The sequence below is a fragment of the Allostigmatella hybrida genome (assembly GCF_020103775.1).
In the GTDB taxonomy this organism is placed as follows: Bacteria; Myxococcota; Myxococcia; order Myxococcales; family Myxococcaceae; genus Hyalangium; species Hyalangium aurantiaca.
Genome location: NZ_JAHXBH010000002.1, coordinates 230687 through 286809, shown reverse-complemented (window position 1 = coordinate 286809; position 56123 = coordinate 230687). Strand labels below are relative to the sequence as shown.

Sequence of the window (56123 nt, the reverse complement as noted above, 5' to 3'; positions counted from 1 at the left end):
TCCTGAGCTGGGTGGTGCTGCTCACCTGGCGTGCCGCCTCGCCGCGCGAGCGCATGCTGCGCAAGCTCCGCGCCGAGGCGCGCGAGCTGGAGCTGGAGTCCGCGCGCATCTTCCAGCGCTTTCCCAGCAAGGTGACGCCCCAGGCCTCCGAGCGCATCACCGAGCAGGCGCTGCGCGTGGAGGATGCCTCGCTGGCCGGGGATGCGCTGCGGCTGGAGAAAGAGGTGAAGGCGCTCGATGCGCTCCAGGAGGAGCACCTGGGCGCCTACCGCAAGCAGTCCGGGTGGGACACGTTCTCGGGCTTCGCCAAGGCGCTGACCATCGCGCTGCTCATCCGCACCATCTTCATCGAGCCCTACCGCATCCCTTCCGGCTCCATGCTCCCGACGCTGGAGATTGGCGATCAGGTCTTCGTCAACAAGTTCATCTACGGGGTGCGCATCCCGTTCCTCAACAAGGTGCCCTTCCAGATCGTCCGGGCCCCGGCGCGCGGGGACGTCATCGTCTTCAACAACCCGCTGATGCCCGACAAGGACTTCATCAAGCGCGTCATCGGCATCCCGGGGGACCGGGTGGAGATCATCCGCCAGGTCATCCACATCAACGGCGTGCCGCAGCCGCGCACCCTGGTGAGCCGGGACTTCGTGGTGCACAACCAGACCGAAGGCCAGTGGTCGGACGAGTCGCTGGTGCTGTACCGGGAGAACCTGGGGGGCGTGGAGCACGCCGCGCTGGATGATCCCTACCGCTCGACCGACGAGGTGGACCGGGGCCCCTTCATCGTCCCCGAGGGCGAGGTCTTCGTCATGGGCGACAACCGGGACAACAGCTCCGACAGCCGCGTGGGCTTTGGCGTCACCGGCCGGCCCGCCTACGTGCCCTTTGGCTACATCAAGGGCAAGGCCATGGTGGTGTGGGTGACCTTCGGCTACGACGGCCTGTTCAGCAGCCTGTTTGGCGGCACCGGCCTGCGGCTGGAGCGGTTCTTCGAGCCGGTGCGATGAGGCAAGTCCTCGTGCTTGACGCACCCCGGCGGCGCTGCTAACGCGCGGCCCCGGTCTTTATGCGACACCTTCTCGGAATCGAAGGCTGGCGGCGCGCGGACATCGAAGCGCTGCTGGATCGGGCCGAAGCCCACCTGCCCGGTGGCTCGGCGAGCTCCTCCGTCCTCCAGGGGCGGGTGGTGGCCAACGTTTTCTTCGAGGACTCCACCCGGACGCGCACCTCGTTTGAAATGGCCGCCAAGACGCTGGGCGCCGAGGTGCTCAACTGGACGGCCCAGGGCTCCTCGGTCTCCAAGGGGGAGACGCTGCTGGACACCGTGCGCAACATCGAGGCCACGGGCCCGGTGGCGCTCATCATCCGGCACCGCTCCTCGGGGGCGCCCCACCTGGTGGCCCGCCACGTGCGCTGCGCCGTCATCAACGCAGGCGACGGCACCCACGAGCACCCCTCCCAGGCCCTGCTGGATGCCTTCACCCTGCGGCGTCACTGGGGACGGCTGGATGGGCGCACGGTGCTCATCGTCGGCGACATCCTGCACAGCCGCGTGGCGCGCTCGAACATCCTGTGCCTCAAGGCGCTGGGGGCGCGCGTGGTGGTCTGCGGGCCGCCCACGCTCATCCCCGTGGGCATCGAGCAGTTGGGTGCCGAGGTGGTCCTGCACCTGGACAAGGTGCTGCCCCAGGCGGACGCCGTCATGTGCCTGCGCCTGCAGACCGAGCGCCAGTCGGAGTCCTTCTTCCCGTCTACCCGCGAGTTCTCGCGCCTCTATGGGCTCAACGCGGCCCGGGCAGGCCAGATGAAGGCGGGGGCGCTCGTCATGCACCCGGGGCCCATCAACCGCGGAATCGAGCTGGCCCCGGCGGTGGCGGATGGGGCCCGCAGCGTCATCCTCGAGCAGGTGGCCAATGGGGTCGCCGTGCGCCGGGCCATCCTGGAGGTGTGCGTGTGAGTTCCCCCGTTCTCTTCCGCCGCGGGCGGGTCATCGATCCGCGCAACTACGTGGACAGCGTGCGCGATGTGCTCGTGCGCGACGGTGTGGTCGCCGAGGTGTCCGAGGCCCCGCTGCAGGTGCCCGGCGCGCAGGTGGTGGAGGCGCAGGGGCGCTGGGTGCTCCCGGGCTTCATCGATCTGCACGTCCACCTGCGCGAGCCGGGCGAGGAGGGGAAGGAGACCATCCTCACGGGCTGCCGGGCGGCGGTGGCCGGCGGCTTCACCGGCATTGTGGCCATGCCCAACACCAAGCTGGTGAACGACAGCTCGCTGGTGACGGAGCTGGTGCTCTCGCGCGCCCGGGCCGCCAACCTCTGCCACGTGTATCCCGCTGGGGCCATCACCAAGGGGCTCAAGGGCGAGGAGATGGCGGAGATGGGCGAGCTGGTCTCCGCCGGCTGCGTCTGCATCACCGACGATGGCCGCCCGGTGATGAACGCCGGGCTCATGCGGCGGGCGCTCCAGTACGCCCGGCTCTTCGACTTGCCCGTCATGGTCCACGAGGAGGACCTGACGCTGTCGGGCAAGGGGGCGATGACCGAAGGGCCCACCGCCACGCGCCTGGGGCTGCTGCCCATTCCGCCCTCCGCCGAGGTGGCCATGGTGGCGAGGGACTTGGTCCTGCTGGAGGAGACGGGGGGCCGGCTGCACATCGCCCACGTCTCGTGCGAGGGCAGCGTGCGCCTGCTGCGCGAGGCCAAGCGGCGCGGCCTGCAGGTGACGTCCGAAGTCACCCCGCACCACTTCATCCTCGATGACACGGCGGTGGGGGAGTACGACACCCACGCGAAGATGAACCCGCCGCTGCGCCTGCGCCGGGACGTGGAGGCGCTGCGCGAGGCGCTGGCCGACGGCACCATCGAGGCCATCGCCACGGACCATGCGCCCCACGGCGTGCTCGACAAGCAGGTGGAGTTCGACAAGGGCATCAACGGCGTGGTGGGGCTGGAGACGGCCCTGGGCCTCACGCTGGCCCTGGTCCACGAAGGCGTGCTGAGCCCCCGCCGGGCGGTGGAGCTGCTCACGGATGGCCCCGCCAAAGCATTCGGGCTGCCAGGCGGTCACTTGAAGCCTGGCGCTCCAGCGGACATCACCCTCGTCGATCCCGAGGCGAAGTGGACGGTGGACGCCGAGCGGTTTTTCTCCAAGAGTCGGAATACCCCCTTCCATGGCCGCTCGCTCAAGGGCCGCGTCGTCCAGACGTGGGTGGGGGGACGCTGTGTCTTCGAAGCCGGTGAGATCAAGGAGTCGCGGTCATGAAAAAGGCGGTACTCGTTCTGGCGGATGGGACCGTCTTCGAGGGGCGCGCGTTCGGCGCCCGCGGAGAGACCCTCGGCGAGGTGGTCTTCAACACCTCGATGATGGGCTATCAGGAGATCCTCACGGACCCCTCCTACGTCGGCCAGATCGTCACCATGGCCTACCCGGAGATGGGCAACGTGGGGACGAACCCCGAGGACGAAGAGGCGGGCAAGCCGCACGCGGTGGGCATGGTGGTGCGCATGCTCTCGGAGAAGTCCTCCAACTGGCGCGCCCAGGAGACGCTGGATGCGTACCTGAAGCGCCACGGCGTGGCCGGCATCGAGGGCGTGGACACCCGCCGGCTCGTGCGGCACCTGCGCCTGCACGGCGCGCAGCAGGGCATCATCTCCAGTGAGAACCACACCGTGGCGGCGCTCACCGAGCGCGCCCGGAACGCCCCCGGCATGGAGGGCATGGACCTGGCCACGGGCGTTTCCACCAAAGAGCCCTACACCTTCACCACGCCCTCCCAGGACGTGTTCGGCGGCGCGCAGGCCCCCGCGCCCACGCCCCGCTTCGACGTGGTGGCGTACGACTACGGGCTCAAGCGCTCCATGTTGCAGTTCCTGGTGGATGAGGGCTGCCGGGTGACGGTGGTGCCCGCGAACACCACCGCCGAGCAGGTGCTCGCGCGCAAGCCGCACGGCGTCTTCCTGGCCAACGGCCCCGGGGATCCGGCCGCCGTGAAGGGCGCGGACCGCACCGTGGCGAACCTGCTCGGCAAGGTGCCCGTGTTCGGCATCTGCCTGGGGCACCAGATCCTCGCCCTGGCGCTGGGCGGACGGACGTACAAGATGAAGTTCGGCCACCGCGGCGCCAACCAGCCCGTGAAGGACCTGACGACGGGCAAGGTGGAGATCACCGCCCAGAACCACGGCTTCGCCGTGGACGACGCCAGCCTGAAGGGCAAGGCCGTCGTCACCCACATCAACCTCAATGACGGCACCGTGGAGGGGCTCCACATCCCCGACGCGCGGGCCTTCAGCGTACAGTACCACCCCGAGTCCTCGCCGGGACCGCACGACGCGCGCTACCTGTTCGCGCGCTTCGCCAAGCTGATGGCTCAGTAGGTAGGATTGCCCGCGCTCCATGGACGCCTCCACTACCGTCTCACCGCTGTCGTATCAGCCGTACCTGGATCAGCTCACCGCCTTCGGCAGCGAGGAGCCCCGCAAGGCGGACCTGCTCGAAGCCAAGGCGGAGTACTTCCGCCTCACCGGCGAGGTGTTCGAGGACGACAAGCTCTTCGAGCTGCGCATGGCGTCCTTCCTGGACTTCTACCTGTATGACCGCGTCTCCCCGCTCACGGGGAAGACGCCCGCGGTGGAGTTCTACGAGCAGCGGCTCCAGGCGGTGGCCCCCGAGGAGGCCAACGCCTTCCGGAGCTTCACCGAGACCGTTCACGGCCTCTTCGAGGTCCGCAAGCTGGGCAAGGGCGTCATCCGCCTGCGCGAGCTGTTCTCCGGCAAGGACTTCGACGTCACCGAGCGCCGGCACATCGCCGGCCTGGAGACGGGCGACATCCTCGAGGCCCGGCTCATCCCCTTCGGCGGGCACCTGCTGTTCTCCTCGGCCTTCTGCTACCACCCCCGGCCGGCGGTGAAGTCCATCAAGGCCGAGGTGAAGCGCCGCAAGAAGAAGCAGCCGGACAGCTCCCCCCAGGAGTTCGTCTGGGAGTGTGCCCGCCGGGCCCTCAACGTCGAGCGCTACCGGCAGATCGCCGTCGAGAAGATCTACGACTTCCAGTCGAAGATCCTGTAGGCGCCGGGAGGGGAGGCGGGCCCGCGCCCGTCAGATGCGGTGCACGGACATCATGTTCGTGCTCCCGGGCTCGTTGAGGGGCACGCCCGCCACGATGACCACGGCGGAGCCTGCCTCGCACAGCCCCTCGTCCCGGCACAGCCGGCGCACCTGCTTGAGCATGGCGTCCGTGGACTGGAGCCGGCCCACCTGCCGGCCCTGCACCCCCCAGTAGAGCGCCATGCGGTTCACCGTGTCCGCGTTCGGCGTCAGGCCGATGATGCGCGCCTTGGGCCGGAACTCGGAGATGAGCCGTGCGGTGTGCCCCCGCTCGGTGTAGGCCACGATGGTGCCGATGCCGAGCTGCTCGGCGGCGGCCACCGCCGCGGCGGCCACGCCCGTGGACAGGTCATCCGTTCCCACCCTCAGGGAGGGGCGCAGCGAGGAGCCGAGGCTCCGCTCCGTCTCCTCCACGATGCGCGCCATGGTGGCGGCCGCCTCGACAGGGTACTTGCCCGCCGCCGTCTCGCCCGAGAGCATCACCGCGTCCGCGCCATCCAGGATGGCGTTGGCCACGTCGGACACCTCGGCGCGCGTGGGCCGCACGTTGCTCACCATGCTCTCCAGCATCTCGGTGGCGACGATGACTAGGCCGCCCCGGCGGTTGACCTCCGCCACCATGCGCTTCTGGATGCCCGGCAGCTTCTCCAGCGGCATCTCCACCCCCAGGTCTCCCCGGGCCACCATCACCCCGTCGGCCGCCTCGGAGATGGCCTCCAGGTTCTCGAGCGCCTGGGGCTTTTCGATCTTCGCGATGAGCGGCGTCTTCAGCTTCGAGACGTGCTCCCGGGCCTGGTGGATGTCCTTGGCCGTGCGCACGAAGGACAGCGCCACGTAGTCCACGCCGAGCTCCTGCCCGAACGCCAGGTCCTCCGCGTCCTTCTCCGTGATGGTGGGCACCGAGATGGCGGCGCCCGGCAGGTTGAGCCCCTTGTGGTCCTTGAGCAGCCCGCCCACCTCCACGCTCGCGGTGACGTCCCGGCCCTCCACGCGCTCCACCCGGAGCCGCACCCGGCCATCGTCCAGGAGGATCATGTCGCCGCGCTTCACGTCCTTCGTGAGCGAACGGACGGGGGTGGGGATGATCGCGCCCTGGCCCAACACGGCGCGCGTCGTCACCGTCACCGTTTGGCCGGTCTGTACGAGGAGCTGGCCCCCCTCGAAGCGGCCCAGGCGGATCTTCGGCCCCTGGATGTCCTGGAGGATGGACACCGGGATGCCGAGCTTACGGGACAGCTTGCGCAGGACGCCCACGCGGCGCCGGTGGTCCTCGTAGACCCCGTGGGAGAAGTTGAGCCGCGCCACGTTCATCCCCGCGCGGATGAGGCCTTCAATGATTTCCGGGCTGTCCGAGGCAGGGCCCAAGGTGCAGACGATTTTCGCTTTGCGCATGGCCGGGCATCCTAGGCGGGGGCTCGGCTCGCTTGACAGCTTCTCGCGCCCGCTTCGGGCGCGCCGCTCCCGGGGGCGAATTTGCAAGTGGCCCTCCCAGCCCTACAATCCCGGACGCCGTTCGGACGAAAGGGCAAAGCCCGGCACCCTGGGAGGGGGGGCCGGGCTTTCCCGTTCCTGGGCGCGGGGCGCCCCGCGCGGAAGCCTTACAGGCTGATCGACGGGCTCTTCTTGGGGGCCTTCATGGGCACGGCATCCGGCTCGCCGCCGCCGCCGCTGCCGCCCACGCCGGGCATCCCCTGGTGCAGCGCTTCGATGTCGTCGCGGCTGATGCCCGCCTGCGTCAGCACCTTGCGCGTCACGCGGATGCGCGCCGAGCCGTCCAGCGCCATGGCGATGGAGTCCGCGGGCCGGGCATCCAGCTCCAGGTTCTTCTTGCCCTGCTTGATGAAGACGCGGCCCGTGTAGATGTCGCCGCGCAGGTCATCGATGCGGACCTCGGTGACGCTGGCGCCCAGCTTGTGCACCACGTCGTCGAGCAGGTCCTGGGCGAGCGGCTGGGGCGACTTCAGCTCGGCGAGCCGGAAGGCGATGGCCACGGCGGCCGACTCGTCCACGAAGATGGGCAGCACCGTCTCGCCGTCCTGGGTGGTCAGCACCACGGCGTGGGTCTGGGCCTCCACGAGCGGCACGACATCCCGGACCACGAGCTCGATGAGTTCTTTACAGAGGGCCGGGTCGTCTTCTCCCGAGGTAATACAAGGAGATTCCCCGGGGGCTTGCGTGGGGGCGGCCACCGCGGGCCGCGCCGCGAGCGCAGGGAGGAACAACAAACCACCCAGCGCCAGGGCCACGGCGGAGAGCGGAGCGAGAAACAGACTGGCGCGATGTGGTGTTTTCACCCTACCAACATGCGCACCCCCCCAGGGGCGGGGAGGGCATGGGCGAGAGCGCCGGTTCTAGCCCTGGGCCCCCGGCATGGAGGGCGGGCAGGCAGGCGTCAGCGGTCTTCTTCCTCGTCGTCGTAGTCCTCGTCGTCGTCGACGTCCTCGTCGTCGTCCTCGTCGTCCTCATCGAGGTCGTCGTCTTCGTCGCCGGTGTCCTCCTCGTCATCCTCCTCGTCGTCCTCGAGCTCGTCTTCCAGGTCCTCGGACTCGAGCGTCATGCTGACGGCGAACTTCTTGCCGAGCACGGCGATCTGGGCGCGCATTTCGGAGAGCGCCGCGACAAAGTCCTCGGAGAGGTTGGCCGGAGCTTTCGCTTCGCAGTGAGGACAGACCAGCTTTTCCGTCCCCTCGATGAGGTCCTGAGCGTCCAGCTCGAAGCTCGCCTCGCACTTCTGACAGGTGAAGTCGATGCTCATGATCGTTGCGCGGAATACATAGCCCTCCTGTCGCCTGTCAACGGTGGAGACACATCAGTAGCCTGCCGCGCCCATGGAACAGCCCAAGACGATGGTCCACGTCCTCCACGAGCAGGCCACGCGCTATCAGCACCGCCCGGCGCTGTGGAGCCGTCAGGGCGGCACCTACAGGCCCACCTCATGGCAGGACTACGCCCTGCGGGTGCGCCGCTTCGCGCTCGGCCTGAAGGCGCTGGGCTTCTCCGCCGGCGGGACGCTGGGCATCCTCAGCTTCAACCGCGAGGAGTGGCTGGTGGCGGACCTGGCCACGATGGCGCTCGGCGGGGTGCCCGTGGGGCTCTACACCAACAGCAGCGTGGAGCAGCTCGAGTACATCCTCGGCCACTGCGAGGCCGAGGTGCTCCTGGTGGAGAACGAGAAGTACCTCAAGGCCGCGCTGGTGCTGCGCGAGCGGCTGCCCCGCCTGCGCCACGTCATCGTCATGGACGCCCCGGAGCGGCTGCCGGAGGGCGTGCTGCGCTACCCGGACGTGCTGGGGCGTGGCATGGGGGTGGATGAGGGGGCCTACTGGGACGCGGTCCACGCGCTGGAGCCCCACGCCCTGGCCACCCTCATCTACACCTCGGGCACCACGGGCGCGCCCAAGGGCGTGATGCTCAGCCACACCAACCTGGTGTGGACGGCGGCGGCGGTGCTCCAGGAGGTAGGCCTCCAGGCCACCCCCACGCGCATCCTCTCCTATCTGCCGCTGTCGCACATCGCCGAGCAGATCCTCTCCCTGCACGGGCCGCTGATGGCCGGGGCGCAGGTGTACTTCGCGGACTCCGTGGACGCGATGCCGCGCAACCTCCCCGAGGTCCGCCCGACGTTCTTCTTCGGGGTTCCCCGGGTGTGGGAGAAGTTCAAGGCCAAGGCGGAGGAGGGGCTGCGGGCCCAGCCCCCGGTGCAGCAGCGCGTGGTGGCGTGGGCCCGGCGGGTGGCCTCCGAGTACCACGCGCAGACGCTGCGGGGAGAGCGGGCCTCCTCCTGGCTGGAGGCCCAGTACCGGCTGGCCCGGCGCCTCGTGTTCGCCCCCCTGCATGCGGGCATCGGCCTGGACCAGGCGGAGTTCCTCGTCACCGCGGCGGCCCCCATTGGCCGGGAGGTGCTGGAGTTCTTCGCCTCCATCGATCTCATCGTTCATGAAGTCTATGGCTCCTCCGAGCTGACGGGGCCCGCCACCCTCAACACGCGCGAGGCGACGCTGCTGGGCTCCGTGGGGCGGCCGCTGATGGGCGTGGAGCTGCGCATCGCCGAGGACGGGGAGCTGCTCCTGCGGGGCGGCAACGTGTGCCTGGGCTACTACAAGAACGAGCAGGCCACCGCGGAGCTGCTGAAGGACGGCTGGCTCCACACCGGGGACGTGGGCGCGCTGGATGGCGAGGGCTTCACCCACATCACCGGGCGGAAGAAGGAGATCATCGTCACCTCGGGCGGGAAGAAGACGGCGCCGGACAACATCGAGTCCCTGCTCAAGGCCGTGCCGCCCATCTCCCACGCGGTCGTCATCGGCGAGCGGCGCAAGTACCTGGTGGCCCTGCTGACGCTGAACCCGAAGGCCGCGCGCGCCCTGGCCCGGGAGAAGGGCTGGCCGGAGGAGCCCCACGCGCTGGCCGCCGAGCCGCGCCTGCACCAGTACCTGGAGCAGGCCCTGGCGCGGGAGGTGAACCCGAAGCTCTCCCGCTTCGAGAGCATCAAGCGCTTCGCCGTGCTCCCGGAAGACTTCTCCATCGAGTCCGGAGAGATGACGCCCACCCTCAAGGTGCGCCGCCAAGCGGTGGAGCAGAAGCACGCGGCCCTCATCGAGTCCCTCTATGCGGAGGGCAGCGGGGCCGGCGCCGAGGCCTGAGAAAAGACGAAGGGCGGGGGACCCGGAAGTCCCTCGCCCTCGGTCAACGGCGTTGAAGGGTTGGACGCGCCGGGCCTACTTGGCGGCGCGCTTGTCCATGGGGATGTACTCGCGGCGCTTGGAGCCGACGAACACCTGGCGCGGGCGGGCGATCTTCTGCTCCGGATCCTTCACCATCTCCTCCCACTGCGCGCACCAGCCCACCGTGCGGGGGATGGCGAAGAGCACGGGGAACATCTCCACCGGGAAGCCCATCGCCTCGTAGATGAGGCCCGAGTAGAAGTCGACGTTGGGGTAGAGCTTGCGCTTGACGAAGTACTCGTCCTGCAGGGCGATGCGCTCCAGCTCCAGGGCGATGTCGAGCAGCGGGTTCTTGCCCGTCACCTCGAACACCTCGTCCGCCACGCGCTTGATGACCTTGGCGCGCGGATCGTACGACTTGTAGACGCGGTGGCCGAAGCCCATCAGCTTCTTCTCGCCCTCGCCGCCCTTCACCGCCTTGATGAAGTCGGGGATCTTCGAGACGTGGCCGATCTCGCGCAGCATGCGCAGCACCGCCTCGTTGGCGCCGCCGTGCAGCGGGCCGTACAGCGCGCCGATGCCCGCGCTGACCGCCGAGTACGGGTCCACCTCGGAGGAGCCCACCGTGCGCACGGACGTGGTGGAGCAGTTCTGCTCGTGGTCCGCGTGCAGGATGAACAGCAAGTCCAGCGCGCGCTCCAGCACCGGGTGCGCCTTGTACGTGGCGGTGCCGATGCGGCGGATCATCGCCAGGAAGTTGGCCACGTAGGACAGATCGTTGTCCGGGTAGATGTACGGCAGCCCCATGCTGTGGCGGAACGAGAAGGCCGCGATGGTGGGCATCTTGGCGATGAGCCGGGTGATTTGAATGCTGCGGCTCTGCTCGTCCTTGATGCTCTTGGCGTCCGGGTAGAAGCTCGACAGCGCCGCCACCGTGGAGGCCAGCATGGACATGGGGTGCGCGTCGTAGCGGAACCCGTCCATGAACGCCTTGATGTTCTCGTGCACGTACGTGTGGTGCGTCACGAGGTGGGTGAACTGCTCCAGCTCCTTCGGGGTGGGCAGCTCCCCGTTGATGAGCAGGTGGGCCACCTCGAGGAACGAGGACTTCTCGGCCAGTTGCTCGATGGGGTAGCCCCGGTATTCCAGGATGCCCTTGTCGCCATCGATGTAGGTGATGGCGCTCTTGCAGTTGGCCGTGTTCAGGAACGCCGGGTCGTACCCCATCAGCCCGAAGTCTTCGTCACCTACCTTGATCTGCCGGAGGGCGGAGGTGCGAATACACCCGTTCTCGACCGGAACCTCGTAGGTCTTCCCGGTCCGATTGTCCGTGATGGTCAGCGTGTCCTTGGGCATGGGCGGGAGATTTCACAGGGGGCAGAGAGCTTTCAACAAAAAAGATCGTGCTTCCGCCTCCCTGGAACACTTGGGCCCAAGGGCTTACTCGGTCAGACGCACCCCGGTGCGCTCCATCTGGCGCCAGAAGCCCGGAAAGCTCTTCTCCACGCACTCGGGCCCGGTCAGTGTCAGCCGCGCCCCGGAGAGCACCGCCAGGGTCGCGGAAACCATGGCGAGCCGGTGGTCCCCGTGGCTATCCATGGAGAAATGCGCGGGGGGGGCGGCCGGGGGCGTGAGGGTGAGCGTCTCGCCGTCCAGGGTGGTGGTGCCCCCGTAGGCGGCCACCAGCGTGCGGATGCCCTCCAGCCGGTCGCTCTCCTTCACACGGAGAATACCTACATCGGTGAGGGTCGAGGGGCCGGGCAGCACGCACCCCAGGGCCGCCAGCGTGGGCAGCAGATCCGGGCACTCCTTGCCCGAGGCCACGAGCCCCGCCCGGGCCTTGCCCTCCATGCGCATGGTGAGCTCCGGCCCCGTCACGGGGGTGAGCCCCGCGGGCTGCACCAGCCGGAGGATGGCCTGGTCCGGGTGGGCGTTGCCGGGGTCCGCGCGCTCCACGCTGCCGCCCGTGCGCCAGGCGACGAGCAGCAGGTAGCCCAGGGAGGACCAGTCTCCCGGCATCGCCGGGGCGGTCTCGGGGGCCTGGTACGCCGTCACCGTGAAGCGCGAGGCGCTCTCCTCCACGGTGAAGCCGAAGCGCCGCAGCCAGGTGAGGGTCAGCTCCAGGTAGCCCGCGCTCGTCAGGGTGCCCAGGATCTCCACGCTCCAGGGGCGCCTCTCGCGCAGGAACAGCCCCGCGCAGCCCAGCAGGAGGCTGGAGGCGTACTGGCTGCTCTGGTCTCCCGGGACGCGGAAGACGGGGGCGCTGCTCGCCTCCGGGGCGTGGAGCTCCACGGGCCAGGGCTTGCCCTCGGTGAGGGTGAGCCCCTGGGGGCCGAGCGCCTCGCGCAGGGACTCGAAGAGCGCGCCGTGGGGGCGCTCGCCCAGGCGCGGGGTGCCGGTGAAGCGCACCTTCGCCCCGGGCGTCACCGCGGCCTGGGTGACGAGGATTCGGAACGGGGCCCCGCCGTCGGCGCAGTTCACGTCGCGTACGGGGCCGGGCGGCAGGCGCAGGGCCTCCACGCCGCGCTTGAGCACGCGCACGTCCGCGGGCAGGTCCGCCTCGGGCTCGGACTGGAGCGAGCGCAGGGGCCAGTGCCCGGTGAGGTGTGCGAGCACCAGGGCGCGCTGGGCGTCGGACTTGGACACCGGCGGCGTGAGGCGCGCGGCGGTGAGGTGGCTGGGGTCGAGGTGCAGCTGGCTCATGGGCGGATTCCGTTCTTCCAGGCGGACCAGAGTTGACGCCATTCGGTCTCCGGGACATCCCGGATGTCGAAGGCGCCGATGCCGGTGAGCAGGATCATGCGCAGCTCGCCCGACGTGCCCGCCTTCTTGTCGGCGGCCAGCAGGTCCACCACGTCCTTGAGGGGCGTGCGCTGGATGAGCGAGGCGATCCGGTCACGGCCCAGGATGCCCGGGCCCTGCTCCAGCGCCTGTTCGACCTGGAGCGCCACCGGCTCGGGGGTGACGCCCAGGCGCCGCCCCACGTCCAGCGCGCAGCGCATGCCCAGGCCCACCGCGTCCCCGTGGGACAGCTTGAAGCGCGACAGGCTCTCCAGCACGTGGCCGAAGCTGTGGCCGAAGTTGAGCACGCGCCGCAGGCCGCTGTGCTCGTAAGGGTCCTTCGCGCAGACGCTCTCCTTGAGCCGGCGCCCGTCCTTCACGAGCTGCTCCAGGGTGGGCGCCTGGCGCATGTACTTGCGGAAGAGCCGGCCATCGAGGCAGGCCACCATCTTCCACGCCTCGATGGCGCCCTCGCGGCGCTGGGCATCGGACAGCGAGGTGAAGAACTCGGGGCAGATCCACGCCTCGTCCGCGTAGTGGAAGACGCCCACGGGGTTCTTCACCACGTTGCCGCGCACGATCAGGTCCACGGCGCCCTTGCCGCCGAGGCTGCTGTCCACCGCGGCCAGCAGGGTGGTGGGCACCTGCACCAGCCGCACCCCGCGCTTGAGCAGGTGCGCGGCCACCGTGGCCACGTCTCCCAGGGTGCCGCCGCCAATGACGATCAGCGTCCCGGAGCGGGGCAGGGTGAGGCCGCCGGTCAGCACCTTCTCCAGCGAGGCGAAGTTCTTGGCCCGCTCGCCGCCGGTGATCTGCACGATGGCGCGGGGGTTGCGTGCCTCCAGCGCCGGGAGGAGGCCCGGGTGGTGCTTCACCACGGTGCGGTCCACCAGCGCGAGGCTTCCCTCGGGCAGACGTGCGGCGAGCTTGGAGAAGGTGCCCCACTTGTCGGTGGCGGGGCGGTAGGAACCCGGGGGAAGGGGTGTGTCGCTCATAGGGTGTGGTGACGGGCGTTCATCTGCTGGACGAGATCGGCGATGACCAGGGAGACCATGCTCTCCAGCACGGGTACCGCGCGCGGCATGATGCACGGATCATGGCGGCCACCCTTGGCGTGCTCGGCGAGCGTGGCGGGCGGCTTGAAGAAGGCGCGCAGCTGCATGGGCTCGCCGTTGGCCAGGCCCCCCTGGATGCCGCCGTAGGTGTCCTTCCGGGAGTGGAACACGCTGCCCGGCTGCTCGATGCGCGCGAGCAGGTCCGGCGGGCCCCACACGACGCCCGTGATGGCGCCCACGCTGCCCAGCGCCTGGGCGATGAGCGCCTTGAGCTTACCGAAGATGGGCTCGCCCAGCCCCACGGGCAGCCCCTCCACGCGGATGTCGATGGAGCCGCCCAGGCTGTCGCCGGCCTCCTTGGCCTCCAGGATGCGCTGGGACATCGCCTCGCGCACCGACCGGTCCGCGCAGCGCGTGGGGTGCTCGTCCACCATGGCGCGCGTGAGGCCCGGCGCGGGCACCTCGGCGACGAGGTTGCCCACCTGCGACACCCACGCCACGGTGCTCAGCTTGGGGAAGTCCCGGGCCAGGTACGCCTCGGCCACCGTGCCGCCGATGACGCGGCAGAGCGTCTCGCGGCCGCTCGTGCGTCCGCCGCCCCGGTGGTCCCGGTGCTTGTAGCGCTCGCGCCACACGGCGTCCGCGTGGCCGGGCCGGTCCTGCGTCTTGAGCTGCTCGTAGTCCCCGGAGCGCTGGTTGGTGTTGCGCACGATGGCCGCCAGCGGCGTGCCCAGCGTCTTGTCCTCGAAGACGCCCGAGAGGATCTCCACCTTGTCCGGCTCGGCGCGCGCGGTGGTGATGGCCGACTGCCCCGGGCGGCGCCGGTCGAGCGCGGCCTGGAGCATGGCGGTGGTCAACGGCACGCCCGCGGGGCAGCCGTCGATGACCGCGCCCAGGGCCGGACCGTGGCTCTCGCCGAAGGTGGTCAGACGGAAGAGGACGCCGAAGGTGTTCATGTTGCGGTCTCCCAAAGTTCGCGTTGGCGCCGGGCCTGCGCGACGAACCACGCCGCGCCCAGCATGAGCGGTGTACCGCCACGGCGGAGAATCTCCGTGGCAATGCGTCTACCAGGCGCACCGTAGGCGATCACCGCCACGCGTGCGCGATCGAAATGCAGGGATTCAGGGGGTGTCACCCGATCCGGCCAGGTCCAGATGCCCACCCCGGACAGCGGTGCGGTGATGTCGGCGCGCTTGAGCACCCGGAGGGCACATCCCACCTCCGCGGAGACCGCCCGGAGGGCGGCCGTCGAGCCCCCATCGCCCAGGACGAAGGTGTCCTGGCCGCCCAGCCGCTGCAGCACCGCGCGGGCGCCCTCCACGTCGGTGTTGAAGGACTCCCAGCGGCCGTCCCGGCGCACCAGCGTGTTGATGGCCTCCAGGGAGGAGTGGGTGTGCCGGGCCAGGCGCAGCTTGAAGGGGCTGGTGACGGCGAAGCCCGCGTAGTGGGGCAACAGCGAGTCGACGAGCGCCTCGACGGGGCCCTGCTCGGGCAGGTCAATCCGGTCGAAGGGCTGCCGGTGGATGCGCGGGGAGCGGGAGTGGGCGATGGACGTGCCCAGGATGCCGAGCCGGGCCGGGCCCCGGCGGGGGGCGCGGAAGTCGCGGAAGGCGTCATCCAGGAGCCGCTGGCCGGGGGCCGCGCTCCACTCGCCGCCCATGGCCACGTACTCCAGCACGTTGCGGCGGGAGAGCACCGCGCGGGCGGCCAGCGCGATGGCGCCCATGCCCAGCACCGTGACGCGTTCGGCACCAAAGCGCTCGATGAGCCGCGACTGCGTCTCCAGCAGCACCGCCACGTGACCGGGCTGGTCCATCGGCTCCACGTGTTTCACGAGCGCGCCCGGCGGCAGGGGACAGTCCCACAGCTTCAGGGCCTCGGCGGTGGACAGCGGCCGCTCGGCATGGTGCGAGGCGAGGAGCTTCTCGGCCGGGGCATCCAGGGAGACGGTGAGATCCCGGTCGACGTACCGCGCGGCCTTCACCCAGGCGGGGGGCAGCGGCCGACCGCGCTCGGAGACGAGCAGGGGGCCTCCCCGGCTCAGCGCCTGGGGATCCAGGTCCTCCGGCCCATGGAGGTCCGTGCGCACCTCCAGCACCTCCGCGCCCCGGCGGCGGGCCCCTTCCGCGAAGCGCACCGCGGCCTCGCCTTGGAGGGTGGGGGGCACGGTGACGACGCGCCACAGGGGCTTCATGGCGTCACCTCCCGCCAGAAGGTCCTCAGCAGATCCTCCAGCGGCACGGTGGGCACGCGGGCGTGCAGTCCCTCGCGTTCATGAAACACGGTGGAGATCTCCTCTTCCAGCGACAGGCCCGGGCGGAGTCGCGGGCGGGTGGTGTCCGCCAGCAGGCGCTCGCGGTAGGTCTCGAAGGAGACCGGGATGATCAGCGTGAAGCACCCCGTCAACGCGTCCGGGTGGTGGGAGAGGAACCCTCCGCCCACGGCCACCAGGCTCCCGGCAGGCATGCGCTGGAGCGCTTGGCGCTCGGCGGCCCGGAAGGCCTTGGGATCCTCGGCGACCCAGGTCTTCAGCACCCGGCCCGTGGTCCGCTCCAGCTCCGCGTCGAGGTCCACCCCAGGGCGGCCCAGGAGTTCCGTCATGAGCGGCAGCACCCGGGTCTTCCCGGCGGAGCGGTGGCCTGCCAGCACCACCGTCTGTTCCCGGGAGGGGAGCGCCAGGGGGCCGGGCAGCAGCAGCGCCTGACGGAGCCGGGCGTTCAGGCGCGGGTCCACGGCGTCGAGGAGTTGTTCGAGGAGAAGTCTCCGCGCTTCGGCGGACCGTTGCGGCATAGCGGTAGGATGATTCAACAGCGGGTGAAGGACCACCAGACTTCACCCGCCGTCACTGAAGCTCCGCCCAGCGGGTTCACGTGGTTTTGAACTGCGCCGGCATGTTACCGTGAGTCGAATAGAATACAATGGAGATGACACATTTCATCAGGGTGCGATTCTGAAAGGCCCGCGATGTCTGACGCGAATCTGAACCAGCTCTGGGCGCGGGTAGTACTGGAAGAGCTGTTCCGAGGAGGCGTCCGGCATGCCGTGGTCTGTCCGGGATCCCGCTCGACACCGCTCGCCCTGGCATGCCACCGGATCGACGGCCTGAAGACGTGGTCTGTCATCGACGAGCGCAGCGCGGGCTTCTTCGCGCTGGGCATTGGCAAGCGCTCGCGCACCCCGGCGGTGGTGATCGCCACCAGCGGGACGGCGGGCGCGCACTTCTATCCGGCGGTCATCGAGGCGGCGCTGTCGAACGTGCCGCTGGTGGTCCTGACCGCGGACCGGCCGCCGGAGCTGCACGGCTGGGGGGCGCCGCAGACGGTGCCCCAGGCGCGGCTGTTCGGTGAGTTCGCGCGCTTCTTCGTGGACACGCCGGTGCCCGAGGCGAGCAACGAAGTGCTGGCGCACCTGCGGGCCACTACCGCCCGGGCCGTGAGCGTGGCGCGGCGGGCGCCCCAGGGCGCGGTGCACCTCAACCTTCCGTTTCGCGAGCCCCTGGCGCCCATCCCCCAGCCCTTCGGCGCGGAGCAGCTGTCCGCCCAGGTGCTCCAGGGGCGCCCGGGCGCGCTGATGACACACATCCATCCGTCCTCCCGGCTGCCGGATGCCCGGATCCTGGAGCGCGTGCGCGAGAGCATCGCCGCCACGGAGCGCGGGCTCATCGTGTGTGGCCCCCGCGACGAGGAGGATGGCTTCGCGCAGGCCCTCGCCGCGCTGTCCCAGGCCACCGGGTATCCCATCCTCGCTGAAGCGGTCTCCCAGGCGCGCTATGGCGGAAGCGCCACGACGCTCTCCTTGTATGACGCCCTGCTGCGCCACCCGCCGTTCGCCCGGGCGCACCGGCCGGAGCTGGTGCTGCGGTTTGGCGGAGGGCTGACCCCGAAGAAGCCGCAGCAGTGGCTGGACAGCTCCGGGGCCCGCACCATCCTCTTCAGCGACGAGGGCACCCTGTTCGATCCCGCCCACCGCGCCGAGCACATCGTCGAGGGCTCGGCCGTGGCGGCGTGCGAGGCGCTCGCGCAGGGGCTCTCACGCGGATCCGGGCCCTGGGCCCAGAGCTTCTTCCACGCGGAGCAGTTGGCCCGCGGTGCGCTGGAAGCCGCCTTCGCCGAGCAGGACGAGCTGTCCGAGCCGCGCATCGCCCACGAGGTGGTGGCCTCGCTGCCCGCGGGGGCGAACCTGTTCGTCTCCAGCAGCATGCCCATCCGGGACGTGGATGCCTTCGCGCCCGCCCGGGGCGTGACGCTGCGGACCCTGGCCAACCGGGGCGCCAACGGCATCGACGGGATTGTCTCCAGCGCGCTGGGCATGTCGGTGGCCTCCGACGGGCCCTCGGTGCTGCTCGTGGGAGACCTGGCCCTCCTGCACGATGTGGGCGGCCTGCTGACCGCGCACCGCCACCACCTGCCGCTCACCGTGGTGGCCGTCAACAATGACGGGGGCGGCATCTTCTCCTTCCTCCCCATCGCGCAATCCCAGGAGCACTTCGAGGCGCTCTTCGGGACGCCCCATGGCATCGACCTGTCGCACGCGGCGGCGCTCTACGGGGCGCGGTTCCACCGGCCGGTGACGCCCGGGGCCTTGCGCGCCGCGATGGCCGAAGGGTTGAAGGGCGGGCTGCACCTGGTGGAAGTCCGCACGGACAGAACCCTCAACGTGGAGCACCATCAGCGGCTGTTCGCACGCATGGCGGCGGCCTTGGGAGACGGACCATGGGCGTGAAGCTCGCATACAGCACATGGGGCGAAGGCCCCCGGCCGCTCGTGCTTCTGCACGGCTTTACCGGCAACCGGACCTCGTTTGATCACCTGCGCCCGCTGCTCGGAAGCTCCGTGCGCGCCATCGCGGTGGATCTGCCGGGCCACGGCGAGACGCCGCTGCCCAGCAAGCCGGGCCGGGAGGGCTTCCTGGAGACGGTGGACGCGCTCATCGCGCTGCTGGACGAGCTAAAGCTGCCCTCGGTGGATCTGCTGGGCTACTCGCAAGGGGCCCGCGTGGCGCTCGCCGCGGCGGTCCGCGCGCCGCAGCGCCTGGGCCGGCTCATCCTGGAGAGCGGCTCCCCGGGCCTGCACCGGCGCCAGGAGCGCGCCGCGCGGCGGGAGTCGGACACCCAGCTCGCCTCGTTCCTGCGGACCCGGGGGGTGGATGCCTTCGTGGAGCGCTGGGAGGCGCTGCCCCTGTTCGAGGGGCTGCGGAACCTGCCCGCCCCGCAGGCCGAGTCCCTGCGCGAGCGCCGCCTGACCTGCACCGTCGAAGGACTGGCCGGGGCGCTGGCATGCCTTGGCACGGGCGAGCAGCCCGACTTCTGGCCCGCCCTGCACCGGCAGCGCGTGCCCACGCTGCTGCTCACGGGGGAGAAGGACACGAAGTTCACCGAGCTGGCGCGGAAGATGGCCTCCGAGCTCCCCGTCGTCTGGCGCCATGCCTTCACGGGATGTGGGCACGCCCCGCACCTGGAGGCGCCGGAGGCCTACGCGGGCGAAGTGCTCTCCTTCCTGCGCACTCCCTGGTACGAAGCGCCCCCGTTCGAGAGCCCCACCGACACGATCCACACATGACCGCCGATGGCCTTGCCCCGTCCCCGAGTTCTTCCGCGCCCCTTCCGTCGGGGGCGCCCCGTCCGCTGACCCCGGCCGGCGCGTGGCTGATGGCCATCCGCCCCAAGACGCTCACGGCCTCGTTGGCGCCGGTGGGGGTGGGAACAGGGCTGGCGTTCGGAATGGGCGAGGGGCGCTGGCTGCCCGCGCTCGCGGCGCTGGGGGTGGCGCTGCTGATCCAGATCGGCACCAACCTCACCAACGACTACTACGACTTCAAGAAGGGCGCGGACACGGCCGAGCGGCTGGGGCCCACGCGCGTCACCCAGAGCGGGCTCATCGCGCCGGGCAAGGTGCTGGCCGGGGCGCTGGGGTGCTTCGCGCTCGCCATCCTCGCGGGCATCTACCTGGTGATGGTGGGCGGCTGGCCCGTCGTGGCCATCGGCCTGAGCTCGGTGCTGTTTGGCTATGCGTATACCGGAGGGCCCTTTCCTCTGGCGTACCACGGGTTGGGAGATGTGTTCGTCTTCATCTACTTCGGGCTCGTGGCCGTCACGGGCACCTATTACGTCCAGGCGCTGACGGTCTACCCGGGGGCGTGGTGGGCGGCCATTCCCGTGGGGGCGCTGGGCACCGCGCTCCTGGCTGTCAACAACCTGCGGGACGTCCAGACCGACGCGAAGGCCGGCAAGCGCACGCTGGTGGTCCGGTTGGGCACGGCGGGCGGCAAGGCGGAGTACGCGCTGATGCTGGCGGTGGCCTATGCCACGCCCTTTGTCATGTTTGGATTGGGACTGGCCAGTGCCTGGGTTTTCCTGGCCCTCTTGAGCGCGCCCTTCGCCGTGGGTCCTGCGAGACTCGTTTTCGGGGCGCAAGGCTCGGCATTGAACTCAGCCTTGGGGGCAACCGCGCGCCTGCTGCTCGTGTTCGGGCTACTGTTCGCGGTGGGGCTGTGGCTGAGGTGATGACCGGATGCGCATCACGAAGACAACGCTCGCACCGTCGCGCCTGGAGCTGGTCCGGCCGCTGAAGACGGCGCGGGCCACGTACACGCTGCGGGAGGGCTACCTCATCCAACTGGTGGACGAGGAGGGCCGCATCGGTCAGGGCGAGGCGATGCCGCTGGTGGAGTTCGGCACCGAGTCTCTGAGCGTGTGCCAGCAGGTGCTCCAGGGCCACTTCCGGCGGTTGGACGGACAGCCGCTCGCGGACAACCTGGATGCCATCGAGGAGGCCTTCGCGCTGCCCACGGGCGGGCCGGGGCAGGGCCGGGGGCTGCGGCTGCGTCCCACGGAGGAGATTCCCCACGCGCCCGCGGCGGACCACGCGGTGGAGATGGCGCTGCTGGACCTGCTCGCGCAGCGGCGGGAGATCCCCCTGTGCCGGTTGCTGGACCGGGCGGCGCGCCCGGAGGTGTGGGTCAACGCGCTGCTGACGGCGGATGCGCCCGGGGAGCTGGCCGAGGAGGCCCGGAAGGCCGTGGCCGAGGGCTACAAGACCGTCAAGCTGAAGGTGGCGGGCCGGCCGCTCGATGAGGACGAGGCGCGCGTGCGCGCGGTCCGCCAGGCGGTGGGCCCCGAGGTGAACATCCGGCTGGATGCGAACGGGGGCTGGTCGGAGACGGAGGCGGTCCATGCGGTGGACCGGCTGGGCTGGTACGGGCTGGAGCTGTGCGAGCAGCCCGTGCCGCCGCAAGAGCTGCGGGCCCTGTGGCGGCTCCAGCGCCGGGCCCCGTTCCCGCTGGCCGCGGACGAGGCGCTGGCCTCCCCCGAGGCGATTCCGGTGTTGCTGGGGGCGGCCGGTGGCATACCCGCGGCGAGGGCCTTCGTCCTGAAGCCCATGGTGCTGGGCGGCCTGCTGCCCGCGCTGATGTTCGCGCGTCAGGCGGCGAGCCTGGGGCTGGAGGCGTTCGTCACGAGCGCGCTCGACGGCGTCGTCTCGCGGGCGGGCGCGGCGCACCTGGCGGCGGCCTTGCCCTCGGGAAGGCTGGCCTCGGGGCTGGGGGTGGGAAGCCTCTTTGTCCGCGAGGAGCCCGAGGTGCACCCCTTCCAACCCATCCAGGGACGGATCCGGCTGCCGGAGGCGCCGGGGCTCGGGCTCGTCCCATGAGCCTGGGGTGCCCCATCCGGGAAGGGGCCGCGCGCGCGCCCGAGGCCGAGGCGCTGACCTTCGCCGGACGCCGGTGGACCTACCGCCTCCTGGACGAAGCGGTGGGGCGCTGGGTGGCCGCGCTCCAGGCCCGGGGGGTGAAGCCCGGGAGCCGCGTCGCGCTGCTCTCGGCCAACCACTCCGACGCGGTGCACCTCTTCTTCGCCCTGGGGCGGCTGGGGGCGTTGCTCGCGCCGCTCAACGCCCGGCTCACCGCGAAGGAGCTGGCGCCGCTGGTGCAGGAAGTCGCCCCAGGCCTGACGCTGGCCCAGGACGCGCTGGCGGAGCGGCTTCCGGGGGCCGAGCGCCTGGAGTCCTGGGCGGGCGCGCTCCCGGAGGCCTCGACGGAGTGCCTGCCCCGGGAGGCGTCCACGCCGCGCGTGGTGCTCTTCACCTCTGGGACGACGGGGCGGCCCAAGGGGGCGGTGCTGACCGAGGGCAACTTCCGCGCGTCCGCGCGGTGCTCGGCGGCGAACCTGGGCGCGTTTCCAGCGCCCCGCTGGCTGGGCACCTTGCCGCTCTTCCACGTGGGCGGCCTGTCGATGCTCTCGCGCTGTGCCTATGACGGCGGATGCCTCGTGCTCCAGGACCGGTTCGACGCGGACGCGGTGAACCACGCCCTGGACCACGAGGGCGTCACCCACGCGAGCTTCGTGGCCACCACGCTGGAGCGGATTCTGGATGCCCGCGCGGACCGGCCCGTGCCTGCGTCCTTCCAGCTCGCGCTGATTGGTGGCGGCCCCGTTCCGGCACCGCTGCTGGCGCGGGCCCGGGCGGCCCGATTGTTGGCGTTGCAGACATATGGGCTGACCGAGGCGTGCTCCCAGGTGACGACCGAGCGCCCCTCCGAGGCGGATGGCCAGACCGCGGGCGCCGCGCTGCCGGGGCTGGAGGTGCGGATCGCCGGGCTAGAGGGGCAGACGCTCGGGCCGGGCCAGGAGGGGGACATCGAGGTGCGCGGCCCCACGGTGATGGCGGGCTACCTGAACCGGCCCGAGGCCACGCACGAGGCGCTGGGCGGGGGCTGGCTGCGCACGCGGGACGTGGGCGTCTTGGACGGGCGGGGGCGGCTGAAGGTGCTCTCCCGGCGCACGGATCTGATCGTGCGGGGAGGGGAGAACCTCTACCCGGTGGAGCTCGAGGCGGTGATCGCCAGCCACCCGTCGGTGCAGGAGGTGGCCGTGGTAGGCATCCCGGACGCGCGCTGGGGAGAGGTGCCAGTGGCCTTCGTGGTGCCTCGCGGGGGCCAGCCATTTCCTTTGGATCTCGACGATTGGTGCCGCCGCTCGCTGGCGGGCTTCAAGGTGCCATCGCGCTTCCTTCCTTTGGATGCGCTGCCGCGCAATGCGATGGGCAAGGTGGAGCGCACGGTGCTGCGCCAGCGCCTGTCACCCCCCTGATACAAGAGCGGCTTATCCGACGGCGTGTGCTTGGCGCACGGGGGATGCGGAAACGAGGCCAAAGCGCTTGACTGGAGGGGGCGGGTTCCGGACTATCCGCCACCCTTCTTACACGGCCACACCTTCCCGGAGTTCTTTCAATGGCGCCTCCTTCTGGCGAGAAGATCACCCTGCAGAGCGGCAAGCTCCACGTGCCGAACAACCCGATCATCCCCTACATCGAGGGCGATGGCACCGGCCGGGACATCTGGCGCGCCTCCCAGGCCGTCTTCGACGCGGCGGTGGAGAAGGCCTACCAGGGCAAGAAGAAGATCTCCTGGTACGAGGTGCTGGCGGGCGAGAAGTCCTTCAAGCAGGTCAACAACTGGCTGCCGGACGAGACGGTCGAGGCCTTCCGCTCGTACCTGGTGGGCATCAAGGGCCCGCTGACGACGCCGGTGGGCGGCGGCATCCGCTCGCTGAACGTGGCGCTGCGCCAGATGCTGGACCTGTACGTGTGCCTGCGCCCCGTGCGCTACTTCAAGGGCGTGCCGAGCCCCGTGAAGGGCCCGGAGAAGGTCGACATGGTCATCTTCCGTGAGAACACGGAGGACATCTACACGGGCATCGAGTTCGAGGCGGGCACCGCCGCGGCGGAGAAGTTCCTCGGCCTGCTCAAGAAGGAGTTCGAGAAGGAGTTCAAGAAGATCCGCTTCCCCACCAACGTGGGCATCGGCATCAAGCCCGTCTCCCAGGAGGGCACTGACCGGCTCGTTCGCGCCGCCATCCAGTACGCGGTGGAGCACAAGCGCAAGAGCGTCACCCTGGTGCACAAGGGCAACATCATGAAGTTCACCGAGGGCGCCTTCCGCAAGTGGGGCTACGATCTCGCGGCCCGCGAGTTCGGTGACAAGGTCTACACCTGGGATCAGTGGGAGGCCACCAAGGCCGCCAAGGGCGAGGACGCCGCCAACGCCGAGCAGAAGGCCGCCGTGTCCGCCGGGAAGATCATCATCAAGGACTCCATCGCGGACATCACCCTGCAGCAGGTGCTCACGCGCCCCGACGAGTTCGACGTCATCGCCACGCTGAACCTCAACGGCGACTACCTCTCGGACGCGCTCGCCGCGCAGGTGGGCGGCATCGGCATCGCGCCGGGCGGCAACATCAACTACGTCTCCGGCCACGCCGTCTTCGAGGCCACCCACGGCACCGCGCCCAAGTACGCGGACCAGGACAAGGTGAACCCCGGCTCCGTCATCCTCTCCGGCGAGATGATGTTCCGCCACCTGGGCTGGAACGAGGCCGCGGACCTCATCATCAAGGGCATGGACCGCGCCATCGCGGCCAAGACGGTGACGTACGACTTCGCCCGCCTGATGAAGCTCGAGGGCCAGGGCACCGTGACCGAGGTGAAGTGCTCCGAGTTCGGTCAGGCCATCATCAAGCACATGTAGTCTCTGATTGGAGACAACGCACATGACTCAGACCCGTAAGAAGAAGATCGGTCTCATCGGTGGCGGGCAGATCGGTGGCAACCTGGCGCTGATCGCCGTGCAGAAGAACCTCGGCGACGTGGTGCTGTTCGACATCCCCGCGGCCGAGGGGCTCGTCAAGGGCAAGGCGCTGGACATCAACCAGCTGTCCGCGGTGGACGGCTATGACTGCCGCGTCACCGGCACGACGGACTGGAAGGACGTCGCCGGTTCGGACGTCATCATCATCACCGCCGGTGTCCCCCGCAAGCCGGGCATGAGCCGCGAGGACCTGCTCGACATCAACCTGAAGATCATGCGGGACGTGGCGGCGAACATCAAAACGCACGCCCCGGGCGCCTTCGTCATCAACGTGGCGAACCCGCTGGATGCGATGGTGTTCGCGCTCCAGAAGATCTCCGAGCTGCCCAAGCACATGGTGGTGGGCATGGCGGGCGTGCTGGACACCAGCCGCTTCAAGTGCTTCGTGGCCGAGGCGCTCGGCTGCTCCATCCGGGACGTGGAGGCGCTGGTGCTCGGCGGCCACGGCGATGACATGGTGCCCCTGGTGCGTCACACCACCGTGGGCGGCGTGCCCCTGACGGAGCTGCTGGCCCAGGACAAGCTGGACGCCATCGTCAAGCGCACCCGCGAGGGCGGCGCCGAGCTGGTGGGCCTGTACAAGACGGGCAGCGCCTACTTCGCCCCGGCCTCCAGCGCCATCTCCATGGCGGAGAGCTTCCTGCTGGACCGCAAGCGCATCCTGCCGGCCGCGGCCCTGCTGGAGGGCCAGTACGGCATCAACGGCTACTTCTTCGGCGTGCCGGTGCAGATCGGCGCGGGCGGCGTGGAGAAGATCCTCACCCCCAAGCTCGACGAGTCCGAGAAGGCCGCCCTGGAGAAGTCCTTCCAGTCGGTGAAGAAGACGGTCGACAGCGTCAAGCTGTAGTCCAGGTAAAACCCGGGTCCGGCTCCCCTGGCTGTTTCTGAGGGGGCCGGCCCCTAATGCCGCGAATGGCGCGCCCTTATTGCTGGCGTGAACCTGATTGCGGCGAAGCGTTGACGAGTTCACTAGCGTGTAGAGCCCACACCGGGGACTTCGGGTGGCGCGCTCGGCAAGTCAAGCGAGCCAGCAGCCCCCTGCCTCCTGGCAGTGAAGGAGACGATGCATGGCAGCAGCAGCGCGGTTCACGGTGGTCGGCGGTGGTCTCGCCGGACTGATGACGACGATCAAGCTGGCCGAGGCGGGGCACCAGGTGGATGTGCTCTCCGTGGTGCCGGTGAAGCGCTCGCACTCGGTATGTGCCCAGGGAGGCATCAACGGTGCGGTGAACACGAAGGGTGAGGGTGACCACCCGGACATCCACGTGATGGACACCCTGCGGGGCGGTGACTTCCTCGCCGAGCAGGTGTCCGTGAAGGGCATGTGCTACGCGGCCCCGGGCGTCATCTACATGCTGGACCGCATGGGGGTGACGTTCAACCGCACCTCCGAGGGTCTGCTGGACTTCCGGCGCTTCGGCGGAACGCTCCACCACCGCACGGCCTTCGCGGGCGCCACCACCGGCCAGCAGCTGCTCTACGCGCTGGACGAGCAGGTGCGCCGCTACGAGGCCGAGGGCAAGGTCACCAAGTACGAGTTCTGGGAGTGGCTCGGCACGGTGAAGGACGAGGCCGGCCGCTGCATCGGCAGCGTGGCGCTGGACTTGCGCACGATGGAGATCCGCACCTTCCCGGCCGAGGCGGTATGCCTGGCCACGGGTGGCCCGGGCATCGTGTTCGGCCGCTCCACCAACTCCATCATCAACACCGGCACCGCGGCGGGCCGCGCCTACATCGAGGGCGCCGTCTACGCCAACGGCGAGTTCATCCAGGTGCACCCCACCTCCATCCCGGGCGAGGACAAGCTGCGCCTGATGAGCGAGTCGGTGCGTGGCGAGGGTGGCCGCGTGTGGGTGCCGCGCAAGAAGGGCGACACGCGCCTGCCCAAGGACATCCCGGACAGCGAGCGCTGGTACTTCCTCGAGGAGAAGTACCCCAAGTACAAGAACCTGGTGCCGCGCGATGTGGCCACGCGCGAGATCTTCACCGTGTGCCGCGACCTGGGCCTGGGCATCGGCGGCCGGGACGGCGTGTACCTGGATGTGACGCACATCCCCGCCAAGACGCTCGACGCGAAGATCAAGGGCGTGATGGAGATCTACGAGAAGTTCGTGGGGGATGACCCGCGCCACACGCCGATGGTCATCTTCCCGGGCATGCACTACTCCATGGGCGGCCTGCACGTGTCGTTCGAGGCGGACCCGCGCACGCATACCCCGGCCGAGGGCAGCCCGAAGAACCAGGCCACCCGCATCCCGGGCCTCTACGCGGCCGGCGAGGCGGACTACGCGTTCCACGGCGCGAACCGCCTGGGCGCCAACTCGCTCCTGTCCTGCATCTACTCGGGCATGATCGGCGGCCCGGCCATGGCGGCCTACGCGAAGAACAACGCCCAGAGCGCCGCGGCCAAGAGCGACAAGTACTTCAACGACGCGAAGAAGTACTGGGACGAGCGCTTCGCCACCATCAAGAAGATGGCGGGCACGGAGAACCCGTACCAGCTCGCCAAGGAGCTGGGCGACGTGATGACGGAGAACTGCACCGTCGTGCGCTACAACGACCGGCTCAAGAAGACGATCGAGAAGGTGCGCGAGCTGAAGGACCGCTGGAAGAACGTCAACGTGCTGGACACGGGCAACGTGGCCAACCGGTCGCTCTCCTACACCAACCAGGTGTGGAACATGCTGGAGCTGGGCGAGGTGATCGCCACCAGCGCGCTCCTGCGCGACGAGAGCCGGGGCGCCCACTACAAGCCGGACTTCTCCCTGCCGGAGCCGAAGTCGAAGGACCCGCGCGAGGACGCCGGGTGGATGGAGCTCTGGAAGAAGCGCCACGAGAAGTGGGCCAAGACGACCATGGCGAACTACTCGCCCGAGGGTCCGCAGATCTCCTACGAGGACGTCCCGACCCCGGTCCTGGCGCCGGAGCCGCGCTGGTACGCGTAAGCAAACGAAAGGAAGGGCTACCGAACCATGGATACCGCTCAGCCAAGTTCCGTCTCGTCGCAGACTGTGACCTTCCGCATCTGGCGCCAGGATGGGCCGGGAGGGGAGAGCCACTACGACGAGTTCCGCATCCCGTACCACAAGGGTGCCAACGTCGTGTCCTGCCTCATGGAGATCCAGCGCAACCCCGTCACCGTGCAGGGCAAGAAGGTCGCCCCCGTGGTGTGGGACGCCGCCTGTCTCGAAGAGGTGTGTGGCAGCTGCGCCATGAACATCAACGGCCGGGTGCGCATGGCCTGCTCGGCGTTGATCGACAAGCTGGAGCAGCCCATCACCCTGGAGCCGATGAAGAAGTTCCCCGTCGTGCGTGACCTGACGGTGAACCGCGACCGGATGTTCGAGGCGCTCAAGAAGGTGAAGGCGTGGATCCCCGTGGATGGCACGCACAACCTGGGGCCCGGCCCGCGCCAGTCGCAGAAGGACCACTCGACGATGTACGTGCTCTCCACGTGCATCACCTGTGGCAGCTGCCTGGAGGCGTGCCCGCAGGTGACGCTCGACAACTCCTTCGTGGGCGCGGCGGCCATCAGCCAGGCGCGGCTCTTCAACATGCACCCCACCGGCAAGCTGAACGCCGAGGAGCGCGTCCGGGCCCTCATGGGGCCGGGCGGCGTGCAGGACTGCGGCAAGGCGCAGAACTGCGTGAAGGTGTGCCCGAAGGAAATCCCGCTGACCAGCTCCATCGCGGCGATGAACCGCGAGGTGACCAAGGTCGTCATCAAGGACCTCTTCTTCAAGGAAGAGGAGAGCAAGGGACACTCCGGTCCAGGCTAGGGCCGGGCCGCTCCCGCGGTTGCGCCGTCTGTTTTACAACCCCCCGTGGCTGGCCTCTCCGGAATGTAAACGTTCTTGCACTCCGGCGCGTATTGCGAGAAGAGGCAGCCCCCACTGACGCCTAAGGTCGTCGCCATCACCCGGAGCCTCGATGAAGATCCACGAGTACCAGGGCAAGGAACTCTTCCGGAAGTACGGCGTCCCCACTCCCCGGGGCATTCTCGCGAACTCGCCCAATGAGGCGGAGGCCGCGGCCAAGGAACTGGCGACGCCGGTCGTCGTGGTGAAGGCCCAGATCCACGCGGGCGGCCGCGGCAAGGGCGGCGGCGTGAAGCTGGCCAAGAGCCCCGCCGAGGCGAAGGAGCTGGCCAAGTCCATCCTGGGCATGAAGCTGAAGACCATCCAGACCGGCCCCGAGGGGCAGACGGTCCACAAGGTCTACATCGAGGAGGGGCTCGCCATCGGCCAGGAGCTGTACCTGGGCGTGACGCTGGACCGCGCCACCTCGCGCATCACCTTCATGGCCTCCCGTGAGGGCGGCGTGGAGATTGAAGAAGTGGCCGCCCACCACCCGGAGAAGATCCTCCGCGAGGCGGTGGACCCGGCGGTGGGCTTCCTGGACTTCCAGGGCCGCAAGCTGGCCTTCGGGCTGGGCCTCACGGGCCCCACGGTGAACAAGTTCGTCCAGTTCTGCTCCGCGCTCTACAAGATGTACACGGAGACGGACGCGGCGCTGGTGGAGATCAACCCGCTCGTCATCCTGAAGGACGGCGGCGTGGTGGCGCTCGACGCGAAGGTGACCTTCGACGAGAACGCGCTCTTCAAGCACAAGGAGCTGCTCCACTACCGCGACCTGGCGGAAGAGGAGCCCCGCGAGACGCAGGCCAAGGAGTTCGATCTGGCCTACATCGCGCTGGACGGCAACATCGGCTGCATGGTGAACGGCGCGGGTCTGGCCATGGCCACCATGGACACCATCAAGCTGGTGGGTGGCAGCCCGGCCAACTTCCTGGACGTGGGCGGCGGCGCGAGCAAGGAGAAGGTGACGGCGGCCTTCAAGCTCATCCTGGCAGACCCGGCGGTGAAGGCGGTGCTCGTCAACATCTTCGGCGGCATCATGAAGTGTGACGTCATCGCCGAGGGCATCATCGCGGCCGCCAAGGAGGTCCAGCTCAAGGTCCCCCTCGTGGTGCGGCTCGAGGGCACCAACGTGGAGCAGGGCAAGAAGCTGCTGAGCAGCTCGGGCCTTGCCATCACCCCGGCGGACAACCTGCGGCAGGCCGCGGAGAAGGCCGTGGCCGCGATCAAGTAGTCCGCGCGCCTCTTCCGACACCCACACCCCTTTAAGGAAGCCATGAGCATCCTCGTCAATCACGATACGAAGGTCCTCTGCCAGGGCATCACGGGCTCGGCCGGTTCGTTCCACTCGAAGCAGATGCTGGAGTACGGCACGAAGCTCGTCGGCGGCGTCACCCCCGGTAAGGGCGGCACCGACTTCGAGGGCAAGGTGCCCGTCTTCAACACGGTGGCGGACGCGGTGAAGCAGACCGGGGCGAACACCTCGGTGCTCTTCGTGCCGCCCCCCTTCGCCGCCGACTCCATCATGGAGGCCGCCGACGCGGGCATCTCCCTCATCATCACCATCACCGAGGGCATCCCCGTCAACGACATGGTGCGCGCCAAGCGCTACCTGGAAGGCAAGCCGGGCGTGCGCCTCATCGGGCCGAACTGCCCGGGCGTCATCACCCCCGAGGCCAAGTGCAAGATCGGCATCATGCCGGGCCACATCCACAAGCCGGGCCGCATCGGCGTGGTGTCGCGCTCGGGCACGCTGACGTACGAGGCCGTGTACCAGCTCACCCAGCTGGGCCTGGGCCAGTCCACCGCGGTGGGCATCGGTGGTGATCCGGTCAACGGCACCAACTTCGTGGACGTGCTGAAGCTCTTCAACGCCGACCCCGAGACCGACGCGGTCATCATGATCGGCGAGATCGGCGGCACGGCGGAGGAAGACGCCGCCAAGTACGTGGCGAGCGAGTTCACCAAGCCCATCGCGGGCTTCATCGCCGGCCAGTCCGCGCCCCCGGGCAAGCGCATGGGCCACGCGGGCGCCATCATCTCCGGTGGCCAGGGCACGGCCGCCGAGAAGATGAAGGCCATGGAGGCTGCGGGCTTCCTGATGGCCGCGAGCCCCGCCGAGCTGGGCACCACGCTCCAGGAGGCCGTCAAGCGCGGGCCTCCGAAGAAGCGCTAACCGTTTTTTACTCAAGCACGAGATACGAGGACCACGACCATGGCCATCGAGCGTACGCTGTCCATCATCAAGCCGGACGGACTGGAGAAGGGCGTCATCGGGAAGATCATCTCCCGCTTCGAGGAGAAGGGCCTGAAGCCCATCGCCATCCGCCTGCAGCACCTGTCCCAGGCCCAGGCCGAGGGCTTCTATGCCGTCCACAAGGCCCGGCCCTTCTTCAAGGACCTGGTCAGCTTCATGATCTCCGGCCCCGTGGTGCTCATGGTGCTGGAGGGCGAGAACGCGGTGCTGGCCAACCGTGACCTGATGGGCGCCACCAACCCGGCGCAGGCCGCCGCGGGCACCATCCGCAAGGACTTCGCCACCAGCATCGACAAGAACACGGTGCACGGCTCGGACAGCCTGGAGAACGCGAAGAACGAGATCGCGTACTTCTTCCGCGAGACCGAGATCCACGCGTACACGTACCAGAAGTAGTCCGCGCTTCTGACGGTGGACTCCGGCCCGGTGCCCGCGCTCATCGCGCAGGCCCGGGCCTCTGTCTTTCAGGGGGAAGGGCCCGGCTGCGGGGGCCCGATGTCGCGCAGGCACAGCTCCGTCATGCGCTCCAGCAGCCAGCGCGTGGCGGGGCCCTTGGAGAGATCCGGCCGGTACACGATGGAGAGCGAGAGCACCCACTGGTCCTCGCCCCAGGCGGCGGGCCGCAGGCGCACCAGCTGGCCGCTGGCGAGCTCCTCCTGGACCAGATGCTCCGGCATGTTGCCCCAGCCGAGGCCGGCCCGGAGGAAGGCGTGCTTGGTGTGGAGGTCCGCCACGCGCCACACGTTGGAGGAGAGCAGGCCTTGATCCGCCGTCTGACGGGAGCCGCCCCGTTCGCTCAGCACGATGTTCACGTACTCGGCGAGGACCTGCGTGGGCACGGGGCCCTGGAGCTGCGCGAGCGGGTGGTCCTTGGCGGCGACGGGGATCATCCGGACCGTGCTGAGGTGCTGGCGTTCGAGCCCCTGCGTCTGCGCCGCCGGGCCCACCACGCCGATCTGGCAGGTGCCCTCCAGCACGAGCTCCGACACCGCCGACAGCGTGTCCGTGTACAGGCGAAGCTGCACGCTGGGGAACTTCGCCGAGAACTCCCGGCAGAGATCCACCAGCGCCCGGACGGGCAACAGGGCGTCGACCGCCAGGGCGATGCTGGACTCGAGCCCCTCGACGAAGCCCTCGGCCATGCGCTTGAAGGCGTCGACGTCGGCGCAGATGCGCCGGGCGGCCGCGAGCAGCACGGTCCCCTCGCCGGTGAGCGTCGGAATCTTGGTCGAACGGTCCCAGAGCTGAACGCCCAACTGCGTCTCGAGGTTCGCCATGGCGTGGCTCACCGCGGACTGGACGCGCCGGAGCTTGCGGCCCGCCGCCGAGAAGCTGCCTTCATCGACGACGGCCACGAAGGTGCGGAGCTGATCCAGAGTGATGGCGTCGAACATGGCGCCATCATGATGTGATCTCCGGGGCAAGGCGCTGGATTCAGTGCTTCGAGGGGGCGTACAGCCACCGCGCGAGGAGCCCGGTCAGCCGGGGCATGATGAACCAGGTGAGCGCCGCCACGGGGAGGGCCGTCGAGAGGGAGACGGCCACGAAGCGGGGGAGCGTCTTGGGAATCAGCATGCCCAGGATGAGCGCCTGGGGAAGCAGGGCCAGCCACGTCACGAGGGCCATCTTCCACTTGGGGGGCACCGCGCGCGGGCTCATGCCCGGCACGGTGAACCAGGTCTCCAGGCCGGTACGGACCGCGGGGGGCTCCAGGGTGGTGGCGAGCGCATCCCCGGCTCGGAGCAGCTCCACGACTTCAGGCAGGGCCTGCCACGCATCCAGGGCGCTCTGGCCCTCGAAGCGCAAGAGGATGAAGTAATCGCCTTCGCCCGCCTTGAACACGCTTGAGCCTTGCAGGGCTGGGTTCCCGGACGCGGTCTTCATCAGCGCCTGGACCCACTGCTCGAAGGCCGCATGGGTGCCGGGCTTGATGCGCCGCTCCAAGACGATCTTGACGGGCTGGGGGGCTGTTCCGTCGAGCTTCAGGACTTCCATGGCCGTTTCCTTTCCGTGAGCCATTGAGGCCGCCTCAGAACACGAAGCAATCGCAGCCGCTCCCGCTGCCCCAGAGGGCACCGTGCGCGACGGGGGACGCGTGAACGTGGGGATGGGCGTGGGAATGGGAATGGGCATGGGCGGAAGCGGGGGAGGCCGACGGTCCCGAGAGGCCTCCATCGCCCGCGACAGGAGACCAGTCCGGGCTCACGGGGGGAAGGGGAGGCGCCAGGGGACCGAACTTGCCCGCGCCGTAGACCACCTTCCCATCGACCACGGTGAGGACCGACTGGAGCTGTTTGATCTCCTCCTCGGGCACCGAGAAGTAGTCGGCGGAGAGCACCGCGAGGTCGGCGAACCTGCCCTCGGAGAGGGTTCCCTTGTCCTGATCCTCGCCGGAGAACCAGGCGCTGCCGGCGGTGTAGAGCCGGAGCGCCTCTTCCCGGCTCATCCGGTTGGAGGACGGGTACATCGCGGCGCCCCCGAGCGTCTTGCCCGTGACGAGCCAGTACAGCGCGACCCAGGGGTTGTAGCTGGACACGCGCGTCGCATCGGTGCCCGCGCCGACCGGAATCCCCAGGTCGAGCATGCGCCGGATGGGCGGGGAGTGGGCCGCGGCATCCGCGCCATACCGGGCGATGAAGTGCTCGCCCTGGAAGGCCATCCGGTCCTGGACGGCGATGCCGCCGCCGAGCGCCCGGGTGCGCTCCAGGTTCCGGGGGGTGATGGTCTCCGCGTGGTCGAACCACCACCGCAGCCCCTGGAAGGGCACGTCCCGGTTCACCTTCTCGAAGACGTCCAGGAAGCGGCTGATGGACTCGTCGTAGGTGGCGTGCAGCCGGAAGGGCCAGCGGTGCTCGGCGAGGTGCCGGACCACCGTCTCCAGCTCCTCTTCGAGCGAGGCGGCAAGCTCGGGCCGGGGCTCGAGGAAGTCCTCGAAGTCGGCGGCGGAGAAGACGAGCATCTCGCCCGCCCCGTTCATCCGGTAGAAGGCATCACCCTGACCGGGGCGGACCATGCCCGTCCACTTGCGGAAGTCCTCGATCTCCTGCTGGGGCCGCTGGGTGAAGAGGTTGTAGGCGATCCGCACGGACAACTGCCCCTGGCGGTGCAGGGATTCCACCACCTGGTAGTCGTCGGGGTAGTTCTGAAACCCGCCGCCCGCGTCGATGACGCTCGTCAGCCCGAGGCGGTTGAGCTCCCGCATGAAGTGCCGGGTCGAGTTGACCTGATCTTCGGGGGAGAGCTTCGGGCCCTTGGCGAGGGTGGAGTAGAGAATGGCGGCGTTGGGCTTGGCGATGAGCATGCCCGTGGGGTTGCCCTGCCGGTCGCGCTGGATTTCGCCTCCCGGAGGATTGGGCGTGTCGCGCGTGTAGCCCACGGCGCGCAGCGCGGCGCCGTTGAGGAACGCCAGGCCGTACAGGTACAGGATGAAGACGGGCGTCTCGGGGGCCGCCGCGTTGATCTCCTCCAGGGTGGGCAATCGCCGCTCGGCGAACTGGAACTCGTTCCAGCCGCCGACCACCCGCACCCATTGGGGAGGAGGCGTCCGCTGCGCCTGCGCGCGGAGCTTGCGCAGGGCATCCGCGAGCGAGGGAACCCCATCCCAGCGAAGCTCCAGATTGAAGTTCAGCCCTCCCCGGATGGTGTGGATGTGGGAGTCAATGAGCCCCGGGATGACGGTGCGGCCCTCCAGGTCGATGACCTGGGTGGCGGCGCCGCGCTGGGCCATGACGTCCGGCTCACTGCCGAGGGAGGAGATGCGGCCGCCGGTGATGGCGACGGCGGACGCGCTGGGCTTGCGCGTGTCGCCAGTGAAGATGCGGCCGTTCTTGAGGATGAGGTTCGCGGAGGTCATGGTCTATCGATAGGGATGAGGGTTCAGTGCCTGGATGAGGGCAAGCTACAGAGGGAGCGCTGGCAGCGACACCGCAATGTCTTCATGCTTTCCATCGATCCTGGAGATGGATGGGAGGATTACCGCGTGGGAAGTTCTCCAGCGTCAATCCCGCTTAGCCCCAGACGCTGAACGGCCTCCACGAATGGCTTCGTCCCCACAAGCGTCGTCTCGAAATCGGTCAGCCGGAATAAGTCGAGTTGCTCCGGTAATGAAGCGGCATCCAACACCATGCGCTCAGGGCGCCGAAGCCCCAGACGGCCACACGTCACACAGCGGGCGGGGGCATCGGCCGGGAAACAATCTGGATGAAGGTGCCCGTGGGCCGCGATTTCCAATTCAAGCAGATCAGGAGGGCTCTTTTGCCGGAAGCGCAGTTGGGTTGGAAAAGCGCGCAGGCCGCGAATGCCTTCCGCTTGGAGGCGCTCCAAGGCCTCGCGGCGAATGAGCGGCATCCAGGCACTTTGGAAGAAGAACTGACCGAAGGATCCAGACGCAGTTCCTTCTAGGGGGCCAAACTCTGCCCCCGGCAACAGTTGAGCGTCGGCGGGCACCAGCGGCCGAACCAGCTCACGCAAGCGGATGAATTCCTCCAACGGTTCTGGGCGTGCCTTCTCGAAGGCGGCCCGCTCTGGAAGAGGCGTGAGGTCCACCCCAGGAAAGGCAGAAGCACTTCCAGCCCACGTCGCGCCACACGCAGAGCAGTGCAGGCCGGGAAGCCCCCACCGATGCTTCGCTTGAAGACTTCCCGTCAGGGACGGAGAGCGGCCTTCGCGAAGCCAATAGAATTGGGACATCTCACCTATCTCCCGCGCCGGTAGGGAACAACCTGCCCTGTCAACTCAAAACGAAAGATCAACTCTCCAGCATGCTGGTAGATCTCCTGGGGACTCGCATCAGGGCGCTCATTCCTGAACTGTCTCCAAGCCTCGTTCCACAATCCTCCGCTGAGCGCCATAAGGGCGCAGCACGCGGAAGAGTCACCCAGGCCCACTCTTGCCGAGGAGCGTGATTGCGGCATCCAGTTCCCGGGGCTCCAGCGCGGCATATCCAGCGCGAAAGCCCTGCCGCGCCAGCCGCTCCGCTCCATGCGCACTGCCGGGCGTAAAGAGGAGTCCCTGCTCGGCGGCGCGGCGGCTCCACGCCTCCACGTCCACCCCTTCCCGGGCTCTCAGCCAGAGGGCCAGTCCTCCCGAGGGCACATCGAACTCAAGCAGCTCCCGCAGCTGCCGATGGGCCCGCAGGCGTGACACCAAGTGATCCCGGCGCCCCTCGTACACCCGGCGTGCCTTGCGCGCGTGCCGTTGAAGCTCTCCGTCCTCGAGAAGCTCCGCGACAGCGCGCTCCAGGGCAGGATCTCCCTGCCGGTCCACCGTCGCCCGTGCCTCCACCGCCTTTTCGAGAATCTGCTCGTTCGCCACGAGGTATCCGACACGGATGCCCGGCGCGAGCAGCTTCGAGAGCGAGCCGATGTACACCACGCTCCGGAGCTCGCCGGTGCTCGCCATGGGCAGGAGCGGACGCGATGCGTAGTAGTACTCGTAGTCGTAATCGTCCTCGATGATGGTGAATCCGTGCCGCGCCGCGAGAGACAAGAGTGCCAGGCGCCGCGCCGCGGAGAGAGAGACGGTCGTGGGGTACTGGTGGTGGGGCGTCGTGTAGACCGCACGAACCCGCCCACGCGCGAGCACCCGCTCCAGGGCGTCGATTCGCAATCCCTCATGATCCACGGGGACAGGGCATAGCTCCGCGCCCACGAACCGGAACGCGTCCCAGGCAGGCGTGTAGCCCGGGGACTCCACGGCGATAGCCTCGCCCGGGCGGACGAGCGCCTTGCCCGCGAGCAGCAGCGCCATCTGGCTGCCTCGGGTGATGACAAACTGCTCCGGCCGGCTGGAGAGCCCGCGCGCCTGGTTCAAGAACGAGGAGAGGACTTCCCGCAGCACCTCGTCACCGCGTGCATCTCCATACCCGAGGCCCTTGCGTGAGAGCCGGAGCAGGGCCCTGCGATACGCCCGCGCGAGGGCTTCCAGGGGCGCGAGGCGTGCATCCGGGGCACCATCGTTCAGGGTGAGGACAGAGGGCCTTGCCGCCACGGAACCCTGGCGCACGTCCGCCCGCCTGGGCTCGGCGTCGGCGACCGCATGGGCCGGAAGGGCAGGGGAGACGAAGGTTCCGCGCGCGGGCTGCGAGACCAGCCATCCCTGGGAGACGAGCTCATCGAGTGCGGTGACGACCACCTTGCGCGTGATGCCGAGCTCCTCTGCCAGCGTGCGCGTACCGGGCAGGGCATCTCCCGGGCGCAGCCTTCCCCGGCGGATGTCGCGGACAATGGCTTGGACAAGCTGGCGGTAGAGCGGCGTGGCGCTGGCGGGCTCCAGTGGCAGATCCAACCGCCACGGTCTCGCAACTGGACCCCTTGTCATCTGGAAACCGGCTCCTCTCACGGGTCCAGTCTAGCGCTACTCATCTGGGTGTGTCCGGCACATCGCCGGAGAAAGCAGGAGGAGCCCCCATGGCAGACGCAGGAACCGCCAAGTATCACTCGGCCGATTTCGACAAGACGCCCCCCCGGCCTCGAGTCGTCATGCCCGAGAAGCTCGCCCACCGTCAGGTCGAACAGGGCGGGCGGCAGGAGGAGTACTCGAAGGCACGCAAGCACCCGGTCTTCTTCGTTGACCTGCCCTCGCACGCGCTCAGCATGACGATTGGCTGGCTGGAGCCGGGCCAGTCCTCGAACCGGCATCGCCACACCTACGAGACCGTCCTCTACATCCTCGAGGGTGAGGGGTACTCGTACGTGGGGGGCAAGCGCGTCGAGTGGAAGCAAGGGGACGCTGTCTACGTCCCCGTGTGGGCGTGGCACAACCACGTCAACACCGGCCAGGGCGTGGCCCGCTACCTCGCGTGCGAGAACGCTCCCATGCTGCAGAACATGGGAGGCATCGCGCTGCGCGAGGAGGTGCCGGAGCGGGGCGACCAGTTCTTCGACAAGAACCACGAGGAGCGGTCATGAAGAACGCCCCCCTTCGAGGCATCGTCTCCTACCCCATCACCCCGTTTCAGGAGGACGGCCGCGTCAACCTCGGGCTGCTGCGCGAGCTGGTCGAGCGGCAGGTGAAGGCGGGCGTGCATGCCATTGCCCCGCTGGGAAGCACCGGCGTCCTCCCATACCTCACGGACGAGGAGCGTGAGGCCGTGACGGAGACCACCGTCCAACAGGTGGCCAGGCGCGTGCCCACCCTGGTGGGCGTCTCGAGCCTCACGACGGAGCGGACGGTCCACCATGCCCGCTTCGCCGAGCGGGTCGGGGCCACGGCGGTAATGATCATCCCGATGAGCTACTGGAAGCTGACGGATGCGGAGATCCTCCGCCACTTCGACACCGTGGCGAAGGCCATCTCCCTCCCGATCGCGCTGTACAACAACCCAGCGACCGGCGGAATCGACCTGTCCCCGGAGGTCATCTCGAAGGTTCTGGAGATCCCCAACGTCACCATGGTGAAGGAGAGCACGGGGGATGTGAACCGGATGCATCGCCTGGTGCAGCTCGCCGGTGAGCAGGTGGCCTTCTACAACGGCAGCAACCCGCTCGCGCTCGCGGCCTTCGTCGCCGGGGCGCGGGGGTGGTGTACCGCGGCGCCCCACCTCATCCCGGAGCTGAACGTCCAGCTGTACGAGGCAATCGAGCGGAAGGATCTCGATCGGGCACGCACGCTCTTCTACCGCCAGCTTCCCTTGCTGCAGTTCATCGTGAAGCACGGCCTGCCCCGGGCCATCTCGGCGGGACTCGAACTCACCGGGACACGGGTAGGCCCGCTGCGCGCGCCCTTGCTCCCGCTGGAGGCGCCGCAGGTCGAGGAGCTGCGGCGGATCCTCGTCACGCTTGAAGTGCTTCGCGCGTAACGGCCGCTTCCAGGGACAGACCGGGCTTGCGACGCCAAGCCCGGCAACGGAGGGGGCATCTTGCTTCCGGACGAAAGAGGCACATTGTATCCACCGTGAACACGGCTCCAGGAGCGTGCTGATGGCAATCCACCTCTGCTCCACCTGTGGGACCTCCTACCCGGAGTCCTCCACGCCCCCGTCCCGCTGCCCTATCTGTGAAGACGAGCGCCAGTACATGCCTCGCGGAGGCCAGACATGGACGACCCCCGAAGCACTCGCCCGGGGACACGCCAACAGCTGGCGTGAGCTCGAACCGGGTCTGTTCGCCATCCATACACAGCCCAGCTTCGCGATTGGCCAGCGCGCGCTGTTGCTGCGCACGCCGGTGGGCAACATCTTGTGGGACTGCGTGGCGCTGCTCGACGGGGCGACCGAGGCGATCGTGCGCGCGTTGGGCGGCTTGAGCGCGATCGCCATCTCCCACCCGCACTACTACACGTGCATGCAGGACTGGGCGCGCGCCTTCCAGTGCCCCATCCACCTCCATTCCGCTGATGCGCAGTGGGTGATGCGCCCGGATCCTCACATTCAGTCCTGGAGCGGCGAGACGCTGAAGCTCGGCGAGCAGGTGACGCTCATCCGGCTCGGCGGCCATTTCCCCGGAGGGACGGTCCTGCACTGGACGGCCGGCGCGGACCAGCGGGGGGCCCTGCTGAGTGGAGACATCGTGCAGGTCGCCAGCGACACATCTCGAGTCTCCTTCCTCTGGAGCTACCCCAACATGATGCCGCTGTCGGCGGGCACGGTGCGGCGCATCGCCGCCACGCTCGCGCCGTGGCGATTCGAGCGCGTCTACGGCGCGTTTCCCGGCCGGGAGGTGCTCCAGCGCGGAGGGGACGCGGTCGCGAGCTCCGCCCGGCGTTACATCGAACTGCTGGAGAGCACCCAGGCCTGAGCGTGGAGTTCAGATGCGCGCCGCCCGGCCGAACAGGGTGGCGGAGGCCAGCCACAGCGCCGCGAACATACCGTTGGCGCCGATCACGTCGCGAGGCCAGTTTGGCCCCTCGGCGCCCCAGCCGGCGAGCACCGCTGCAGCACCGATTGCCGCCTGCGCCGCCGCCACTGCGACCAGCGTGTGCATCATGCCCGCGGGCCGGAAATGCGACCTCAGCGCGCCGCCGGCCAGGATCGCGAGGACGCCCGCGTAAAGAAGGTTCGCGCCATGGTCCTCCGTCCCGATGACCCCGGCCGCCAGGTTCACCCAGATGAGTAAAAAGGACGTGACCAGAGTGAGCGCGGCGCCCGCGCGATAGGCGGGGCTGTTCGCCCGGCGCATCAGGAACTCGATCGCGCCCCCCACAGCGGCGATCAGCGCACCCATCACGAGAAAGTCGGTTTTGTCCCACTGGACCTCGGGCGTGAACTGCATGGCTACCGCAGGGACCAGCAGCAGCGCCCCCGCTCCTAGCCAGAGCGCGATCCGCCAACCCTTGCCGCGCCGATTGTCCGTCATCACCTCTGCCATGCCTGCCTCCATCGAACGGGGCGAAATGACTGTACCAGACCAACCTTCGGGGAGGCTGCTGGGTCAAGGTCGCCAGGGGCACTCCTTGCCATACAAGCGCCCGTAGCCATCCACCGCCACCGACTGCCCCTGGTTGGCTTGCCGCACGCACCAGCACGGGCGCGCCCGCCTGGGTGTAGGCCAGCGAACCCCAGGCGCCGAACGGGTTGCCCAGGCTGCTGAAGAACTTCATCCCCGTCATCGCTGCCGACAGGAAGAGCGTCCCCGCGAAGGACGCCTGCGGCCCCACGAGTACGCGCCGCGCGCCTTCTTCTCCGCTCATCCCGCTTTCTCCAAGGGCTTGAGTTTCCAGCAGCGCCGCGACTCCCTCATTGAGCACGCATGCGCGTGTTGTTCTACAGTGCCCGCCGCGCCCTCCTGCTCGCGCCCCTTTTCTCCCAGAGAAGGACCTCCTGTGTCCCTGCTGCGTCTCTTCGCCTTCCCCCTGCTCATGCTGGCGGTGCTCGCCGGCTGTGAACCCTCGCCGCTGCCCCCCAGCGGTGCTCCCACCGGCGCGATGCGGCTGGCCATTGAGACGGCCTCGGCCGCGCCGGGCGACGTCTCACGCGTCACCGTTACGGTTTCCGCCTCCGACATGGCCTCGCTCTCCACCCAGTTGGTGCTCACGGACGGTACGTGGAGTGGCGTCCTGGAAGGCATCCCAGCGGGCCCTCACCGGAGCTTCCTGGCCCAGGCGTTCACCGCGGCCGGCACCTTGCGCTACGAGGGGCGCGCCGAGGACGTCACCGTCACGGCGGACGCCACCGGCCTGGTGGCCCTCACGCTCCAGGATGTCACCCCTCCGCCTCCCTTGAGCAACGAGGCGCCCCTGATCGATTCCTTGAGGGTCAACCCGTCCACCGTGGTCCCGGGGGGCAGTGTCTCGCTGGCGGTCAGCGCCCATGACCCCAACGCGGGCGACACCTTGAGCTTCGCTTGGGAGGCTCCCTCCGGGAGTTTTTCGGCTCCCGCCCAGCCCCAGACCCTCTGGACGGCGCCCGCCACCCAGGGCGCGGTGACCCTCGTGCTCACGGTGAGTGACTCCCGGGGAGCGTCGCTCTCGGTGAGCGTGACGGTGAATGTCTCGCAGGGCAGCGGGGCCTCCGAGGTGAAGGTGGGCTTCAATACCGCTCCCAAGCTGGTGGCCCTGACCTCCACGCAGTCCTACCTGAATGTGGGCCAGCCGACGGCCCTGTCCGTGTCGGCCACCGACGTGGACGGCGACAGCCTGAGCTACCAGTGGAACACCACGTGCGCGGGCAGCTTCACGGACATGGCCGCCACCAGCGCGGCTTTCACGCCCTCGGCCCTGCCCACGTCCCCTTGTAACAACTGCCAGGTGAGCGTGACGGTGAAGGACGGACGCGGCGGACAGAACACGGGCCATCTTGCGCTGTGCGTCTCCAAGGGCGTGGTCTGGCGGGCCACGGGAAGTTGGACCGCCGTGGAGGCCATGGCCGCGCGGCGCTACGAGCATACGGCGACGCTGCTGCCCGGCGGCCAGGTGCTCGTTTTGGGAGGGTGGAGCGATACAGGGTTCCTGGCGGCGGCGGAGGTGTTCAATCCCGCCACGGGCACCTGGAGCCCCACCGCCCCCATGTCCAAAGCGCACTTCTGGCATGCGGCGACGCTGCTGCCCAATGGCAAGGTTCTTGTCTCAGGGGGATCCAACGGCAATGGCTTCTTGGCGGCGTCGGAGGTGTACGATCCGGCCACGGGCACCTGGAGTCTCTCCGGATCTCTGTCTACTCCCCGTTACCGCCAGACGGCGACGCTGCTGCTCGATGGCAGGGTGCTCATCGTAGGGGGAATCTACAATTCGAGTCCCCTGGCATCTTCGGAGGTGTATGACCCGGCCACGGGGGCCTGGAGTCCCACTGGCGCTCTGCCCACACCGCTCTATCGCCATACGGCGACGCTGCTGCCTAATGGCAAGGTTCTCCTCGCGGGAGGAGAGTTTCCTGCGGGATACCTGGCGGCGGCGCACGTGTACGACCCGGGCACGGGCACCTGGAGTCCCACTGGCGTGATGCTCTCCAAGCGCGCCGGGCATACGGCGACGCTGCTCGCCAACGGCAAGGTGCTCGTCTCGGGGGGAGAGAACAGCCAGGGCGGCCGGTATATGTCGGCGTCGGAGCTGTACGACCCGGCCACGGGCACCTGGAGCCCCACGGGCTCCCTGTCTACGCCGCGTTCCTGGCATACGGCGACGCTGCTCGCCAACGGCAAGGTGCTCGTCACAGGGGGATACAACGACGTGGGCAGCCGGTACCTGGCGGCGTCGGAGCTGTACGATCCGGTCACGGGCACCTGGAGCCCCACCGGCTCCCTCACCACACCGCGCTACGTGCATACGGCGACGCGGCTCGACGACGGCAGGGTCCTTATCACAGGGGGATACAACACCAGCGCCTACCTCGCGTCGGCCGAGGTGTACGACCCGCCTACGGCTTTCTGAAGATACCCCAGGGCATACTGGTATTTTCGTATTTCCAGGATTTTCTGTTCTGAGGCAGAGTGCTCCTGGAGCATGACTCCAGGAGGGTGTCTCTTCATGAAGACCTATCGGAAGTTCGCGGCCCTGACCGTCTTGGGTGCCGCCGCCGCAGTCTCTGGCGTGGGATGTGGCGATGAGGCGGGAGGCGAGGGGGCGGCGGCACTGGCCACTGCCCAGGCGCCGCTCGCCTGTACCACCCGCATCGTGTACGGCGATGCGTGGATCCACCCCGGTCACCCGGATCAATTCGACATCGCGGACGGCCAGGTGACCTGGGATGGGACCTGCGTCAACGAGGGGTCCAACTCCTACGCGGTGCTCTCCAATGGGTGGAAGCCGTACTTCACCGGCAACAACGCGTGCGTGATGTCGTTCGACTCGGACTGCGCGGGAGCCCCCGCGTGCTCCACACGCGTCACCTATGGCCCGAAGTGGATCCACGCCAACCCGGGGACTTACGACGACACGGCCGGGCGCGTGTTCTGGGACCGCTCGTGCGTCAACGAAGGGGCCAACTCCTACGCGGCGCTCTCCAATGGGTGGAGGCCGTACTTCACCGGTTCCAATGGCTGTGCCATGACGTTCCGGTACACGGGCTGCGGAGGGCTCTACAAGAACCCGGTGTTCCCCAATGACTGCGCCGACCCGGGCGTCATCTTCGATGGGGGCAAGTACATCGCGGTGTGCACCTCGGGCGGCGCCGCCAATGGGTTCCCCATCCGGACGTCTTCGGACCTGGTGACCTGGACGCATGCGGGTTACATCTTCCCCTCGGGCAAGCGGCCCTCCTGGGCCTCCTCGGACTTCTGGGCTCCGGAGATCCACCGCGTGGGCTCGCGCTACATCGCCTACTACACGGCGCGCGCCACCAATGGCGTCCTCTCGATTGGCGCCGCCACCGCCACCAGTCCGCTCGGGCCCTTCACCGATCTGGGCCGCCCCCTGATTCAGGATGCGTCGATGGGGATGATCGACGCCACGTTCTTCACCGACACCGCGGGGACGAAGTTCCTGGTGTGGAAGGCGGACGGCAACGCGGTGGGGCAGAAGACGCCCATCTACGGCCAGGCGCTCTCGGCGGATGGCCTGTCGCTGGTGGGCACGCGGCAGACGCTCATCACCAATGATCGTTCCTGGGAGGGTGGGGTGGTCGAGGCGCCGTGGGTCGTGGCGAAGGACGGCTACTACTACCTCTTCTACAGCGGCAACGCCTATTACAACGGCACCTACGCCATCGGCGTGGCCCGCGCGACGAGCCCCCTGGGCCCGTACACCAAGGCCAGCGCTCCCATCCTCAAGACCGTGCCGGGCTGGGAAGGCCCTGGGCACGGCTCGGTCATCACCTCTCCCTCCGGGACCTCGGTGATGGTGTACCACGCGTGGAACAGCGCCCACACCGCGCGCGTGATGCTCGTGGATGCCATTGTCTGGAGCAACGGTTGGCCGTCCATGCCCGCCGCGCCGTCGGTGAGCTCGCGGCCGATGCCCTGAGCCATCCCCTCTGAGGTGTCACGCCGCGCCGGCCCTCGCGAGGCTCTCTGGCCACGCGAGGGCCTCCTGTGGTAGCCAGCCGGGAGCCACTTGACGCTCCGATGGCGGCACGGCCTCTCGCCGTGACCGTAGGGTGTCCTCGGGTGGCTTTGCTCGAATGGCGCCTCCCGAGCCTCGACCCTGTCGTTGCTGGAGGCCCCCATGCCCACATCCGAACTTCCCGTGCTGGAGTTCGTCCTCACGAACTACAAAAACTTCAACGCGCGCGCGACGCGCGATGCGCTCCTGTCGTACTGGGAGCACATCTCGGCCGGCGGCCGCATGTTCTGGAGCGTCGCGGGCGCGATGTCTTCCGCGCAGCTGGGCATCACCCTCGCGCCCGCCATCCGGGCGGGGTTGATTCACGGCATGTCCGTGACGGGGGCCAACCTGGAGGAGTCGCTCTTCCGGCTCGTCGCCCACAAGGCGTACCGCGACTTCCCCGAGTACCGGTACTTCACCAAGCAGGAAGACACGAAGATCCTCGAGCAGCGGATGCGGCGGGTCACCGACACGAGCATCCCCGAGGACGAGGCGTTCCGGGCCGTCGAGAAGATCGTCGTCCCGATGTGGAAGAACGCCTCCGCGCGGGGAGAGCGGCGCTTCTGGCACGAGTACTTCTACGAGTTCACCCAGGCGCTCGACCCCTCGGTGTACGAGGGGGACCCCGAGGCCTGCTGGTTGCTGGAGGCCGCGCGGCGCAAACTGCCCATCGTCGTGCCGGGCTATGAGGACTCGACGTTCGGGAACATCTTCGCGTCCTACGTGAAGACGGGCGACTGCAACGCGAGCATCGTCAAGTCGGGCATCGAGTACATGGCCGACTTCTATGACCGCTACGAAGAGCTCTCCGCGGGGCGCGGGGTCGGCTTCTTCCAGATTGGTGGTGGCATCGCCGGGGACTTCCCCATCTGCGTCGTGCCCTCGACGAAGTATGACTTGCAGAAGCCCGTGAAGCCCTGGGCCTACTTCTGCCAGATCAGCGACTCGACGACGTCCTATGGCTCGTACTCCGGCGCGACGCCCAATGAGAAGATCACCTGGGACAAGTTGACCGAGACGACGCCGATGTTCGTCATCGAGTCGGATGCCACCATCGTCGCGCCGCTGATTCTCAGCGCGTTGCTCGAGTGCAAGCGCCATCCGGAGGCTGCGAACGCACTCATCGCCAGGCATCGGGGATAGCGGTCACCCCGCGGAGGACACGCAGTCCTCTCGCCCCACATAGGGGCCATCCGCAGGCCGCTGCTTCAGCCCTCGCTCTTCACCGGCTTCCCAGCCGCCCTCTGCGCCGCGCGCCACCGCTGGGCAAGCCCTCTCACAACGGCCCATCCCACCCACCCCAGCGCGGCCAGGCCGGAGAGGCTTCCCACGGAGTCACCGATGCGCGTGTAGAGCGTGCGGACCTGTCCCACCGGCAGCTCCGCGCGCAGCACCCGCTCTGCCGCCGTGAAGTGGTCCAGCTCGCCATACACGCGCCCGTAGCCATCCACCGCCACCGATTGCCCCTGGTTGGCCTGCCGCAACATGCTGAACCCTTGCTCCACGGCACGGAAAACCGCCTGCCGCTTGTGTAGCGAGCTGATGCCTCGCCAGTCGCTCGCGGGCAGCAGGAGCAGCTCGAGTCCACGTGCCGTGGGGCCGGCGAAGTCCGCTGGGAAGTCCGCATCAAAGCAGATCGCCCCCCCCACGTTCCCCACGTCCGAGCCGCGCAGCACCGGCACCTCCGGGCTCCCAGGAATGGAGTGGTCCGCTTCCCAACCCGGTACCGGCCGGGCCTTCACGTAGCGCCAGGCCACGTTTCCCTCCGGTCCCACCAGGATGAGCTCGTTGCGCAACAGGCGCTCCGCCGAGGGCTCGAAGCTCGCCACCGCCATGCCGAGCCACACGCTCCGCTCGCGCGCCAGGGCGCTCCCCCGGGAGAGCAGGGCCGGCAGTTGCCCGGCCAGCACCACCGCGTTGCCCTCGGACCAGAGGATGAGCTTCGCCCCGCGTTCGGCCTCTCGCGCGGACAGGCGCAACAACTCCTCGTTCACCGCACCCGAGGCCTCGGCGAAGGCTCGCCAGTCCTCGTCTCCCCAGGCCCCTCCCTGGATGAGCCGGGACAGCCCCGCCTCACGTCCCGCGGCCACCTCTCCCGCCACCGTGATGCCCGCGACCCGCACGCGCTCGCCCACGCTCCCGGCCCCCGCGAGCCGCAGCGCGCCGAAAGCGAGGATGCTCCCAAGCATGCCCACGAACACCGCGGCCCCAGGCAGCAGGTGGCGCCCCGAGTCCCGGTGCTCGAAGGCCCAGTTGGCCACGGAGGCGAACCACACCAGGAGGAACGTCAGGCCCCAGAGGCCCGTCACCGACACGAGCTGCACCAGCACGGGCGCGCCCGCCTGGGTGTAGGCCAACGAGCCCCAGGTGCCGAACGGGTTGCCCAGACTGCTGAAGAACTCCATCCCCGTCATCGCCGCCGGCAGGAAGAGCGTCCCCGCGAAGGACGCCCGCGGTCCCACGATGAGCCGGTCCGCCAGGAACACCAGCGCCAGGAAGAAGGCGCCGCCCAAGGCCATCCCGAAATTGCCCGCGACGGACCCCGGGAACACCTCCCGGTTCACCAGGCCCGTGGCGAGGGTACTCATGCAGAGGATTCCGGCGAAGCCCACCCCCGGCCGCTGCTGTCGGACGAAGAAGAGCAGCAGGGCGCCCATCCCCCAGCCGGGGAGCAGCGACCCTCGCGAGTTCAAGAGCATCGACAGGCCCGTCCCGCCCACCAGGGCAAGCCAGGGCCAGAGCACCGGCACGCGCCGCGCGCCTTCTTCACCGCTCATCCCGCGTCTCCTTCTTCTTTTTCGAACGCTCCGTGTGCGCACGGCGCTGGAGCGTCTCCCGGGCCTCGTCGCACCAGCGGAGGTGCGCCTCCAGGCCCAGCAATCCCGCGCGAATGGACAAGTGCCAATAGGGCAGCTCCGGATGGTCCTCCCGTGAGCCGCGGACGTCCTCATCAATGAGCCGCAGCGCGGCCAGCAGCCCGATGGCCTCGGCCCGGCTGCGCTCCACGTGCACCAGCGAGGACTTCGGCCCTACGCGGGCGCCGAAAAAGAGCTTGAGCAGCAACTCGTTGCGCTCCACGTGGGGCACCACCGGCCGGCGCAACCACTCCGCGAGCACCCGCCGCCCTTTCGCCGTCACCCGGTACACCTTGCGCACCCGCCCTCCGGGCGAACGCTCCTCCCGGTCGAGCGCGGCCAGCCCCTCGGCCTCCATCCGCTCCAGTGCCGGGTACAGGTTGCCGTAGCTCTCCTGCCAGAAGTGCCCCACCGTCCGCGCGATGGCCTGGCGCAGGCCGTATCCGCTCATGGGCTCCCGGCACAGCATTCCCAGGATGGCGAACTGACAGGTGCTCTCTCTGGCCACGGTGACCTCCTCGCACACCGATATATCAGGCTGATATATCGGTGCGCCACCAGAGAGGGGGTCTGGTGGGGCAGGCCTCCCTGGCCGCGCGCTTCTCCCCGCAGCGTCAGGCTCGCGAGCAACCCACCTTCCGGTTTACGGGTTGGCCTGAAGTGAACTAGACACTGGGACAACCTCTGCCAATGGAGAGTTTCTCGTGCGCCATTCAGTGTTACTGATATTGACAGCCGCGCTTTCGTTGGTCGGCTGTGGTGGGGGACTTCTCAGCGGCGAAGTACCTTCAGGAACAGCGAGCGCCATCATGGGTGGAGCGGCGCCTGATTCCCAACTGAGAGTTGGCAGAAAGGGCAAGAAGGACCCCAAAGCCGATCCACCGTCTAGTCCTAAGCGCCGGACGGAACCCCTCACGCGCAGTGAAGCCCGCCAATTGGCACGGAAACTCGGATACACAGAGATTTCGGACCCGCCATTCAAGGCTCATGGGCAGCCCGTCTTCAAATCTGGAAACAAGTACATCACGCCAGACAAAGACGTGCACAAGGGCGGAACCTGGAAGATGTTCGATCACAAGGGTGAACGCTTGGGCACCTTCAATGACGACCTGACGCGAAAGGTCGGTAATTAGCATGGCAACCCAACCCATTCTCAAGTCATGGGAACACTTCTTCCCAGAAGTGCCGCCTGTGGGCTTTCTTCTTCGGAAGAAGCACCCCGAGCGATGGCTCCGCTTCCATACGCTTCCTGATGCGAAGCGTACCCCTGAAACTGCATCGGAGGTGGCGGAGGTTCTTCAGCGCATGGGTCAGATCAGCGGAGAAGTCTTCGAGCCCCGGGCCCAGGCCGCGCTTTGGATGACGACCTTCAATCAACTCCGTCCCTCGTTGCCGGAAGAACAAGGGGCTGACTTCAAGGCAATCACCCAGCCACCTCCCATCTGGGTAGACGCCTTACAAGACCATTTTGATGTTCAGCACATGGTTCTCTGGGTCCGCACCCAAGAGTGGAATTGGGAAGACGTAGCGTCCATCTTTCGCGATGTGTCGCTGGACCGGCTTGACTACGTGACAGCATTCTCGGTCCATACAGGAGCAGTGATCTGCCCGTACGATGGCGGCATCGACATATTCCTGTCGGACGCTCAGAAGCGCGCTGCCCTGAAAAGAAAGTTCAAGAGCTGGCTTCCCTGAGCCTGGACCTTCCCGATGCCGCTGAGCGCGTCGCCAGCACCACTCAGCGAGTTGTCGTGCGCCACCTCGATCGGGCATGGAGCGGCCTCTCACCGATGGGCCATCTGGGCAGGCGAACCTCCTGCTCATTGTAACGCGGATGGTTACAGGTGGGCGGGGGGAGTATCCATTCATGTTACAAAGCCAGGCTTGAGCGCCTTGGAGCACAAATGTGTATATCGCACTCCCCGCGAGGCCTTCATTTGTGCTATGTTTCTAGCGTCTCACTTGCCCCCTTGAGGAGCCTCATGAAGAAGACCCATGCGAAGAAGACCCGCTCGAAGAAGGCCAATCAATTCATCTCCGCGCTGGTGAAGGACAGCACCAAGGGCCCCATTGATATCTGTAAGATCTGTAGCTTCTGCATGGTCTGCAACCTTTGCCGGATCGGCAACAAGTAGGGCATTTCGGTTGCGGGTGCCATCGCCCGCCACAAGAGCGATGGCACTTGCGTTCTTCCGGGAGACGCGATCGAGGGCGTGATGAAAAAGGCAGCGAAGAAAAGGACCCCACGCGGGCAGCAAAACCTTCGGCCTCCAAGAAGGAAGAAGGTGTGCTCGCTGTCAGAGGCCCTGTCCTACCGCAACGAGAAGGTTCTCCGGCGTTTCCTGGACATCTATGCCGTCCCCGAAGCGGAGGCGCGTGAGCTCTTCCACGAAACGAAGAAGTGGCTGTGGCTTTGCGCACGCAGTATCGAAGCCCAGGGGCCTCGGTTGGCCGTGCAGGCCCCGCTGCTCATGATCGATGAGATGTGGCACACCTTCATGCAGTACACGCTGGATTACCAGCGCTACTGCCTGGACCGGTTGGGCATTTTCGTCCACCATCTGCCCGCGAACTCGAGCGACAAGCAGCGAGATCGCAAGCGCTATGAAGCCAACCCCGAGCGCTTCATGAAGCGGTACCAAGCCTCGTTGAAGCGGCAGTACGGCTTCATCTATGACGAGTTGGGGGAAGAGTTGGGGGAGGCGACCCTGCTCAAGTGGTATCAGGAATATCCCAAGCGGTATTCCCTCGAGTTTCTCGAGCGGCACCGCATCCCCTACACCCAGGAACAACACGCCTCGCAGCCCCCAGCGCTCCCAACCGCGGGCGCTCCCTCCATCGCGGCCTGAAGAAGTGGCGGGCCGCCGGGCAGCCAGCGCTGGTACCCGGCAGCCCCCTCCGAGGGGCACCCCACACCGCTCGGCCCACCTGTCCTACTCGGAGTACAGGGGCTCCTCCAACTTCAGGCGGCTGACCTGCATCGTGTGGTCCGATGGCTCGTCGCCAGAAGGGCGTCTGGCCAGGTAACCGTCCACGACCTTCAGCCCCGCAGGGGTGACAATCGTGGCCCAGATCTGGTCGATGTTGTAGCGGGATTCAGGATTCAAGGACCCCTCGCAACTGTTGGTCAGACAGAAGTGCCGGTAGATCGGCGAGGAGGTAATGGAATCCAACTGGCTGTTAAAGATCTGGTAGCCCGAGTCCTCCTGGAACACAGGAGTGTTGAAATCACCCGCGATGATGGCAGGAGTGCCCAGCGCGCTCATGTGATTCACGACGTCTTGCACGTTGGTGCGGCGGTGGTCGGGCGCGTAGATGCCACGGTTTTCGGCAACCGAATTGGAGATAAAGTGCACGTTGGCCAGCTTGACGTGGAACCCCCCTAGGTCGAGCGTGACGTAATGCCACCGGTGGTCCATGCCAGGGATAGGCCTGGAGTGTTGGATGCTCTGGTGCCGGTAGACTGGGAACTTGCTGAAGATCGCGTTGGCTCCTCCCGCTTGCATGGTGACGGGCGCCTCGTAGACGGCCGTCCTGAGCAACCCAATGTTCGGGCTTTGGCGCAGCCGGGTGACGGTGGTGTGGTCAGCCTCCTGCAGGGCGGCCACGTCCACGTCATTCTCATTCATGTGCGCCGCGAGGGCGTCGATCGTATCCCCACCCAATGCGAGCTTGCCATTTTGGACGTTGTACGTGGCGACCTTGAAGGTCTGCACGGAGATGAAGCTCTTGCGATAGCTGTAGGCCTTGTTCCCGTAGCTGGTGGTGGTCTCGGCGTAGAGAGAGACTTCCTGCTTCCAAGGCAGGAAGCCGGTGGGGCAGTTGAACTCCGGGAAGGAAAGGAAATTCACCTGAAGCGAAGTGGAGAGGGACGACTGAGAGTGAGACGCCGTGTTCTCGCTGCTCAAGGGGACGATCGTCTCATGGCGGTGCTCGGAGTCGTGCTGGTTGACCCGTCGCGCGGCGCAGAGGGTCTTCAGCTCCCCGCTGAGCTTGACGAACCGCACGCTCCCGGAAGACACCCCGGTCGCGGTGAAGACGACAGGGCGCTGAGCCTTGGGGAACAGGTACGCCGGCTGTGGGTCATTGCCAGGTTGGTAGCCCCAGGAACTGGGACCGGCCGTCACCTCACGGCCTGAACCGAGCCCCGAGGTCTGGATCGTCACTGAAACCGTAGGTGCATGACAGTCACTGGCCACGCACTTACCGAACTTGATGCCATCGCAGATGGACTCTCCGGGACACCCATTGGACGCGGTGCATTCCACGACCGTGCCATCCACGCACCTCGCGTGCGCTGGCACGGCGGCGCACAGCATGAGCGCGGCGGCGAGCACCCTCAGGCCGCTGCTCCATCCCTTATTCGCTTCTGTCATTGGAGGACTCCGACCGATGCCTCGTGAGGCACTTGCCCGCGGGCAGCTGCGGGACATCCGCAGCCCGGGGGGTCTGATAAAAGAGGGGCCCCGGCCCATTTCTTACCTGCCCCTGGAGTGAGGGAGGGACCGAGCCCTCCTTTGACTTGATGGCCACGGATGTGGGATGGGACCCCCATCTCCTTCCCGTTGATTGACGACAATGGCCGAACTCTCCGCGACCCTGCCTGACACCACCCCCTTGCCGGCCCCCGCGGCGCCGAAGCTCGTGGACGTGTCCAGCCTGACCTTGGAGGGGCTGGCGAAGTTCCTGACCGAGCAACTGGGCGAGCGGGCGTTTCGCGCGGGCCAGGTCTACCGCTGGCTGCACCAGCGCGGCGTCACCTCCTTCGAGGAGATGACGGACCTCTCCAAGGCGCTGCGCCAGAAGCTCCAGGAGCGCGCCGAGATTGTCCCCCTGGTGAAGGACCTGGAGCAGGTCTCCCGCGACGGCACCATCAAGTACCGCTTCAAGACGCGGGACGGGCGCTTCATCGAGTCCGTCTACATGCCCTCCGAGGACCGCAAGACGCTGTGCGTGTCCACCCAGGTGGGCTGCGCCATGAAGTGCTCCTTCTGCATGACGGGCACCCTGGGGCTCAAGCGCAACCTCACCGCGGGGGAGATTGTCGCACAGGTGCATACCGTGAACCGGGAGGTGCGGCAGCGTGAAGGGCTGGAGACCTACCGGCCGCTCTCCAACCTGGTCTTCATGGGCATGGGCGAGCCCCTGCACAACTTCGAGAACCTCAAGACGGCGCTCTCCATCCTCCAGTCCGAGAACGGCCCGAACTTCTCCCACCGCCACATCACCGTCTCCACGGTGGGGCTGGTGCCGATGATCGAGCGCTTCGGGCAGGAGACCGACGTCAAGCTCGCCATCTCGCTCAACGCCAGCACCGACGAGCAGCGCAACCAGACGATGCCCGTCAACCGCAAGTGGAACATCGAGGCCTTGCTGGAGGCCTGCCGCAAGTTCCCCCTGCGCCAGGGCCGGCGCATCACCTTCGAGTACGTGCTGCTCAAGGGCTTCAACGACAGCGACGAGGACGCCCACCGGCTCATCGCGCTGCTGCGGGGAATCCCGGCCAAGGTGAACCTGATTCCCTACAATGAGAACCCCGGGTTGGGGTTTCACACCACCGTCGAGGAGCGGGCGGAGCAGTTCCGCGCCATCCTCGCCGAGGGTCACATCGCGGCGTTCATTCGCCAGAACCGGGGCCGGGACATTGCCGGCGCCTGCGGGCAGCTTGCCAATCGCACCGGGCAGGATGCCGCGCAGTCGACGCAAGCACCCGAGCTTCCTTGACAATCCCGAGCGAGGGACGCTAATAGCGCCCCTCCTACAATTTTCAGTTGGCTGCTCTGTTCACTGGAGTTCAAAGCAATGGCCGTCGTCCTCCGTCTCGCCCGCGCGGGCGCCAAGAAGAAGCCGTACTACCATGTGGTCGCCACCGATTCCCGCAATCCCCGGGACGGTAAGTTCATCGAGGCCGTGGGGGCCTACGATCCGAACGAGAGCCCCCCGAAGGTGCTCTTCGACCAGGAGCGGCTCCAGTACTGGCTGAAGACGGGCGCGCTGCCCTCCGAGACCGTGGCCGACCTCATCAAGGTCGCCGCCAAGAACGCTCCTCCGGCGGCCTAAGCCGTCCCCGTCTGAGTGGACGTGGAGCAACTCGTTACGTATCTGGCGCGGGCCCTGGTCGATCAACCGGACCAGGTCGGCCTGCGTGTGTCCGAGGTGGATGGCGCCCGGCTCTTCGAGCTGAAGGTGGCCCCCGAGGACGTGGGCAAGGTCATCGGCCGTGATGGGCGCACCGTGAACGCTCTCCGGACGCTGCTGGGGGCCGCGGCCCACAAGCAGGGACAGAAGGCCCGCCTCGAAATCCTCGATGACCGGCGTGCGGCGCCCGCACCGCCGGCCCCTCCGGGCCCTGACGCCCCGTGACGCCCCGGCCCTTGTTGGAGCTCGGCTATGTGGCCCGGGCCCACGGCATCCAGGGTGAGATCGCCATCCGTACGTTCGATGCGGCCTCGGAGTCGCTCGATGTGGTCGAGCGGCTCTCGGTCCGCACCCGGGCGGGCGAGGAGCGGGTGCTGCGCATCGAGGATGTGCGGCCCACCCCCAAGGAGAACATCGTCGCCTTGGAAGGGGTGGACTCGCGCGAGGCGGCCGAGGCGCTCGTGGGCGCCGCGGTCTTCGTCTACCGCGAGGACTTGGAGCCTCCGGAGGAAGGGCAGTTCTTCCAGGGAGACCTCGTGGGGCTCACCGCCGTGGACGAGTCCGGCCAGGTGCTGGGCCAGGTGGCGGAGATCTGGAACACGGGTGAGGTGCCCAACCTCGTCATCCGGGGCGAGGGGAAGCCAGAGATCATCGTCCCGTTCGCCGATGAGTTCGTCCCCACCGTGGATGTGCCCAACGGCAGGATTGTCGTCCGGCCCCTGGAGTACGAGGACGGCCGCTGATGTACCCGGTGGAGGTCCTCACGCTCTTTCCGGAGATGGTGTCCGGTTACGTGGGGCAGAGCATCCTGGGCAAGGCCCAGGAGCGGGGAAAGCTGTCCGTCACCGCCACGGACATCCGCGAGTACGCCGAGGGCAAGCACCGCGTGACGGACGACACCCCGTACGGGGGCGGCGCCGGCATGGTGATGAAGGTGGAGCCGCTGGTGGCGGCCATCGAGGCGGCGCGGGCCCGGCACCCCGGGGCGAAGGTGCTGCTCATGAGCCCCCGGGGGCCCACGTTCACCCAGGCCCGGGCCCGGGAGCTGGTGGCCCACACGCCGGGCCTCATCCTCGTCTGTGGCCGCTACGAGGGCGTGGACGAGCGCGTGATGCCCTTCCTCGACGGGGAGCTGTCCCTGGGGGACTTCATCCTCACGGGCGGGGAGGTGGCGGCCCTGGCGGTGGTGGACGCCGTGGCGCGGCTGCTCCCTGGGGTGCTGGGCAACCAGGCGTCCCACGTGAGCGAGAGCTTCGAGGAGGGGCTGCTGGAGCACCCCCAGTACACCCGGCCGCCTGCGTTCCGGGGGGCGGAGGTGCCCGCGGTGCTCCAGTCGGGGGACCACGCCCGGATCGCCCGCTGGCGGCGCTGGAAGGCGCTGCACCTGACCCAGGAGCGCCGGGCGGACCTCTTTTCCCGCGTGGAGCTGGGGCTGGCCGACCGCAAGCTGCTCGGCCTGCGGGAGGAAGACTTGTAGTGTCGGCGGGGGTTTGGCGGCCTGAGCTGATCTCCGGGCTTGTCGGACCCGCTGCTCTCTGCTAGTAGGCGCCCCTCTTACTTTTTTGTTCGTACTACTCTCTGAGGTCGTCATGCGTCGCAGCGCCATCGAGCACGTCGAGTCCAAGTTTCTCCGCAAGGACGTGGCGGTTTTCCGGACCGGGGACTCGGTCCGGGTCCACTGGAAGGTCAAGGAAGGCGAGAAGGAGCGCGTGCAGGCCTTCGAGGGCGTCGTCATCCGGAAGAAGAAGGGCAACAACCGCTCCAGCTTCACCGTGCGCAAGGTCTCCTTCGGCGTCGGCGTGGAGCGCATCTTCCCGCTGCACAGCCCCCGCTATGAGCGCATCGAGGTTCTCTCGCGCGGCAGCGTGAACCGCAACCGTCTCTTCTACCTCCGCGCCCTCAAGGGCAAGGCGTCCCGCGTGGACGTCCAGGAGGAGAAGATGGGCGACAAGAAGGCCCCCAAGGCTGCTGCCAAGGCCTAGTCTCCGAAGCCGGGCGCCCGCCCCGCTTTTCCAAAAAGGAGTGCCCATTCCTGGGCACTCCTTTTTTCGTTCGCGCTACCATGGGGGCGTATGCATTTTGTCGAGGTCGCCGTCCAGAACGTGCGGGGTTTTTCGGCCCAGGGGCGCTTCGCGCTCAAGGCGGGCTACCTCGTCCTGAAGCCGCCCACCGTTGATGTGAGCCCGCTTGCGGGGCTCGCCCTGGCGCTCTTCTATGCCGACGGGCGGGGCGGGGATGCGAGCTTCGCGGCTTCGAGCGAGAAGCCGGGCAAGGCGGCCTTCACCTTCGTGGGGCAGGATGCGCAGACGTACCGGCTCCTGCGAGAGCTGGGCGGCTCCGGCACGCTGCACCGGCAGACCGCCCCGGGGCAGCCGCCGGAGCTGGTGAGCCAGGACTCGGCGGAGATCGGCCAGTTCCTCCGCGCGCAGGCGGGGATGCCGTCGCGCACCACCCTGGAGCAGGTGTACTGCCTGTTGCCGGGGCATTTGCCCTCGCGCAGGCCGCGGCTGAGGACCTCCCGGCCTGACCTGAAGCGGCCCTCGGTGACGTCGGGCTCCGCGCTGGCGAGCAATCAGGCCGTGACGCCCGCGGAGGACATCCCCGCGGCCGAGGCGCGGGTGCGCGAGCTGGAGAAGGAGATGGTGCGCTCGCGCGAGGTCGACGAGCTGCAGTTCAAGCTCGACGGGCTGAACTCGCAGCTCTTCGAGACGGAGCGGAGGCTCAACAGCACCGAGGGGCTCAAGGTGGCCGTGCGGGATGCGGAGGCCGCGTGGAACGCCGCCCCCACGCCCGAGACGCTGGGGCTGCCCGCGGACATCGCCACGCGCGTGGAGCGCTACCCCAAGGCGCTGTCCCGGCGGGACGATGCACTGAACCGGCTGGCGGCCGAGCGGGAGCAGGAGGCGCAGTCCATTCCCGTGGCGGTAGAGCCCCTGACGGCCAACGGGCAGTTCTGGGCGGGCCTGGGCGGGGGCACGCTGCTCTTGGTGCTGGGCATCGTGCTGGGCTCGGTGCTGGACAGCGCCTGGCGGTACCTGGTGCTGCTGGACATCCCGGCGTTTGGCTGGGCGGCCATGCTGGCCCTGCGCTACGTGGACGACCTGTCGAGGACCACGGACGTGGGCCGCAAGGACGTCATGTTCGCCGCGCGGGAGAAGAAGATCCTCGATGATTTCGAGGCCGAGTCCGCGCACGTGCGCAAGGCGCTCAAGGTGCTCGAGCTGGAGGATCCCGCGGACATCCCCGCCGTGTTCGAGCGCAAGGGGCTGCTGGAGCAGCGGCTGCTGGAGCTGCGCGACCAGCTCGCCGCCATGGAGGCCTCGCCGGAGTTCGTCGCGGCGGGCGAGCAGCGCGAAGACATCAAG

53 protein-coding genes and 1 pseudogene (2 of these 54 running past the window's edge) are annotated in these 56123 nt (G+C 68.3%); 35 read left to right on the top strand and 19 right to left on the bottom strand.

What is annotated here, in order from left to right; translation table 11 throughout:
• The 5 genes in view from lepB to KY661_RS06440 are tightly spaced (at most 59 nt apart) and all read left to right on the top strand, a layout consistent with a single transcriptional unit that may run on beyond the window.
• Positions 1-1004: the 3' portion of a signal peptidase I gene (gene lepB, locus KY661_RS06460; protein WP_225409368.1), read on the top strand. The gene continues 232 nt to the left of window position 1, outside the view; 1004 of the gene's 1236 nt are visible here — the last part of the coding sequence; its start codon lies beyond the left edge, outside the window; the stop codon is at positions 1002-1004.
• A gap of 59 nt (positions 1005-1063) precedes the next feature.
• The gene (locus KY661_RS06455) at positions 1064-1954 is read left to right on the top strand and encodes an aspartate carbamoyltransferase catalytic subunit (protein ID WP_225409367.1); all 891 of its coding nucleotides are present in this window, start codon (positions 1064-1066) and stop codon (positions 1952-1954) included.
• Positions 1951-3255: a dihydroorotase gene (locus KY661_RS06450; protein WP_225409366.1), complete on the top strand. Its 1305-nt coding sequence runs from the start codon at positions 1951-1953 to the stop codon at positions 3253-3255. Before KY661_RS06455 ends, KY661_RS06450 begins: the two co-directional genes overlap by 4 nt.
• On the top strand, positions 3252-4367 hold the full coding sequence (gene carA, locus KY661_RS06445; protein WP_225409365.1) for a glutamine-hydrolyzing carbamoyl-phosphate synthase small subunit: 1116 nt from the start codon (positions 3252-3254) through the stop codon (positions 4365-4367). Before KY661_RS06450 ends, carA begins: the two co-directional genes overlap by 4 nt.
• Positions 4368-4386: 19 nt before the next feature.
• Positions 4387-5058, top strand: a complete 672-nt coding sequence (locus tag KY661_RS06440) for a hypothetical protein (RefSeq protein ID WP_225409364.1) — start codon at positions 4387-4389, stop codon at positions 5056-5058.
• Between the two features lie 30 nt (positions 5059-5088).
• On the opposite strand, the gene pyk is transcribed toward KY661_RS06440, so the two are convergent.
• The 3 genes from pyk to KY661_RS06425 form a co-directional block, all read right to left on the bottom strand.
• Positions 5089-6489 (bottom strand): pyruvate kinase, encoded by a 1401-nt coding sequence (gene pyk / locus KY661_RS06435; RefSeq protein WP_225409363.1) that lies wholly within the window; start codon positions 6487-6489, stop codon positions 5089-5091.
• Positions 6490-6695: 206 nt separating this feature from the next.
• Complete coding sequence (locus KY661_RS06430; protein WP_398577147.1) at positions 6696-7391, bottom strand: bifunctional nuclease family protein; 696 nt, start codon at positions 7389-7391, stop codon at positions 6696-6698.
• Between the two features lie 98 nt (positions 7392-7489).
• Positions 7490-7852 (bottom strand): hypothetical protein, encoded by a 363-nt coding sequence (locus KY661_RS06425; protein WP_225409362.1) that lies wholly within the window; start codon positions 7850-7852, stop codon positions 7490-7492.
• Positions 7853-7925: 73 nt separating this feature from the next.
• On the opposite strand from KY661_RS06425, the gene KY661_RS06420 reads away from it, so the two are divergent.
• Positions 7926-9740, top strand: a complete 1815-nt coding sequence (locus KY661_RS06420; protein WP_225409361.1) for an AMP-dependent synthetase/ligase — start codon at positions 7926-7928, stop codon at positions 9738-9740.
• Positions 9741-9815: 75 nt separating this feature from the next.
• Here the strand turns inward: KY661_RS06420 and KY661_RS06415 are convergent, their stop codons facing one another.
• The 6 genes from KY661_RS06415 to KY661_RS06390 form a co-directional block, all read right to left on the bottom strand.
• The gene (locus tag KY661_RS06415) at positions 9816-11117 is read right to left on the bottom strand and encodes a citrate synthase (protein ID WP_225409360.1); all 1302 of its coding nucleotides are present in this window, start codon (positions 11115-11117) and stop codon (positions 9816-9818) included.
• A gap of 84 nt (positions 11118-11201) precedes the next feature.
• Positions 11202-12464, bottom strand: coding sequence for a 3-phosphoshikimate 1-carboxyvinyltransferase (locus tag KY661_RS06410; RefSeq protein ID WP_225409359.1), 1263 nt, complete (start codon positions 12462-12464; stop codon positions 11202-11204).
• On the bottom strand, positions 12461-13537 hold the full coding sequence (locus KY661_RS06405; protein WP_225409358.1) for a 3-dehydroquinate synthase: 1077 nt from the start codon (positions 13535-13537) through the stop codon (positions 12461-12463). The genes KY661_RS06410 and KY661_RS06405 overlap by 4 nt, the downstream gene beginning before the upstream one ends.
• Positions 13534-14553, bottom strand: coding sequence for a chorismate synthase (gene aroC, locus KY661_RS06400; protein WP_225409357.1), 1020 nt, complete (start codon positions 14551-14553; stop codon positions 13534-13536). Before aroC ends, KY661_RS06405 begins: the two co-directional genes overlap by 4 nt.
• Positions 14550-15791 (bottom strand): shikimate dehydrogenase, encoded by a 1242-nt coding sequence (locus tag KY661_RS06395; protein WP_225409356.1) that lies wholly within the window; start codon positions 15789-15791, stop codon positions 14550-14552. The genes aroC and KY661_RS06395 overlap by 4 nt, the downstream gene beginning before the upstream one ends.
• Entirely contained in the window at positions 15788-16387 is a 600-nt protein-coding gene (locus KY661_RS06390) for a shikimate kinase (protein WP_075010864.1), read from the bottom strand. Before KY661_RS06390 ends, KY661_RS06395 begins: the two co-directional genes overlap by 4 nt.
• Positions 16388-16561: 174 nt before the next feature.
• On the opposite strand from KY661_RS06390, the gene menD reads away from it, so the two are divergent.
• From menD to ndk, 12 genes are all read left to right on the top strand, one after another.
• The gene (gene menD / locus KY661_RS06385) at positions 16562-18319 is read left to right on the top strand and encodes a 2-succinyl-5-enolpyruvyl-6-hydroxy-3-cyclohexene-1-carboxylic-acid synthase (protein ID WP_225409355.1); all 1758 of its coding nucleotides are present in this window, start codon (positions 16562-16564) and stop codon (positions 18317-18319) included.
• Positions 18310-19155 carry a 2-succinyl-6-hydroxy-2,4-cyclohexadiene-1-carboxylate synthase gene (gene menH, locus KY661_RS06380; RefSeq protein ID WP_225409354.1) on the top strand — a complete coding sequence of 282 codons (846 nt, stop codon included), beginning with the start codon at positions 18310-18312 and terminating at the stop codon, positions 19153-19155. Before menD ends, menH begins: the two co-directional genes overlap by 10 nt.
• On the top strand, positions 19152-20099 hold the full coding sequence (locus KY661_RS06375) for a 1,4-dihydroxy-2-naphthoate polyprenyltransferase (RefSeq protein WP_263436745.1): 948 nt from the start codon (positions 19152-19154) through the stop codon (positions 20097-20099). Before menH ends, KY661_RS06375 begins: the two co-directional genes overlap by 4 nt.
• A 7-nt stretch (positions 20100-20106) precedes the next feature.
• Positions 20107-21243 (top strand): o-succinylbenzoate synthase, encoded by a 1137-nt coding sequence (gene menC, locus KY661_RS06370; RefSeq protein ID WP_225409353.1) that lies wholly within the window; start codon positions 20107-20109, stop codon positions 21241-21243.
• A complete protein-coding gene (gene menE, locus KY661_RS06365) occupies positions 21240-22682 on the top strand; it encodes an o-succinylbenzoate--CoA ligase (protein ID WP_225409352.1) in 1443 nt (480 codons plus the stop codon). The genes menC and menE overlap by 4 nt, the downstream gene beginning before the upstream one ends.
• Before the next feature lie 140 nt (positions 22683-22822).
• Entirely contained in the window at positions 22823-24118 is a 1296-nt protein-coding gene (icd, locus tag KY661_RS06360) for an NADP-dependent isocitrate dehydrogenase (protein WP_075010870.1), read from the top strand.
• Between the two features lie 22 nt (positions 24119-24140).
• The gene (mdh, locus tag KY661_RS06355; protein ID WP_075010871.1) at positions 24141-25085 is read left to right on the top strand and encodes a malate dehydrogenase; all 945 of its coding nucleotides are present in this window, start codon (positions 24141-24143) and stop codon (positions 25083-25085) included.
• 220 nt (positions 25086-25305) lie between these two features.
• Positions 25306-27183, top strand: a complete 1878-nt coding sequence (gene sdhA / locus KY661_RS06350; protein WP_225409351.1) for a succinate dehydrogenase flavoprotein subunit — start codon at positions 25306-25308, stop codon at positions 27181-27183.
• Positions 27184-27210: 27 nt separating this feature from the next.
• On the top strand, positions 27211-28017 hold the full coding sequence (gene sdhB / locus KY661_RS06345) for a succinate dehydrogenase iron-sulfur subunit (protein ID WP_075010873.1): 807 nt from the start codon (positions 27211-27213) through the stop codon (positions 28015-28017).
• A gap of 151 nt (positions 28018-28168) precedes the next feature.
• On the top strand, positions 28169-29329 hold the full coding sequence (gene sucC / locus KY661_RS06340) for an ADP-forming succinate--CoA ligase subunit beta (RefSeq protein ID WP_225409350.1): 1161 nt from the start codon (positions 28169-28171) through the stop codon (positions 29327-29329).
• Positions 29330-29371: 42 nt separating this feature from the next.
• Entirely contained in the window at positions 29372-30271 is a 900-nt protein-coding gene (gene sucD / locus KY661_RS06335; RefSeq protein WP_225409349.1) for a succinate--CoA ligase subunit alpha, read from the top strand.
• A gap of 39 nt (positions 30272-30310) precedes the next feature.
• On the top strand, positions 30311-30748 hold the full coding sequence (gene ndk / locus KY661_RS06330; protein ID WP_225409348.1) for a nucleoside-diphosphate kinase: 438 nt from the start codon (positions 30311-30313) through the stop codon (positions 30746-30748).
• A 68-nt stretch (positions 30749-30816) separates the two neighbouring features.
• On the opposite strand, the gene KY661_RS06325 is transcribed toward ndk, so the two are convergent.
• The 6 genes and pseudogenes from KY661_RS06325 to pdxR all read right to left on the bottom strand — a co-directional run bounded on the left by KY661_RS06325 (position 30817) and on the right by pdxR (position 36637).
• Positions 30817-31746 carry a LysR family transcriptional regulator gene (locus tag KY661_RS06325; RefSeq protein WP_225409347.1) on the bottom strand — a complete coding sequence of 310 codons (930 nt, stop codon included), beginning with the start codon at positions 31744-31746 and terminating at the stop codon, positions 30817-30819.
• Positions 31747-31786: 40 nt separating this feature from the next.
• A complete protein-coding gene (locus KY661_RS06320; RefSeq protein ID WP_225409346.1) occupies positions 31787-32347 on the bottom strand; it encodes an antibiotic biosynthesis monooxygenase in 561 nt (186 codons plus the stop codon).
• Positions 32348-32381: 34 nt separating this feature from the next.
• Positions 32382-34205, bottom strand: coding sequence for an amidohydrolase (locus KY661_RS06315; RefSeq protein ID WP_225409345.1), 1824 nt, complete (start codon positions 34203-34205; stop codon positions 32382-32384).
• Positions 34206-34324: 119 nt separating this feature from the next.
• Positions 34325-35041, bottom strand: a complete 717-nt coding sequence (gene sitI6 / locus KY661_RS06310; RefSeq protein WP_225409344.1) for a SitI6 family double-CXXCG motif immunity protein — start codon at positions 35039-35041, stop codon at positions 34325-34327.
• A gap of 5 nt (positions 35042-35046) precedes the next feature.
• Positions 35047-35190, bottom strand: a pseudogene (locus KY661_RS06305) (DUF2380 domain-containing protein); the annotation flags it as partial.
• A 34-nt stretch (positions 35191-35224) separates the two neighbouring features.
• Positions 35225-36637: a MocR-like pyridoxine biosynthesis transcription factor PdxR gene (pdxR, locus tag KY661_RS06300; RefSeq protein ID WP_225409342.1), complete on the bottom strand. Its 1413-nt coding sequence runs from the start codon at positions 36635-36637 to the stop codon at positions 35225-35227.
• A 122-nt stretch (positions 36638-36759) separates the two neighbouring features.
• On the opposite strand from pdxR, the gene KY661_RS06295 reads away from it, so the two are divergent.
• The 3 genes from KY661_RS06295 to KY661_RS06285 all read left to right on the top strand — a co-directional run bounded on the left by KY661_RS06295 (position 36760) and on the right by KY661_RS06285 (position 39087).
• Entirely contained in the window at positions 36760-37260 is a 501-nt protein-coding gene (locus KY661_RS06295) for a cupin domain-containing protein (protein ID WP_075010880.1), read from the top strand.
• Positions 37257-38150, top strand: coding sequence for a dihydrodipicolinate synthase family protein (locus KY661_RS06290; protein ID WP_225409341.1), 894 nt, complete (start codon positions 37257-37259; stop codon positions 38148-38150). The genes KY661_RS06295 and KY661_RS06290 overlap by 4 nt, the downstream gene beginning before the upstream one ends.
• A 121-nt stretch (positions 38151-38271) precedes the next feature.
• Complete coding sequence (locus tag KY661_RS06285) at positions 38272-39087, top strand: MBL fold metallo-hydrolase (protein ID WP_225409340.1); 816 nt, start codon at positions 38272-38274, stop codon at positions 39085-39087.
• A gap of 9 nt (positions 39088-39096) precedes the next feature.
• Here the strand turns inward: KY661_RS06285 and KY661_RS06280 are convergent, their stop codons facing one another.
• Positions 39097-39657 carry a hypothetical protein gene (locus KY661_RS06280; protein WP_225409339.1) on the bottom strand — a complete coding sequence of 187 codons (561 nt, stop codon included), beginning with the start codon at positions 39655-39657 and terminating at the stop codon, positions 39097-39099.
• A 454-nt stretch (positions 39658-40111) separates the two neighbouring features.
• On the opposite strand from KY661_RS06280, the gene KY661_RS06275 reads away from it, so the two are divergent.
• The 3 genes from KY661_RS06275 to KY661_RS06265 all read left to right on the top strand — a co-directional run bounded on the left by KY661_RS06275 (position 40112) and on the right by KY661_RS06265 (position 44908).
• A complete protein-coding gene (locus tag KY661_RS06275) occupies positions 40112-42154 on the top strand; it encodes a Kelch repeat-containing protein (RefSeq protein ID WP_225409338.1) in 2043 nt (680 codons plus the stop codon).
• Positions 42155-42250: 96 nt separating this feature from the next.
• The gene (locus tag KY661_RS06270; protein ID WP_225409337.1) at positions 42251-43684 is read left to right on the top strand and encodes a glycoside hydrolase family 43 protein; all 1434 of its coding nucleotides are present in this window, start codon (positions 42251-42253) and stop codon (positions 43682-43684) included.
• A gap of 201 nt (positions 43685-43885) precedes the next feature.
• Positions 43886-44908, top strand: coding sequence for a deoxyhypusine synthase family protein (locus tag KY661_RS06265; protein ID WP_225409336.1), 1023 nt, complete (start codon positions 43886-43888; stop codon positions 44906-44908).
• Between the two features lie 65 nt (positions 44909-44973).
• Here KY661_RS06265 and KY661_RS06260 read toward each other — a convergent pair whose 3' ends face one another.
• Together KY661_RS06260 and KY661_RS06255 are read right to left on the bottom strand one after the other, a co-directional pair.
• Positions 44974-46542, bottom strand: a complete 1569-nt coding sequence (locus tag KY661_RS06260) for a nitrilase-related carbon-nitrogen hydrolase (RefSeq protein ID WP_225409335.1) — start codon at positions 46540-46542, stop codon at positions 44974-44976.
• Entirely contained in the window at positions 46532-47128 is a 597-nt protein-coding gene (locus KY661_RS06255; RefSeq protein ID WP_225409334.1) for a PadR family transcriptional regulator, read from the bottom strand. The genes KY661_RS06260 and KY661_RS06255 overlap by 11 nt, the downstream gene beginning before the upstream one ends.
• 196 nt (positions 47129-47324) lie before the next feature.
• On the opposite strand from KY661_RS06255, the gene KY661_RS06250 reads away from it, so the two are divergent.
• From KY661_RS06250 to KY661_RS06235, 4 genes are all read left to right on the top strand, one after another.
• Positions 47325-47753, top strand: coding sequence for a toxin C-terminal domain-containing protein (locus KY661_RS06250; protein ID WP_225409333.1), 429 nt, complete (start codon positions 47325-47327; stop codon positions 47751-47753).
• A gap of 1 nt (position 47754) precedes the next feature.
• Complete coding sequence (locus tag KY661_RS06245; RefSeq protein ID WP_225409332.1) at positions 47755-48315, top strand: DUF3885 domain-containing protein; 561 nt, start codon at positions 47755-47757, stop codon at positions 48313-48315.
• A 287-nt stretch (positions 48316-48602) separates the two neighbouring features.
• Positions 48603-48755, top strand: a complete 153-nt coding sequence (locus KY661_RS06240; protein ID WP_225409331.1) for a hypothetical protein — start codon at positions 48603-48605, stop codon at positions 48753-48755.
• A 150-nt stretch (positions 48756-48905) separates the two neighbouring features.
• Complete coding sequence (locus KY661_RS06235) at positions 48906-49469, top strand: glycine-rich domain-containing protein (RefSeq protein WP_225409330.1); 564 nt, start codon at positions 48906-48908, stop codon at positions 49467-49469.
• Between the two features lie 84 nt (positions 49470-49553).
• Here the strand turns inward: KY661_RS06235 and KY661_RS06230 are convergent, their stop codons facing one another.
• The gene (locus tag KY661_RS06230; protein ID WP_225409329.1) at positions 49554-50957 is read right to left on the bottom strand and encodes an endonuclease/exonuclease/phosphatase family protein; all 1404 of its coding nucleotides are present in this window, start codon (positions 50955-50957) and stop codon (positions 49554-49556) included.
• 241 nt (positions 50958-51198) lie between these two features.
• On the opposite strand from KY661_RS06230, the gene rlmN reads away from it, so the two are divergent.
• The 7 genes from rlmN to KY661_RS06195 form a co-directional block, all read left to right on the top strand.
• Positions 51199-52344 carry a 23S rRNA (adenine(2503)-C(2))-methyltransferase RlmN gene (gene rlmN, locus KY661_RS06225; protein ID WP_225409328.1) on the top strand — a complete coding sequence of 382 codons (1146 nt, stop codon included), beginning with the start codon at positions 51199-51201 and terminating at the stop codon, positions 52342-52344.
• Between the two features lie 78 nt (positions 52345-52422).
• Positions 52423-52680 carry a 30S ribosomal protein S16 gene (gene rpsP / locus KY661_RS06220; RefSeq protein ID WP_013376034.1) on the top strand — a complete coding sequence of 86 codons (258 nt, stop codon included), beginning with the start codon at positions 52423-52425 and terminating at the stop codon, positions 52678-52680.
• Between the two features lie 21 nt (positions 52681-52701).
• On the top strand, positions 52702-52983 hold the full coding sequence (locus tag KY661_RS06215) for a KH domain-containing protein (protein ID WP_075011125.1): 282 nt from the start codon (positions 52702-52704) through the stop codon (positions 52981-52983).
• Positions 52980-53501 (top strand): ribosome maturation factor RimM, encoded by a 522-nt coding sequence (gene rimM, locus KY661_RS06210; RefSeq protein ID WP_225409327.1) that lies wholly within the window; start codon positions 52980-52982, stop codon positions 53499-53501. The genes KY661_RS06215 and rimM overlap by 4 nt, the downstream gene beginning before the upstream one ends.
• A complete protein-coding gene (trmD, locus tag KY661_RS06205; RefSeq protein ID WP_225409326.1) occupies positions 53501-54235 on the top strand; it encodes a tRNA (guanosine(37)-N1)-methyltransferase TrmD in 735 nt (244 codons plus the stop codon). The genes rimM and trmD overlap by 1 nt, the downstream gene beginning before the upstream one ends.
• Positions 54236-54347: 112 nt before the next feature.
• Positions 54348-54740, top strand: a complete 393-nt coding sequence (gene rplS / locus KY661_RS06200) for a 50S ribosomal protein L19 (protein WP_225409325.1) — start codon at positions 54348-54350, stop codon at positions 54738-54740.
• Positions 54741-54830: 90 nt separating this feature from the next.
• On the top strand, positions 54831-56123 hold the 5' portion of the coding sequence (locus tag KY661_RS06195) for a chromosome segregation protein SMC (RefSeq protein WP_225409324.1). It continues 594 nt past the right edge of the window; only the first 1293 of its 1887 coding nucleotides appear in the window; it begins with the start codon at positions 54831-54833; the stop codon falls past the right edge of the window.

What these genes read in the sequence shown, in the direction of transcription:
- KY661_RS06455 (WP_225409367.1), top strand. Translation starts at nt 1,064, where the DNA reads ATGCGACACCTTCTCGGAATCGAAGGCTGGCGGCGCGCGGACATCGAA.
- carA (WP_225409365.1), top strand. Translation starts at nt 3,252, where the DNA reads ATGAAAAAGGCGGTACTCGTTCTGGCGGATGGGACCGTCTTCGAGGGG.
- KY661_RS06440 (WP_225409364.1), top strand. Translation starts at nt 4,387, where the DNA reads ATGGACGCCTCCACTACCGTCTCACCGCTGTCGTATCAGCCGTACCTG.
- pyk (WP_225409363.1), bottom strand. Translation starts at nt 6,489, where the DNA reads ATGCGCAAAGCGAAAATCGTCTGCACCTTGGGCCCTGCCTCGGACAGC.
- KY661_RS06425 (WP_225409362.1), bottom strand. Translation starts at nt 7,852, where the DNA reads ATGAGCATCGACTTCACCTGTCAGAAGTGCGAGGCGAGCTTCGAGCTG.
- KY661_RS06420 (WP_225409361.1), top strand. Translation starts at nt 7,926, where the DNA reads ATGGAACAGCCCAAGACGATGGTCCACGTCCTCCACGAGCAGGCCACG.
- KY661_RS06415 (WP_225409360.1), bottom strand. Translation starts at nt 11,117, where the DNA reads ATGCCCAAGGACACGCTGACCATCACGGACAATCGGACCGGGAAGACC.
- KY661_RS06410 (WP_225409359.1), bottom strand. Translation starts at nt 12,464, where the DNA reads ATGAGCCAGCTGCACCTCGACCCCAGCCACCTCACCGCCGCGCGCCTC.
- KY661_RS06405 (WP_225409358.1), bottom strand. Translation starts at nt 13,537, where the DNA reads ATGAGCGACACACCCCTTCCCCCGGGTTCCTACCGCCCCGCCACCGAC.
- aroC (WP_225409357.1), bottom strand. Translation starts at nt 14,553, where the DNA reads ATGAACACCTTCGGCGTCCTCTTCCGTCTGACCACCTTCGGCGAGAGC.
- KY661_RS06395 (WP_225409356.1), bottom strand. Translation starts at nt 15,791, where the DNA reads ATGAAGCCCCTGTGGCGCGTCGTCACCGTGCCCCCCACCCTCCAAGGC.
- KY661_RS06390 (WP_075010864.1), bottom strand. Translation starts at nt 16,387, where the DNA reads ATGCCGCAACGGTCCGCCGAAGCGCGGAGACTTCTCCTCGAACAACTC.
- menD (WP_225409355.1), top strand. Translation starts at nt 16,562, where the DNA reads ATGTCTGACGCGAATCTGAACCAGCTCTGGGCGCGGGTAGTACTGGAA.
- menH (WP_225409354.1), top strand. Translation starts at nt 18,310, where the DNA reads ATGGGCGTGAAGCTCGCATACAGCACATGGGGCGAAGGCCCCCGGCCG.
- KY661_RS06375 (WP_263436745.1), top strand. Translation starts at nt 19,152, where the DNA reads ATGACCGCCGATGGCCTTGCCCCGTCCCCGAGTTCTTCCGCGCCCCTT.
- menC (WP_225409353.1), top strand. Translation starts at nt 20,107, where the DNA reads ATGCGCATCACGAAGACAACGCTCGCACCGTCGCGCCTGGAGCTGGTC.
- menE (WP_225409352.1), top strand. Translation starts at nt 21,240, where the DNA reads ATGAGCCTGGGGTGCCCCATCCGGGAAGGGGCCGCGCGCGCGCCCGAG.
- icd (WP_075010870.1), top strand. Translation starts at nt 22,823, where the DNA reads ATGGCGCCTCCTTCTGGCGAGAAGATCACCCTGCAGAGCGGCAAGCTC.
- mdh (WP_075010871.1), top strand. Translation starts at nt 24,141, where the DNA reads ATGACTCAGACCCGTAAGAAGAAGATCGGTCTCATCGGTGGCGGGCAG.
- sdhA (WP_225409351.1), top strand. Translation starts at nt 25,306, where the DNA reads ATGGCAGCAGCAGCGCGGTTCACGGTGGTCGGCGGTGGTCTCGCCGGA.
- sdhB (WP_075010873.1), top strand. Translation starts at nt 27,211, where the DNA reads ATGGATACCGCTCAGCCAAGTTCCGTCTCGTCGCAGACTGTGACCTTC.
- sucC (WP_225409350.1), top strand. Translation starts at nt 28,169, where the DNA reads ATGAAGATCCACGAGTACCAGGGCAAGGAACTCTTCCGGAAGTACGGC.
- sucD (WP_225409349.1), top strand. Translation starts at nt 29,372, where the DNA reads ATGAGCATCCTCGTCAATCACGATACGAAGGTCCTCTGCCAGGGCATC.
- ndk (WP_225409348.1), top strand. Translation starts at nt 30,311, where the DNA reads ATGGCCATCGAGCGTACGCTGTCCATCATCAAGCCGGACGGACTGGAG.
- KY661_RS06325 (WP_225409347.1), bottom strand. Translation starts at nt 31,746, where the DNA reads ATGTTCGACGCCATCACTCTGGATCAGCTCCGCACCTTCGTGGCCGTC.
- KY661_RS06320 (WP_225409346.1), bottom strand. Translation starts at nt 32,347, where the DNA reads ATGGAAGTCCTGAAGCTCGACGGAACAGCCCCCCAGCCCGTCAAGATC.
- KY661_RS06315 (WP_225409345.1), bottom strand. Translation starts at nt 34,205, where the DNA reads ATGACCTCCGCGAACCTCATCCTCAAGAACGGCCGCATCTTCACTGGC.
- sitI6 (WP_225409344.1), bottom strand. Translation starts at nt 35,041, where the DNA reads ATGTCCCAATTCTATTGGCTTCGCGAAGGCCGCTCTCCGTCCCTGACG.
- KY661_RS06295 (WP_075010880.1), top strand. Translation starts at nt 36,760, where the DNA reads ATGGCAGACGCAGGAACCGCCAAGTATCACTCGGCCGATTTCGACAAG.
- KY661_RS06290 (WP_225409341.1), top strand. Translation starts at nt 37,257, where the DNA reads ATGAAGAACGCCCCCCTTCGAGGCATCGTCTCCTACCCCATCACCCCG.
- KY661_RS06285 (WP_225409340.1), top strand. Translation starts at nt 38,272, where the DNA reads ATGGCAATCCACCTCTGCTCCACCTGTGGGACCTCCTACCCGGAGTCC.
- KY661_RS06280 (WP_225409339.1), bottom strand. Translation starts at nt 39,657, where the DNA reads ATGGCAGAGGTGATGACGGACAATCGGCGCGGCAAGGGTTGGCGGATC.
- KY661_RS06270 (WP_225409337.1), top strand. Translation starts at nt 42,251, where the DNA reads ATGAAGACCTATCGGAAGTTCGCGGCCCTGACCGTCTTGGGTGCCGCC.
- KY661_RS06265 (WP_225409336.1), top strand. Translation starts at nt 43,886, where the DNA reads ATGCCCACATCCGAACTTCCCGTGCTGGAGTTCGTCCTCACGAACTAC.
- KY661_RS06260 (WP_225409335.1), bottom strand. Translation starts at nt 46,542, where the DNA reads ATGAGCGGTGAAGAAGGCGCGCGGCGCGTGCCGGTGCTCTGGCCCTGG.
- KY661_RS06245 (WP_225409332.1), top strand. Translation starts at nt 47,755, where the DNA reads ATGGCAACCCAACCCATTCTCAAGTCATGGGAACACTTCTTCCCAGAA.
- KY661_RS06240 (WP_225409331.1), top strand. Translation starts at nt 48,603, where the DNA reads ATGAAGAAGACCCATGCGAAGAAGACCCGCTCGAAGAAGGCCAATCAA.
- rlmN (WP_225409328.1), top strand. Translation starts at nt 51,199, where the DNA reads ATGGCCGAACTCTCCGCGACCCTGCCTGACACCACCCCCTTGCCGGCC.
- rpsP (WP_013376034.1), top strand. Translation starts at nt 52,423, where the DNA reads ATGGCCGTCGTCCTCCGTCTCGCCCGCGCGGGCGCCAAGAAGAAGCCG.
- trmD (WP_225409326.1), top strand. Translation starts at nt 53,501, where the DNA reads ATGTACCCGGTGGAGGTCCTCACGCTCTTTCCGGAGATGGTGTCCGGT.
- rplS (WP_225409325.1), top strand. Translation starts at nt 54,348, where the DNA reads ATGCGTCGCAGCGCCATCGAGCACGTCGAGTCCAAGTTTCTCCGCAAG.